General features: G+C 63.0%; 52 protein-coding genes and 2 pseudogenes (2 of these 54 cut by a window edge). 23 read left to right on the forward strand and 31 right to left on the reverse strand.

The features are described from left to right. The 5 genes from ACVWVP_RS24980 to ACVWVP_RS25000 all read right to left on the reverse strand — a co-directional run. Positions 1 to 1,018: the 5' end (the start) of an efflux RND transporter permease subunit gene (locus ACVWVP_RS24980; RefSeq protein ID WP_457408602.1), read on the reverse strand. 2,087 nt of this gene lie to the left of the window's left edge; 1,018 of the gene's 3,105 nt are visible here — the first part of the coding sequence; it begins with the start codon at positions 1,016 to 1,018; its stop codon lies off the left edge, out of view. Further along, a complete protein-coding gene (locus tag ACVWVP_RS24985) occupies positions 1,015 to 2,241 on the reverse strand; it encodes an efflux RND transporter periplasmic adaptor subunit (protein ID WP_457408604.1) in 1,227 nt (408 codons plus the stop codon). The genes ACVWVP_RS24980 and ACVWVP_RS24985 overlap by 4 nt, the downstream gene beginning before the upstream one ends. Further along, positions 2,234 to 3,472, reverse strand: coding sequence for a TolC family protein (locus ACVWVP_RS24990; protein ID WP_457408606.1), 1,239 nt, complete (start codon positions 3,470 to 3,472; stop codon positions 2,234 to 2,236). The genes ACVWVP_RS24985 and ACVWVP_RS24990 overlap by 8 nt, the downstream gene beginning before the upstream one ends. Before the next feature lie 95 nt (positions 3,473 to 3,567). Further along, positions 3,568 to 3,906 (reverse strand): hypothetical protein, encoded by a 339-nt coding sequence (locus tag ACVWVP_RS24995; RefSeq protein ID WP_178924929.1) that lies wholly within the window; start codon positions 3,904 to 3,906, stop codon positions 3,568 to 3,570. Between the two features lie 246 nt (positions 3,907 to 4,152). After that, entirely contained in the window at positions 4,153 to 5,046 is an 894-nt protein-coding gene (locus ACVWVP_RS25000) for a hypothetical protein (RefSeq protein ID WP_457408609.1), read from the reverse strand. A gap of 436 nt (positions 5,047 to 5,482) precedes the next feature. On the opposite strand from ACVWVP_RS25000, the gene ACVWVP_RS25005 reads away from it, so the two are divergent. Together ACVWVP_RS25005 and ACVWVP_RS25010 are read left to right on the forward strand one after the other, a co-directional pair. Beyond that, complete coding sequence (locus tag ACVWVP_RS25005; RefSeq protein ID WP_003219726.1) at positions 5,483 to 6,166, forward strand: response regulator transcription factor; 684 nt, start codon at positions 5,483 to 5,485, stop codon at positions 6,164 to 6,166. Beyond that, positions 6,144 to 7,535, forward strand: a complete 1,392-nt coding sequence (locus tag ACVWVP_RS25010; protein WP_178924933.1) for a sensor histidine kinase — start codon at positions 6,144 to 6,146, stop codon at positions 7,533 to 7,535. The genes ACVWVP_RS25005 and ACVWVP_RS25010 overlap by 23 nt, the downstream gene beginning before the upstream one ends. Before the next feature lie 137 nt (positions 7,536 to 7,672). Here ACVWVP_RS25010 and ACVWVP_RS25015 read toward each other — a convergent pair whose 3' ends face one another. Genes ACVWVP_RS25015 through ACVWVP_RS25025 form a run of 3 tightly spaced genes read right to left on the reverse strand, consistent with a single transcriptional unit; the run spans position 7,673 to position 9,930 of the window. After that, positions 7,673 to 8,083 (reverse strand): SRPBCC family protein, encoded by a 411-nt coding sequence (locus ACVWVP_RS25015; protein WP_178924935.1) that lies wholly within the window; start codon positions 8,081 to 8,083, stop codon positions 7,673 to 7,675. Between the two features lie 28 nt (positions 8,084 to 8,111). After that, the gene (locus tag ACVWVP_RS25020; protein ID WP_178924936.1) at positions 8,112 to 8,909 is read right to left on the reverse strand and encodes an SDR family NAD(P)-dependent oxidoreductase; all 798 of its coding nucleotides are present in this window, start codon (positions 8,907 to 8,909) and stop codon (positions 8,112 to 8,114) included. Positions 8,910 to 8,925: 16 nt separating this feature from the next. Continuing rightward, the gene (locus ACVWVP_RS25025; protein WP_457408612.1) at positions 8,926 to 9,930 is read right to left on the reverse strand and encodes an aldo/keto reductase; all 1,005 of its coding nucleotides are present in this window, start codon (positions 9,928 to 9,930) and stop codon (positions 8,926 to 8,928) included. Between the two features lie 112 nt (positions 9,931 to 10,042). Between ACVWVP_RS25025 and ACVWVP_RS25030 the strand changes: the two genes are divergently transcribed. Beyond that, on the forward strand, positions 10,043 to 10,936 hold the full coding sequence (locus tag ACVWVP_RS25030) for a LysR substrate-binding domain-containing protein (RefSeq protein ID WP_457408614.1): 894 nt from the start codon (positions 10,043 to 10,045) through the stop codon (positions 10,934 to 10,936). Between the two features lie 120 nt (positions 10,937 to 11,056). Here ACVWVP_RS25030 and ACVWVP_RS25035 read toward each other — a convergent pair whose 3' ends face one another. The 3 genes from ACVWVP_RS25035 to ACVWVP_RS25045 are packed head-to-tail and all read right to left on the reverse strand — an operon-like array spanning position 11,057 to position 14,817. After that, a complete protein-coding gene (locus ACVWVP_RS25035) occupies positions 11,057 to 12,349 on the reverse strand; it encodes an NAD(P)/FAD-dependent oxidoreductase (RefSeq protein WP_259175535.1) in 1,293 nt (430 codons plus the stop codon). Further along, positions 12,346 to 13,434 (reverse strand): polyamine ABC transporter substrate-binding protein, encoded by a 1,089-nt coding sequence (locus ACVWVP_RS25040; RefSeq protein WP_457408616.1) that lies wholly within the window; start codon positions 13,432 to 13,434, stop codon positions 12,346 to 12,348. The genes ACVWVP_RS25035 and ACVWVP_RS25040 overlap by 4 nt, the downstream gene beginning before the upstream one ends. 24 nt (positions 13,435 to 13,458) lie before the next feature. Then, entirely contained in the window at positions 13,459 to 14,817 is a 1,359-nt protein-coding gene (locus tag ACVWVP_RS25045; protein ID WP_176999028.1) for a glutamine synthetase family protein, read from the reverse strand. A gap of 138 nt (positions 14,818 to 14,955) precedes the next feature. Between ACVWVP_RS25045 and ACVWVP_RS25050 the strand changes: the two genes are divergently transcribed. Beyond that, positions 14,956 to 15,852, forward strand: a complete 897-nt coding sequence (locus ACVWVP_RS25050) for a helix-turn-helix domain-containing protein (protein WP_176999027.1) — start codon at positions 14,956 to 14,958, stop codon at positions 15,850 to 15,852. 173 nt (positions 15,853 to 16,025) lie between these two features. Next, entirely contained in the window at positions 16,026 to 18,179 is a 2,154-nt protein-coding gene (locus ACVWVP_RS25055; RefSeq protein ID WP_457408621.1) for a TonB-dependent siderophore receptor, read from the forward strand. Positions 18,180 to 18,310: 131 nt separating this feature from the next. Here the strand turns inward: ACVWVP_RS25055 and ACVWVP_RS25060 are convergent, their stop codons facing one another. The 3 genes from ACVWVP_RS25060 to ACVWVP_RS25070 all read right to left on the reverse strand — a co-directional run bounded on the left by ACVWVP_RS25060 (position 18,311) and on the right by ACVWVP_RS25070 (position 21,614). Continuing rightward, on the reverse strand, positions 18,311 to 18,748 hold the full coding sequence (locus ACVWVP_RS25060) for a carboxymuconolactone decarboxylase family protein (RefSeq protein ID WP_178924950.1): 438 nt from the start codon (positions 18,746 to 18,748) through the stop codon (positions 18,311 to 18,313). Positions 18,749 to 18,999: 251 nt separating this feature from the next. Next, complete coding sequence (locus ACVWVP_RS25065) at positions 19,000 to 19,917, reverse strand: hypothetical protein (protein ID WP_457408623.1); 918 nt, start codon at positions 19,915 to 19,917, stop codon at positions 19,000 to 19,002. A 785-nt stretch (positions 19,918 to 20,702) separates the two neighbouring features. Continuing rightward, a complete protein-coding gene (locus ACVWVP_RS25070; RefSeq protein WP_457408625.1) occupies positions 20,703 to 21,614 on the reverse strand; it encodes a LysR substrate-binding domain-containing protein in 912 nt (303 codons plus the stop codon). Between the two features lie 205 nt (positions 21,615 to 21,819). On the opposite strand from ACVWVP_RS25070, the gene ACVWVP_RS25075 reads away from it, so the two are divergent. Both ACVWVP_RS25075 and ACVWVP_RS25080 read left to right on the forward strand, forming a co-directional pair. Continuing rightward, positions 21,820 to 22,218, forward strand: a complete 399-nt coding sequence (locus ACVWVP_RS25075) for a helix-turn-helix domain-containing protein (protein ID WP_259175528.1) — start codon at positions 21,820 to 21,822, stop codon at positions 22,216 to 22,218. A gap of 58 nt (positions 22,219 to 22,276) precedes the next feature. Next, on the forward strand, positions 22,277 to 25,039 hold the full coding sequence (locus ACVWVP_RS25080; RefSeq protein ID WP_457408628.1) for an ATP-binding protein: 2,763 nt from the start codon (positions 22,277 to 22,279) through the stop codon (positions 25,037 to 25,039). Here ACVWVP_RS25080 and ACVWVP_RS25085 read toward each other — a convergent pair. Next, positions 24,986 to 26,437 (reverse strand): winged helix-turn-helix domain-containing protein, encoded by a 1,452-nt coding sequence (locus tag ACVWVP_RS25085; protein WP_457408629.1) that lies wholly within the window; start codon positions 26,435 to 26,437, stop codon positions 24,986 to 24,988. The two genes, ACVWVP_RS25080 and ACVWVP_RS25085, sit on opposite strands and share 54 nt — an antisense overlap. A gap of 150 nt (positions 26,438 to 26,587) precedes the next feature. Then, positions 26,588 to 27,538: a GlxA family transcriptional regulator gene (locus tag ACVWVP_RS25090; RefSeq protein ID WP_457408632.1), complete on the reverse strand. Its 951-nt coding sequence runs from the start codon at positions 27,536 to 27,538 to the stop codon at positions 26,588 to 26,590. Between the two features lie 180 nt (positions 27,539 to 27,718). Here ACVWVP_RS25090 and ACVWVP_RS25095 point away from each other — a divergent pair, with 180 nt between their 5' ends. Together ACVWVP_RS25095 and ACVWVP_RS25100 are read left to right on the forward strand one after the other, a co-directional pair. Further along, the gene (locus ACVWVP_RS25095) at positions 27,719 to 28,441 is read left to right on the forward strand and encodes a pirin family protein (RefSeq protein ID WP_457408635.1); all 723 of its coding nucleotides are present in this window, start codon (positions 27,719 to 27,721) and stop codon (positions 28,439 to 28,441) included. Positions 28,442 to 28,586: 145 nt separating this feature from the next. Beyond that, entirely contained in the window at positions 28,587 to 29,051 is a 465-nt protein-coding gene (locus ACVWVP_RS25100; protein WP_178923292.1) for a hypothetical protein, read from the forward strand. Between the two features lie 61 nt (positions 29,052 to 29,112). Here the strand turns inward: ACVWVP_RS25100 and ACVWVP_RS25105 are convergent, their stop codons facing one another. Continuing rightward, a complete protein-coding gene (locus tag ACVWVP_RS25105) occupies positions 29,113 to 30,111 on the reverse strand; it encodes a quinone oxidoreductase family protein (RefSeq protein ID WP_457408637.1) in 999 nt (332 codons plus the stop codon). Positions 30,112 to 30,213: 102 nt separating this feature from the next. Between ACVWVP_RS25105 and ACVWVP_RS25110 the strand changes: the two genes are divergently transcribed. The 6 genes and pseudogenes from ACVWVP_RS25110 (at position 30,214) to ACVWVP_RS25135 (ending at position 34,911) form a co-directional block, all read left to right on the forward strand. Then, the gene (locus tag ACVWVP_RS25110; RefSeq protein WP_259175523.1) at positions 30,214 to 31,077 is read left to right on the forward strand and encodes a LysR family transcriptional regulator; all 864 of its coding nucleotides are present in this window, start codon (positions 30,214 to 30,216) and stop codon (positions 31,075 to 31,077) included. A gap of 85 nt (positions 31,078 to 31,162) precedes the next feature. Continuing rightward, a pseudogene (locus ACVWVP_RS25115) lies at positions 31,163 to 31,868 on the forward strand (2OG-Fe(II) oxygenase). 2 nt (positions 31,869 to 31,870) lie between these two features. Beyond that, entirely contained in the window at positions 31,871 to 32,569 is a 699-nt protein-coding gene (locus ACVWVP_RS25120; protein WP_457408639.1) for a 2OG-Fe(II) oxygenase, read from the forward strand. After that, positions 32,566 to 32,832: an Ada metal-binding domain-containing protein gene (locus ACVWVP_RS25125; RefSeq protein WP_178923286.1), complete on the forward strand. Its 267-nt coding sequence runs from the start codon at positions 32,566 to 32,568 to the stop codon at positions 32,830 to 32,832. The genes ACVWVP_RS25120 and ACVWVP_RS25125 overlap by 4 nt, the downstream gene beginning before the upstream one ends. Then, positions 32,829 to 33,725 carry a DMT family transporter gene (locus tag ACVWVP_RS25130; protein ID WP_457408641.1) on the forward strand — a complete coding sequence of 299 codons (897 nt, stop codon included), beginning with the start codon at positions 32,829 to 32,831 and terminating at the stop codon, positions 33,723 to 33,725. The genes ACVWVP_RS25125 and ACVWVP_RS25130 overlap by 4 nt, the downstream gene beginning before the upstream one ends. A gap of 241 nt (positions 33,726 to 33,966) precedes the next feature. After that, the gene (locus tag ACVWVP_RS25135) at positions 33,967 to 34,911 is read left to right on the forward strand and encodes an aliphatic sulfonate ABC transporter substrate-binding protein (RefSeq protein WP_176999011.1); all 945 of its coding nucleotides are present in this window, start codon (positions 33,967 to 33,969) and stop codon (positions 34,909 to 34,911) included. A gap of 192 nt (positions 34,912 to 35,103) precedes the next feature. Here ACVWVP_RS25135 and ACVWVP_RS25140 read toward each other — a convergent pair whose 3' ends face one another. Genes ACVWVP_RS25140 through ACVWVP_RS25150 form a run of 3 tightly spaced genes read right to left on the reverse strand, consistent with a single transcriptional unit; the run spans position 35,104 to position 38,342 of the window. After that, positions 35,104 to 36,579 carry an FGGY family carbohydrate kinase gene (locus tag ACVWVP_RS25140; RefSeq protein ID WP_457408644.1) on the reverse strand — a complete coding sequence of 492 codons (1,476 nt, stop codon included), beginning with the start codon at positions 36,577 to 36,579 and terminating at the stop codon, positions 35,104 to 35,106. Positions 36,580 to 36,583: 4 nt separating this feature from the next. Then, entirely contained in the window at positions 36,584 to 37,516 is a 933-nt protein-coding gene (locus tag ACVWVP_RS25145; protein WP_178923280.1) for a transketolase family protein, read from the reverse strand. Next, complete coding sequence (locus tag ACVWVP_RS25150) at positions 37,506 to 38,342, reverse strand: transketolase (protein ID WP_178923278.1); 837 nt, start codon at positions 38,340 to 38,342, stop codon at positions 37,506 to 37,508. The genes ACVWVP_RS25145 and ACVWVP_RS25150 overlap by 11 nt, the downstream gene beginning before the upstream one ends. Before the next feature lie 361 nt (positions 38,343 to 38,703). Between ACVWVP_RS25150 and ACVWVP_RS25155 the strand changes: the two genes are divergently transcribed. The 7 genes from ACVWVP_RS25155 to tal all read left to right on the forward strand — a co-directional run bounded on the left by ACVWVP_RS25155 (position 38,704) and on the right by tal (position 45,908). Then, entirely contained in the window at positions 38,704 to 39,711 is a 1,008-nt protein-coding gene (locus ACVWVP_RS25155) for an ABC transporter permease (protein ID WP_176999007.1), read from the forward strand. Positions 39,712 to 39,761: 50 nt separating this feature from the next. After that, positions 39,762 to 40,694 carry a sugar ABC transporter substrate-binding protein gene (locus ACVWVP_RS25160; RefSeq protein ID WP_176999006.1) on the forward strand — a complete coding sequence of 311 codons (933 nt, stop codon included), beginning with the start codon at positions 39,762 to 39,764 and terminating at the stop codon, positions 40,692 to 40,694. Positions 40,695 to 40,709: 15 nt separating this feature from the next. Continuing rightward, the gene (locus ACVWVP_RS25165) at positions 40,710 to 42,218 is read left to right on the forward strand and encodes a sugar ABC transporter ATP-binding protein (RefSeq protein ID WP_457408646.1); all 1,509 of its coding nucleotides are present in this window, start codon (positions 40,710 to 40,712) and stop codon (positions 42,216 to 42,218) included. Between the two features lie 155 nt (positions 42,219 to 42,373). Next, positions 42,374 to 43,138, forward strand: a complete 765-nt coding sequence (locus tag ACVWVP_RS25170) for an SDR family oxidoreductase (RefSeq protein ID WP_457408648.1) — start codon at positions 42,374 to 42,376, stop codon at positions 43,136 to 43,138. A gap of 22 nt (positions 43,139 to 43,160) precedes the next feature. Next, a complete protein-coding gene (locus tag ACVWVP_RS25175; protein WP_259175511.1) occupies positions 43,161 to 43,961 on the forward strand; it encodes an SDR family oxidoreductase in 801 nt (266 codons plus the stop codon). Between the two features lie 45 nt (positions 43,962 to 44,006). Continuing rightward, positions 44,007 to 44,960, forward strand: a complete 954-nt coding sequence (locus ACVWVP_RS25180; protein ID WP_178923270.1) for a sugar-binding transcriptional regulator — start codon at positions 44,007 to 44,009, stop codon at positions 44,958 to 44,960. Between the two features lie 24 nt (positions 44,961 to 44,984). After that, on the forward strand, positions 44,985 to 45,908 hold the full coding sequence (gene tal / locus ACVWVP_RS25185; RefSeq protein WP_259175510.1) for a transaldolase: 924 nt from the start codon (positions 44,985 to 44,987) through the stop codon (positions 45,906 to 45,908). Between the two features lie 51 nt (positions 45,909 to 45,959). Here tal and aqpZ read toward each other — a convergent pair whose 3' ends face one another. Then, positions 45,960 to 46,664: an aquaporin Z gene (gene aqpZ / locus ACVWVP_RS25190; protein ID WP_178923266.1), complete on the reverse strand. Its 705-nt coding sequence runs from the start codon at positions 46,662 to 46,664 to the stop codon at positions 45,960 to 45,962. Between the two features lie 230 nt (positions 46,665 to 46,894). Here aqpZ and ACVWVP_RS25195 point away from each other — a divergent pair. Further along, positions 46,895 to 47,104: pseudogene (locus ACVWVP_RS25195) on the forward strand (transaldolase family protein); the annotation flags it as partial. Positions 47,105 to 47,173: 69 nt separating this feature from the next. Here the strand turns inward: ACVWVP_RS25195 and ACVWVP_RS25200 are convergent. From ACVWVP_RS25200 to ACVWVP_RS25245, 10 genes are all read right to left on the reverse strand, one after another. After that, on the reverse strand, positions 47,174 to 47,611 hold the full coding sequence (locus tag ACVWVP_RS25200) for a hypothetical protein (protein WP_457408652.1): 438 nt from the start codon (positions 47,609 to 47,611) through the stop codon (positions 47,174 to 47,176). A 46-nt stretch (positions 47,612 to 47,657) separates the two neighbouring features. Next, a complete protein-coding gene (locus tag ACVWVP_RS25205; protein WP_457408654.1) occupies positions 47,658 to 48,017 on the reverse strand; it encodes a lysozyme inhibitor LprI family protein in 360 nt (119 codons plus the stop codon). 11 nt (positions 48,018 to 48,028) lie between these two features. Next, positions 48,029 to 49,213, reverse strand: a complete 1,185-nt coding sequence (locus tag ACVWVP_RS25210) for a sugar transporter (protein ID WP_178923262.1) — start codon at positions 49,211 to 49,213, stop codon at positions 48,029 to 48,031. A gap of 124 nt (positions 49,214 to 49,337) precedes the next feature. Next, complete coding sequence (locus tag ACVWVP_RS25215) at positions 49,338 to 49,697, reverse strand: type 1 fimbrial protein (RefSeq protein ID WP_178923259.1); 360 nt, start codon at positions 49,695 to 49,697, stop codon at positions 49,338 to 49,340. Positions 49,698 to 49,752: 55 nt separating this feature from the next. Next, positions 49,753 to 50,037, reverse strand: coding sequence for an ANTAR domain-containing protein (locus ACVWVP_RS25220; protein WP_178923257.1), 285 nt, complete (start codon positions 50,035 to 50,037; stop codon positions 49,753 to 49,755). Beyond that, positions 50,034 to 51,245, reverse strand: a complete 1,212-nt coding sequence (locus ACVWVP_RS25225) for an EAL domain-containing response regulator (protein WP_178923255.1) — start codon at positions 51,243 to 51,245, stop codon at positions 50,034 to 50,036. Before ACVWVP_RS25225 ends, ACVWVP_RS25220 begins: the two co-directional genes overlap by 4 nt. A 9-nt stretch (positions 51,246 to 51,254) precedes the next feature. After that, on the reverse strand, positions 51,255 to 52,373 hold the full coding sequence (locus ACVWVP_RS25230; RefSeq protein WP_457408657.1) for a fimbrial protein: 1,119 nt from the start codon (positions 52,371 to 52,373) through the stop codon (positions 51,255 to 51,257). A gap of 12 nt (positions 52,374 to 52,385) precedes the next feature. After that, positions 52,386 to 54,956 (reverse strand): fimbria/pilus outer membrane usher protein, encoded by a 2,571-nt coding sequence (locus tag ACVWVP_RS25235; RefSeq protein WP_457408659.1) that lies wholly within the window; start codon positions 54,954 to 54,956, stop codon positions 52,386 to 52,388. Between the two features lie 26 nt (positions 54,957 to 54,982). Next, positions 54,983 to 55,720 (reverse strand): fimbria/pilus periplasmic chaperone, encoded by a 738-nt coding sequence (locus ACVWVP_RS25240; protein WP_256732900.1) that lies wholly within the window; start codon positions 55,718 to 55,720, stop codon positions 54,983 to 54,985. A 62-nt stretch (positions 55,721 to 55,782) separates the two neighbouring features. Continuing rightward, positions 55,783 to 55,803, reverse strand: partial view of a fimbrial protein gene (locus tag ACVWVP_RS25245; RefSeq protein ID WP_178923249.1) — the 3' end only. It continues 525 nt past the right edge of the window; the window shows 21 of its 546 coding nt (coding positions 526–546); the start codon falls outside the window, past its right edge; it ends in the stop codon at positions 55,783 to 55,785.

The following is a 55,803-nucleotide window of genomic DNA, read 5'->3' on the forward strand; positions in this document are numbered from 1 at the left end:
GGCTGAGGTTGTCCACGGCGCGGTCGATGAGCTTGCTGCGATCATACGTGGTGACGATCTCCACGCCGGGCGGCAGGCTGGCTTTGAGCTGGTCGAGCTTGACCTTGACCGCCGCGATGGCTTCCCGCGCGTTCTTGCCGCTGCGCAGGATCACCACGCCGCCCACCGCTTCGCCCTCGCCGTCCAGCTCACTGATACCCCGACGCAGGTCCGGGCCCAACTGGATGTTCGCCACATCGCCGAGGGTGACTGGCACGTTGTTCGCGTCCAGGCGCAACGGGATAGCGCGGAAGTCAGCCAGGCTTTTCAGGTAGCCGGAGGCCCGCACCACGTATTCAGACTCGCCCAGGTTGAGCACCGAACCACCGGTTTCCTGGTTGGCCTTGTCGATGGCTTCCTTGACCTGCGCCTGGGTGATCCCGCGACTGGCCAGCGCCAGCGGGTCGAGCTGCACTTGGTACTGCTTGACCTGGCCGCCGATGGTCGCGACTTCCGCCACGTTGGGCAGGGTCTTGAGCTCGAACTTGAGGAACCAGTCCTGCAAGGCGCGCAATTGCGCCAGGTCATGCTGGCCGGTGCGATCTACCAAGGCGTACTGGTAGATCCATCCCACCCCCGTGGCGTCAGGCCCCAGCGAGGGTTTGGCCGACGCCGGCAGGCGCGCCTGCAACTGGCTGAGGTATTCCAGCACCCGCGAGCGCGCCCAGTACAGGTCGGTGCCTTCATCAAACAACACGTACACGTAGCTGTCGCCAAAGAACGAAAAACCGCGCACGGTCTTGGCCCCCGGCACTGAGAGCATGGTGGTGGTCATCGGGTACGTGACCTGGTTCTCGACAATCTGCGGCGCCTGGCCCGGGTACGGCGTGCGGATAATCACCTGCACATCCGAGAGGTCCGGCAAGGCGTCCACCGGGGTGTTCTGCACCGACCAGATGCCCCACGCGGTGATGAACAGCGTGGCGAGCAACACCAGGAAGCGGTTGGCCACCGACCAGCGAATCAACAAGGCAATCATGGCTGGGCTCCCGGCTGCATGTTCATCGCGGCTTCGGCGGGGGTCACGGTGATGCCCTTGAGACTGGCCTCCGAATCGAGCAGGAACTGCCCGGAGGCGACCACCTGCTGGCCTTCCTGCAAGCCGCTGACGACTGCGGTCTGGTCCTGGCTTTCAGCCCCCACGTGCACCTCGACGGGCCGGTAATGACCACCCTCCTCGGCCAACATCACCAGCACCCGCTTGCCGGTGCGGATCAACGCTTCGCTGGGCACCTGCAGCACCGGTTGCACGCTACTTTGCGCCAGGCTGACCTGGGCCGTCATACCGGGGCGCAAGGTACCGTCGGGGTTGGGCAGCTCGACGCGAACCTGCAGGGTGCGGCTGTCCAGAGCTGCGGCCGGCAGGATCGCACTGACCGTGCCGGTAAGCGTTTTGCCCGGCAAACCGACAAAGCGGCTCTGCACGCTTTGCCCCACGTGCAAGGCAGCGCCCTGGGCTTCGGGCACAGCGACCTGCAACCACACGTGATCCAAGCCATTGAAACGCGCCAGGGTCTGCCCCGCCGCGACCGTCATGCCCTCGCGCACCTCCAGGGTCTGCAGCGCGCCATTCAACGGGCTGGTGACAGTCAACACCGACTGCACTTGGCCGCTGCGTTCCATCTGCGCGATCAACGTCGCCGGCATGCCACTCAGCCGCAGGCGTTGGCGAGCCGCGCCGATCAGGCTGCCCTCACCGCTGCGGCGCAGTGCCAGGAACTCCTCCTGGGCGGCTGCCCATTCGGGTACCAGAATGTCCGCCAACGGCGCCCCGGCCTTGAGCACGTCCCCCGGCGCCCGGGCGTAAACACGCTCGACAAACCCCGCCGCCCGCGCCTGCACCACCGCCACGTCACGGTCGTTGAACGCCAGGGTGCCCGACACGTCCAGCGTGGTGGTGAGTACACTCCGTGTCACCGGCGCCAGGCGCACCCCGATGTTCTGGGCCAGACGCGGGTCGATCTGCACCGCCGGCGTTGCCGCCGCTGCGCCACCGTCGGCGTAGCGCGGCACCAGTTGCATGTCCATGAAGGGCGACTTGCCGGGCTTGTCGAATTGCTGTTGCGGGTACATCGGGTCGTACCAATACAGCGCCTTTTTGTCGTCTTTAGCCGGTGCCGAAGCGGTGGGATGCAGCTGTGCCACCCCATAACCTGCGCCCAGCCCCAGCAGCACTAGCGCAGCCACGATTCGATTATTCATTGGCAGGTTCCCCATAGGCGAAATACAGCTGGGCGCCGACCAGGGCGCGTTGTTCCAAGGCATCAATCTGTTTGAAACGGGCTTCGACCAACTCACGGCGGGCGCCGACCACGCTCATCAGGTCAGCCTTGCCCGCCCGGTAACCGGCCAGGCTCAGGCGCACCTTTTCCTCGGCCAGCGGCACCAGGCTCTCCTGGCTGCGTTGCACCGCCCGGTCCAGGCGCTGGTACTGCGCCAGGTCGTCGTCGAGCCTCTGCACATGCTCACGGGTGGCGGCTTCACGCTCGGCGTCCAACTGGTCCAGCTCAGCCTGCTTGGCAGCGATGCCAGGGTTCTGGCGGCGGCCGGGAAAAATTGGCAGGTCAAAAGTGAACTGCACGTTGACCATGTCACCGAACTCACGGCTGCGATGGCCGTAGTCGACTTCCCAACTCCAATCCGACGTCTTTTGCGCCTTGGCTTCCTGCAACCGCGCTTCGGCCTCGCGGGTACGCGGCGCGTAGGCTTGCAGCTCAGGGTGTTGATGCAGGTTGTGGCTCAGGCCGTGGCTGTCGAGCGTCCAGTTGGGCAACGCACCGCTGGGGGCTTCATTGGCGGCCGGGCCGATCCAGCGCTTGAGGGCGGCACGGGCTTGGGCACGTTGCTCGGTCAGCTCGTCTTCGCGCCCGTTCAGGTCGGCGGCTTCCTGCCGGGGAATCACCGCATCGGACGCCTGGCCACGCCCACCCGCCAATTGCGCCCTTACGCTGTCTTGCAGCAGGCGGTTCTGCTGGTAGAACGCCGGGAACAGCGCTTGTTTTTGCTCCACCGCATAGGCGCGAATCCACGCCTGGGCGGTGGCCTGGCGCACGTTCAGGCGTTCGATCCGCCCTTCGGCCGCCGTGCGTTCGACGGTGGCATCGGCCAGCTCGACCCGTGCCTTGCGCTTGTCGCGGCTGGGCACCTGCTGTTGGATGCCGATCATCTGTTGGGTCATGTCATCGCCATACAACGTGCCGCGATTGGGCCCGCCGATGGGGAAGTTCTGCAGGCCAACCACCAGCTTGGGGTCGGGTAACTCGCCGGCCGGGATCGCCGCCTGGGTCGCGGCGTGCAGCTTGGCCGACTCGGCCGTCAACGACGGCGCGTTGTTTTGCGCCAGGCGCAGGGCGTCATCCAGGGTCAGCGCGCTCGCCAACGCCGGCCACGCCAGCACGCCCATCATCAGGGCGCGCAGGTAGAGGGGATTCATGGTGAAGATTCCTGATCTGGTCCACTGCGCGCCGCGTTATGCGGCCCACAGCAAGGTCATCCCGAGAGCGGAATGAGGCTTGAGGTCAACAGGAATCAGGTACGGGGTGGGCGCCAGACGCCGGACGGCGTGCGGTCGGGGATGAAGTCCGAGGCGAGGTTTGCGGCCAGGGGATGGGCCAGGGTCAAGGGTGCCTTGAGCACCGGCATCGACAATTGCACCAGGCCGCCGGTCTTGCATTCCTGGCCGGGTTTGCACGCCTTGCCGTGGTCGACGCCGCTCTGACAGCAGTCGGGAGACATGTCGCTCATCAGGCGCATGTCGCTCATCTTCATCGGGCAAGGCTCGGTGCTCGACGGCACACCCGCCATCCCGGTGAGGGGAAGCGTGAGGCTCAGCAGCATGACGAGGATGACACGTAGAAGGCGGCTCATGGGGCGCGAGTCTAGCCAAGCGCGTGTTAAGCCGCCATTAACAAATGTGGGAGCGGGCTTGCTCGCGAAAGCGCCGTGTCAGCCAACTCATCAGTCGCTGACACACCGCATTCGCGAGCAAGCCCGCTCCCACAGGGGACCGAGCCAGGCTCGGGATCAGTGCATGAAGATCGCGATCAGGATGATGACCGGGATAGGCACACCGAGGAACCACAACAGTAATGAGCGCATGACGTTCTCCTTGAATTAACGTACGAAGTGTTCGGTTTCGACATACACCACGGCATCACGGCGGCGACCGCCGTAGGTGGCCGCGAAGCTGGCAAAGAACGCACCGATCAGCAGGGAAATGAAGGTCCACAGCGAGGTATAGGCGGCGACTTTTGCAGCGGTATCAGCAGCCTGCTTGGCTTTGAGCTTGGCGTCGTCCACAGCCTTGCGGGCGTCGCCATAGACTTTGTCGATACGCGCTTCGGCGTCGGCCTGGCTGAGGTTGGTGCGCTGGCTGATCAACTGGGCCAGGTAGGCGCGATCCTCTGGGGCCAGTTGGCCGTCGTTGGCGAGGGTACGGGTGAAGATGCGCGCGACCACGCCGTGGGCCGCGTCATCGCTGACGGCAACGGGGCGGTCGTCGCGGAACAGGCTGTCGACGTAGTAGCCGAAGTCATCGCCTTTCACCCCTTGGGCGGCACTGCCGACGACTTGGGCTGCGCCCGAAGCCACACTCGCACCGGCTTTCACGCCGCCACCGACCACACTGCTGACGGAGCCGACCACCAGCATCGCGGTCACCAGGGTGGCCACGGCCCAGGCCAGGAAACCGTGGGCGGTGTCGCGAAAGTACACCTCATCACCGTGCATATTGGCCCACTTCACGCGTAACCGGCCGGCGATGTAGCCGCCCAGGCCCGACGCGACAATCTGGGTGAAGGCCAGCCAGACTATCGTGGAAATGCCAAGCCCCTTGGCGCTGATACCGCTGTCGGCCCAAGGCGACACCGCCGAGAAACCCAGGCCAAAGCCCAGCAATACGAGGATAAGGGACAGTGCCGCCGCCGCAGCGGCCCCGGCAAAGATCGCCCCCCAGGAAACCCCGGAGCGCGTGCTCGACTCTTGCAGCGTGGATGAGGATGTGATCATTGTTGTTGTACTCCAGGCAGAAAAATAGTGTTACAAGTCTCAAAAGAGACAGTGCAGCCACCATGCCAGTCGTCGCAAAAATAAAACGCCTTGTTTTTCAATGCGTTAAATAACTTGAACTTCCTAGGACCGTGCAACTTGCAAGAACTGATCGATTGCGGCGGGCGTTATGCACTCCCGCCCCCCCTGTAGGGAGCCGGCTTGCCGGCGATCGCGGCCTCTGCCACAGCGCAAGGCTCAGGGGCCTCATGGCCGGCAAGCCGGCTCCTACGGGATTGTGGGGTGGGTTCTGTTATCGGTGGCTGGGTTTCCTGCCGGCCTGCAACATGAAAATGTGTCGGTTTTGCCAAGATGAAGTTTAATTTAGGAAGCGTTCAGGCATTTCTTGGCAAAATGGCCCCACTTCTGTCGTGTGAACCGCTCACCAGGTAATCCTATGACCCGTATTTTGACAATCGAGGATGACGCCGTAACAGCCCGCGAGATCGTCGCCGAGCTGAGTAGCCATGGACTGGATGTGGATTGGGTGGACAACGGCCGCGAAGGCCTGGTCCGTGCTGTCAGTGGTGATTACGATCTGATTACCCTCGACCGTATGCTGCCGGAACTCGATGGCCTGGCCATCGTGACCACCCTGCGCACCATCGGGGTGTCGACGCCGATCTTGATGATCAGCGCCCTCTCCGATGTCGACGAGCGGGTCCGTGGCCTGCGAGCCGGGGGCGACGACTACCTGACCAAGCCGTTCGCCTCCGACGAAATGGCGGCCCGCGTTGAAGTGCTGCTGCGCCGCAAAAGCACGGTGAAGGAGTTCGAGACCGCCCTGCGCGTGGCCGACCTGGAACTGAACCTGATCAGCCGCGAAGCCAGCCGCGCCGAGCAACCCCTGAGCCTCTTGCCCACCGAGTACAAGTTGCTCGAATTCCTGATGCGCAACACCGGCCAGATCCTGTCGCGAATGATGATTTTCGAGGAAGTCTGGGGCTACCACTTCGACCCAGGCACCAACCTGATCGACGTGCACATCGGTCGCCTGCGCAAGAAAATCGATCCACCGGGCCTCACGCCGCTGATCCGCACGGTACGAGGCTCCGGCTATGTCATTGCTGAACCCCTCTAAGGGCTGGCGTTCTTCCAGCAGCCGCTTGCTGGCGCTCTACAGTTCGTTGTTCGTGGCGTGGAGCTGCATCCTCATGGGGGTGCTGTACTACGAAGTGTCGGGTTACCTGGGCGACCTGTCGCGCCACTCCCTGATGCAGCGCCAGCACCTGTTCCAGCGTTTCGACGGCGAAGAGCTGGTCGAAGCGCTGACCACCAGCATGACCTTCGACATGAAGGGCGTGGATGCCTACGGCCTGTTCGATGAACAGTTCCGCCCCTTGAGCGGGCCGATTCGTGCCGTGCCGCCGGACCTGCCGCTGGACGGCAAGATCCACGCCCTGGCCAATTGCGTCGACTCCGACGACCCGAAACTGCCCAAGGACAGCTGCGACGCCGTGGCCACCCACACCGAAGACGGCCGCTGGCTGGTGCTGGTGCGGGCCAACGGTTCGCTGTTCGGCGTGACCCGGATCATCTGGCATGCGCTGTTGTGGGCGTTGTCCCTGACCATCATCCCCGGTGCGGCCGGCTGGCATCTGTTGCGCCGCCGCCCGCTGCGGCGTATCCGTGGGATCCAGGCGAGTGCCGAGGCCATCGTGGCAGGCGACCTCACCCATCGCCTGCCGCTGTCGAACCGACGTGATGAGCTGGACATGCTGGCGGCCATCGTCAACGCCATGCTCGATCGCATCGAGAAGCTGATGAACGAGGTCAAAGGCGTGTGCGACAACATCGCCCACGACCTGCGCACGCCGCTGACACGCCTGCGGGCGCAGTTATACCGCATCAAGCAGGAAGCTGAACAAGACTCGGGCTACGCGGTAAAACTCGATGACGCCATTGCCGAAACCGACACCCTGATGGCGCGCTTTCGCGGGCTGTTGCGCATCTCGGAGCTGGAAGACCACCAGCGCCGTTCAGGCTTCCTGGTGATGGACCCGTTGCCGCTGTTGCGCGAACTGCACGACTTCTACCTGCCGCTGGCCGAAGAAGGTGAATTGCAGCTGCGGCTTGAGGCGCCGGAGTCCCTGCCGTGGATCACCGGCGACCGCGCCCTGTTGTTCGAAGCCCTGGCCAACCTGCTGAGCAACTCGATCAAGTTCTCCCCACCCGGCGGCGAGGTGATTCTGCGCGGGGTCAATGATGCGGGCAGCACGCGCATCGAAGTGCACGACTCCGGCCCCGGCATACCGGTGGCGGAACGCGATGCGGTGTTCCAGCGCTTCTATCGCGTGGATGAAAGCGACCAGCAAGGCGGTTTCGGGTTGGGCTTGTCGATTGTGGCGGCGATCATCAACTTGCATGGGTTCAAGTTGGAGGTGGGCACCAGCGAGCAAGGCGGTGCCCGCCTGATTCTCGAGTGCCGCCAACAACTCATGCCCGAGTAACGCGAGCACCACACAACTCTGTGGGAGCTGTCTTGCCTGCGATAGCGGTGGATCAGTCAATCATTCCGGTGACTGATACACAGCTTTCGCAGGCAAGCCAGCTCCCACATTGGATTTGTGTTGTCTAGCGAGTCGGGTTAGAAGTTGGCGCGCAGGGCCTCGAGGCCGCCGCTGTAGACGCCGGCAAACAACTCTTCGACCGCCGCATCGGTGGTGCCCGCTACCGGGGTGAATACGCCGGACCAGGTCACCTTGGCCGACGCATCGGTCAAGGCCTCAACCTGCAAGGTCGCCAGGTACGCGCTCACCGGGAACGGCGATTGCTCGATGGTGTAGCTGTAGGTGCGGGCCACGTTGTCAAACGTCTGCAAACGCTCGACCACCACCCCGCCGTCAGCGGTTTGCAAATGGCGTACGCGGCCGCCGTCACTTGGCTCGCTCTTGACGATGAACGGCAGCCAGTCCGGCAGCGCGTTGAAACCACCCACCAATTGCCAGACCTGATCGGCCGATACGGGTACTTCGATTACAGAAGATGCTGTTGCCACAATAAATACTCCACATCATTAAAAGAATTCAGATCGCCATACTGTCGACAACACCACCGTCGACCCGCAATGCCGCGCCTGTGGTTGCCGAAGACAGCGGTGAGGCAATGTACGCCACCAGGTTCGCCACTTCATCCACATTGGCCGCACGCTGGATGATCGACGTAGGGCGCGCCTGGCGCACAAACACGTCGGCTTCGTCCCGCGCGCTGCGCCCCGACTTGGCGGTGGCGTCCTTGAGCATATGCTCCAGGCCATCGGTGAACGTCGGTCCCGGCAGCACCGCATTGACTGTCACCCCAGTACCGGCCAAGCGCTTGGCCAGGCCGTGGGACACCGCCAGGTTGGCGCTCTTGGTCACGCCGTAGTTGATCATGTCGGCCGGGGTCGCCACGCCGGACTCCGAGGACAGGAAAATCACCCGCCCCCAGCCCTGCTCGACCATGCCCGGCACATAGTGCCGCGCCAGGCGCACGCCGGAGATCACATTGACCTCATAGAAGCGCGTCCACTCACTGTCGGGCGCCTCGAAGAAGTCCACATCGTTGAAGATGCCCAGGTTGTTGACCAGGATGTCGGCGCGAGGTTCGGCGGCGAACAGCGTTTGCGCGCCCTCGGCCGTGCCCAGGTCGGCCACCAGGCCACGCAGGTCGGCGCCCGGTACCGCCTGGCGGATACTGGCCAGGGCCTCGTCGACCTTGCCCTTTTCACGCCCGATCACCACCACGGTTGCGCCGGACTGCGCCAGGGCCTGGCTGATACCCAGGCCGATCCCGGCGGTGCTGCCGCTGACAATGGCAACCTTTCCACTTACATCAATGTTCATCGCAAGATTCCTTGAGTTAGAGCGGCAGAGGTGCGCGGTCCGAAATCAATCGGGCGTCGCGCAGGGCCAGCCAGAAGGCTGCCGGAATGGTTTCTGACAACGCCGCGACGTCTTCGGCAATTCGCCCCGGACGACTGGCACCCGGAATTACAGCAGCCACGGCCGGATGCGCCAGGGAGAATTGCAGCGCAGCGGCTTTCACGCTGACGCCGAAGGCCTGGGCAATCGCCTTGATCTGCTCGACTTTACTGATGATCGCCGGGCTGGCTTTCTGGTATTCGAAGTGCGCGCCGCCGGCCAGGATGCCCGAGCTGTAAGGGCCGCCGACCACAAACTCGACGTTCTGTGCCAAGGCAGCGTCCATCAGGCGTTGCAGGGCGCGGTCGTGGTCCAGCAAGGTGTAGCGGCCGGCCAACAGAAAACCATCAGGCTGTGCCTCGCTCAGGTCCAGGGTCAATTCGCACGGTTCCACGCGGTTGACGCCCAGGCCCCAGGCCTTGATCACGCCCTCTTCACGCAAGCGGGTCAGCACCTTGAAGGCGCCGGTGCGGGCCTGGTTGAAGTACTCCAGCCATTGGTCGCCGTAGAAGTCCTGGGCGATGTCGTGGATCCACACGATGTCCAGGCGGTCGGTTTTCAGGCGGTTCAGGCTGTCTTCAATCGAGCGCAGCGTGGCGTCGGCGCTGTAGTCGTTGAGCATCTTGTTCGGGCGGCCGTGTTCAAACACGCCGCTCTTTTCGCCGAGGTCGCGAGTGCTTTCTTCGACTTCATCGAGAATCACCCGGCCCACTTTGGTACTGAGCACGAAGTCGTCGCGGTTGTACTGCGCCAGGGCCTGGCCCAGGCGGATCTCGGAAAGGCCCGAGCCGTAGAACGGCGCGGTGTCGAAGTAACGCACGCCTTGGTTCCAGGCCGCCTCGACGGTGGCCTGGGCCTCGTCTTCGGGAATGGCGCGGAACATGTTGCCCAGTGGTGCGGTGCCAAAGCCCAGTGGGCCGGGCAGTTTGTCTTTCAAGCTCATGGTGAATCCTCAATCGGTTCGTGGTCGCGGTGACCGTTGAGCAGATCCTAGATTGCCAAGATCGGACCGTCCAAGACATACTTCGACAGACTTGAGTCCCATGAGGTCTAACATGATCGACCTACGCCAACTGCGCTACTTCGAAGTGGTCGCCGAAGAAGAACACGTCGGCCGTGCCGCCGAGCGCTTGCACATCTCCCAATCGCCGTTGAGCCGGCAGATCGCCCAGCTCGAAGAACGCCTGGGCCTGACCCTGTTCGAACGCAGCCAGCAGCGCATCCGCCTGACCCGCGACGGCCAAACCTTTCTGGCCGAAACCAAGGCGTTGCTCACCCATGCCAATCGCCTGGAATCCCTCGGCAAGCGCCTGGGGCGCGGTGAGGAAGGCGGCTTGTGCATCGGCTATATCGAGAACGCCATGCATGCCGGCGTGCTGCCCAATGCCTTGCGGGTACTGCGTGACGACCGCCCGACCGTGCACATCAAGCTGTACAACCTGCCCTCCCTCGAACAGCTCGAAGGCCTGCGCCAACGCAGCCTGGATATCGCACTGGTGGGCGAACCACCGGCCGCCGATGACCCGGACCTGACCGCGCTGCAAGTATTGGACGACCCGATGTTGCTGGCCTTGCCCGAGCACCATCCCCTCGCCCACCAACAACCGCTGCTGCCCGAGCACCTGGCCGAGCAGCAGTGGATCGGCGTACAACGCAAACCCGGCGCCAGCCCTACCGATGACTTTGTAGCCGCCTGCATCCGCGCCGGTTTCACCCCACAGATTCCCATGGAGGCCAGCGAGCCGTTCACCGCCCTGGGCCTGGTGGCCTCGGGGCTGGGCGTGGCCATGGTGCAAAAAGGCCTGAGCCGCAACGCACCGCCCGGCGTGGTCTTGCGCGACCTGCCATGGCTGACCTACACCACCCCGCTGTGGGCAGCCTGGCACCGGATCAACCTGCGGCCATTGGTGGAAACCTTCCGCAAAGTGCTCACCGAACCCCAAGCCTGACGCCGTTCAAAACTGTGGGAGCGGGCTTGCTCGCGAATGCGGCGGGTCAGTCAGTGCATATGTCACTGACTGACCGCATTCGCGAGCAAGCCCGCTCCCACATTTGGATTGTGGCGTCAGTTAGACCAACTCCCGCAGGCGATACCAGAGCATGCCCAGCGCCAGCAGCGGCGAGCGCAAGGCCTTGCCGCCCGGGAAGGTCATGTGTGGCACCTGGCTGAAGATATCCAGGCCGGTGCTGTGGCCGGCGTGAATCCCTTCGGCCAGCAATTTTGCACACCAGTGGGTCACGTTCAGCCCATGCCCGGAATAGCCCTGGGCGTAGAACACGTTGGGGTACTGCTTCAACCGCCCGACCTGGGGAAAGCGGTTGGCGGTGATGCCAATCTTGCCACCCCATTGAAACTCGATGGCGGCATTGGCCAACTGCGGGAACACCTTGAGCATCTTCGGCTGCATGTAGGCCGCGATGTCCGCCGGATCACGCCCGGAGTAATGGCAGGCGCCGCCGAACAACAGGCGACGGTCGGCGGAGAGCCGGTAGTAATCCAGCCCGACCTTCTGGTCGCACAGCGCCAGGTTCTGCGGGATCAGCTGGTTGGCCAGTTCCGCTGACAACGGCTCGGTGGCGATGATGTAGCTGCCCGCCGGCAGCACCTTCCCGCTCAGGCGCGGCTCCAGTTCCTCAAGGTGGGCATTGCAGGCCAGTACCAGCGTGTCAGCGCGTACCGTGCCACCCGCGCAGCGCACCTGCACCCTGTCGCCATGGATCAGCTCCAGCACTTCAGTGTTTTCATAGATCAGCACGCCAAGGGACTCGGCCACCTGGGCCTCGCCCAGCACCAGGTTTAACGGGTGCAGGTGCCCGGAGCCCATGTCCACCAGGCCACCGGCGTACACCGTCGAACCGACCACTTGCGGCATGTCCTGCGGGCCGACCAGGCGGGTTTGGTGGGCATAGCCCAGGGTGGCAAGGTGCTCCTGCTCAGCGTTGAACGCAGCGAATTGCGCCGCCGTGTTCGCCAGCTCGCAGAAGCCCCAGCGCAGGTCGCAGTCGATCTGATGATCACGTATACGCTGCCCCACCAATTCCACCGACTCGATCCCGGCCCGCTCCAGGTACCGCACGCCCTCCTCGCCCACGTACTTGGCGAACCCCGACACGTCATGACCGATGCCACGGATCAATTGCCCGCCATTGCGCCCGCTGGCACCCCAGCCAATGCGCCGGGCCTCCAGCAGGATCACCGACAGCCCGCGCTGGGCCAGTTCGATGGCGGTATTCACGCCGGTGAACCCGCCGCCGATCACACACACATCGGCGCTCAGGTCGGCCCCCAGTGACAGGCGCTGGGGCATGGCGTTGGCCGTGGCCCGGTAATAGGAATGGGCATGGTCGTTGGACGCGATCATTTGTTGGTCTTCACTTTGCTCCAGGCGCGGGTCATCAGGCGCATGGTCGCCGGGGTGGGCGTGGTGGAAATGTAGAGTTTGTCGAGCACTTCCTGGGACGGGTACACCTCGGGGTTGTTCACCAGTTCCGGGTCCATGAAGGCCTTCGCAGCCGGGTTGGCGTTGGCGTAACCCACCGAGGCACTGACCTTGGCGATCACCTCGGGGTCGAGCAGGTAGTTGATAAAGGCATGGGCTTCTTTCGGGTTGCTGGCATCGGCGGGAATGGCCAACAGGTCGAACCACAGGTTGGAACCTTCCTTGGGAATCGAGTAGGCGATATTCACGCCGTTCTTGGCTTCCTTGGCGCGGTTGGCCGCCTGGAACACGTCGCCGGAGTAGCCGAAGGCCACGCAGATGTCGCCGTTGGCCAGGTCCGAGATGTACTTGGAAGAATGGAAATAGGTGATGTACGGACGCAGCGTCAACAGCTTGGCTTCGGCCTGCTTGTAGTCCTCGGTGTTCTCGCTGCGCGGGTCCTTGCCCAGGTAGTTGAGGATCGCCGGGAACAGCTCATCGGCCGAGTCGAGGAACGCCACGCCGCATTGGTTCAGCTTCTTGATGTTCTCCGGCTCGAACAACACGGCCCACGAGTCGATATGGTCGATGCCCAGCACTTGCTTGACCTTGTCGACGTTGTAGCCGATGCCGTTGGTGCCCCACAGGTACGGCACCGAGTGGGCGTTGCCCGGGTCATTCTTTTCCAGCAGCTTGAGCAGCTTGGGGTCCAGGTTCTTGAAGTTGGGCAACTGCGCGCGATCGAGCTTGAGGAACGCGCCGGCCTTCACCTGGCGTGCCAGGAAGTGGTTGGACGGCACCACCACGTCGTAGCCGGTGCGCCCCGCGAGCAGCTTGCCCTCCAGGGTTTCATTGGAGTCGAACACGTCGTAGATCGGCTTGATCCCGGTCTTGGCCTGGAAGTCGGCCAAGGTGGTCTCGCCGATGTAGTCGGTCCAGTTATAGACGCTTACCGTCTGCGCGGCCTGGCTGGCACTGCTGAACGCCGCGACAAGAGCCAGCGGGAGAAGCTTTTTCACAAGACGCATATCGACACCCCTTTTTTTGGTTTTTTAGACGCTCAACAGCAGGAACTCACGCTCCCAGGAACTGATGACCCGCTTGAAGTTTTCATGCTCGGCACGCTTGACCGCGACGTAGCCGCGCACGAACTTGTCGCCCAGGTAGCGCTTGACCGTGTCGCAGTCCTCCATGCGCGCCAACGCATCTTCGAGGGTGAACGGCAGGCGCAGGTTGCGGCGCTCGTAGGCACGACCTTCCACCGGCGCACTCGGTTCGATCTGCTCGATCATCCCCAGGTAGCCACACAGCAGACTAGCCGCAATGGCCAGGTAGGGATTGGCATCGGCGCCCGGCAGGCGGTTTTCCACGCGCATCGCATCGGGGCTGGAAGTGGGCACGCGCAGGCCGACGGTGCGGTTCTCTTCGCCCCACTCCACGTTGACCGGTGCCGAGGTGTCCGGCAGGAAGCGGCGGAACGAGTTCACGTTGGGTGCGAACATCGGCAACAGCTTGGGGATGTACTTCTGCAAGCCGCCGATGTGGTGCAGGAACAGCTGGCTTTTGTTGCCGTCGGCGTCGACGAACACCGGTTTGCCGGTGGCAATGTCCACCACGCTCTGGTGCAGGTGCATGGCGCTGCCCGGCTCGTCGGCCACCGGCTTGGCCATGAAGGTGGCGGCCACGTTGTGCTTGAGTGCGGCCTCACGCAGGGTGCGCTTGAACACGGTGATCTGGTCGGCCAGGTCCAGGGCATCGCCGTGGCGGAAGTTGATTTCCATCTGCGCCGGGCCGTCTTCGTGGATCAGCGTGTCGAGGTCCAGGCCCTGGGCTTCACACCAGTCATAGACGTCTTCGAACAACGGATCGAATTCGTTGGCAGCATCGATGGAGAACGACTGACGCCCGGTTTCGGCGCGGCCGGAGCGGCCCACCGGGGTTTTCAGCGGCAGGTCCGGGTCTTCGCAGCGCTGGGTCAGGTAGAACTCCATTTCCGGCGCGACAATCGGCTGCCAGCCTTGATCGGTGTAGAGCTGCAAGACCTTTTTGAGCACGTTGCGCGGCGACAGCTCGATGGGGTTGCCCTGTTTGTCGAAGGTGTCGTGGATCACGATGGCAGTGGGCTCGATCGCCCACGGCACCACGTAGGTCGCGTTGGACACCGGGCGGCAGACCATGTCGATGTCGGCCGGGTCCAGCAGGTCGTAGTAGATATCGTCGTCGACAAAGTCCCCGGTCACCGTTTGCAGCAGCACACTTTCCGGCAGGCGCATGCCTCGCTCATGCAGGAACTTGTTGGTGGGCGCAATCTTGCCGCGTGCGATGCCAGTCAGATCACTGATCACGCATTCGACTTCGGTAATCTTGTGTTCTTTCAGCCAGGCAGACAGCTGATCGAAGGGGGCGTTCATAAGGACCTCGTCATGGGTTGAGTGCTACGCCGGCTTGTACTCCTGGCGCATTGAGGTCTATCTTGGGCCGGCCTTCAAACGGCATCTATCCACTTTGCACGCACCACAACGCACCAATAGAGTGCGCACGGATCACCCATGACACAGGCAACCGCCTTGCGCGTACAGGCCTTCACCACCGGTGATGTAGCCGCCCAATGCAATGCGACACCCGGTTGGGTGCAGCAGTACCAGCAGATGTCCCCGGGGCATTTCGCCGGGCAGATCCGCTACCTCGACCTGCAGGGCGTGGAGGTGTACGAGGAATGCATGAACACCCGCGTCGAGCAGCATTTCAATGCGCCGCCCGGCGCCCTGGCGTTCTGTTTCGACGGCAGCGACAACGCGCTGTACATGCTCAATGGCGAAAGCCGCAACACCTGGATCACCCCGGAGAACTACCGCGAAGTGGCGGTGGTGTTCGGCCCGCAGTTCGTGCAGCGCCAGGGCCTGGACGTGGCGAAGCTTGAAGGCCTGTTCATGGCGCCGCTGACTTGCCAGCAGAACGCATTGTTCACCCGTTGGCTCAGTGGGACGCTGACGCGCTTGTCCACGGTGATCGACCCTGTCAGCCGCGACACCCTCACCCAGCAACTGCTGGACGACTGCCTGTTTATCCTCGACAACGCCTGTGTGTGCCTGGACCGCAGTTCATTGCAAAAGCGCAGTGAAGAGCGCCGGCTGATGGCGCGCATCGGCGAATGGGCGGCGGATGCGCCGGATGAAACCGTCAACCTGCTGGAACTGGCACAGATTGCCGGGGTGCCGCTGCGTCAACTGCAGCAGGGCTTCAAGACCTACACCGGCATGAGCCCGGCACAGTGGTTGAGGTTGCGCCGGCTGAACGGGGCACGGCGCGAACTGCTCAGTGCCAGTGACACCACCGTCGCCGAAGTGGCGATGAACTGGTCGTTCTGGCACCTGGGGCGGTTTTCCAACAGCTACCGGGCGCTGTTCCAGGAACTGCCCAGCGAAACCCTCAAGCGCTCCACCTGAACGGCACCCCTCACTCTGTGGGAGCTGGCTTGCCTGCGATGGCGTCCTTGAAATCAGTGCATTATTCAAGGGCTTCATCGCCGGCAAGCCGACGCCTACGGGAGACTTGTAAAAGACCACGCTTATGCCTAGTTTATGCGCCCCCCTGCCCTGCGCTTTAAGGCCCTGCCCCCATGGTTTTGCGTTTTCGTCCCGTCGTCACCTCACGTTTCGCCCTCGGCCTGCTGCTCACAGGCGGTATCGGCAGCAGCTTCGCCGCAGAACTGGAATTACCGGCGGTGAACGTCCAGGGCCAGGATGAATCCGGCTACCGCAACTCAACTGCCTCGGTGGCCGGCTTCGACGAGGCGCCGCTGCTGGACACCCCGGCCTCGATCACGGTGATCAACGCGGCCCTGCTCAAGGACCAGCAAGCACGCCTGCTCAGTGAAGTGCTGCGCAACGACGCCTCGGTGGGCGACAGCTACGCGCCCATCGGCTACTACGAAAACTTTGTGGTGCGCGGCTTCTCGCTGAACGCGGCGAGCAGCTACAAGATCAACGGGCGTACCATCACCGGGGAGCAGAACGTCGCCCTGGAAAACAAGCAGCAAGTGGAAGTGCTCAAGGGCCTGGCCGGCCTGCAAAGCGGGATTTCCGAGCCCAGCGGCGTGATCAACTACGTGACCAAGCGCCCCGAAGACGTGCGCTCGGTGACGGTGTCCACCGACGACCGGGGCAGCGGTTATGTGGCAACCGACGTCGGCGGCTGGTTTGGCAGCGAACAGCAGTTCGGCCTGCGCGCCAACGTGGCCCACGAAGACCTCAACTCCTATGTGGAACACGCCAACGGCCAGCGTGATTTCGTGTCCCTGGCCTTCGACTGGAACATCAGCCCCGACGCCGTGCTGCAACTGGACGCCGAATACCAGAACAAGAACCAGCGTTCGGTGCCGGGCTATCAACTGCTCGGCGGCACCGAAGTGCCTCACGACGCCTCGCCGAAAAAACTGCTCGGCCACCAGACCGGCTCCCATCAGGTGGGCATCGACTCGCTGAACCTCAACGGCAAGTTTGAGTACCGTTTCAGTGACCAGTGGAAAGGCAGTGTCAGTGCGGCACGCAGCAAGGTGGTGATCGATGATTACAGCTCGTTTGCGTGGGGCTGTTATTACGTAGGGACTTGCAACGCCAACACCTTCAGCCCCGAAGGTGACTACGACATCTACGACTACCGCAGCCCCGACGACACACGCCGGGACGATGAAGTGCAGGCGGCCATGACCGGGCTGTTCGACACCGCAGGCCTGGGCCACGAACTGACGTTCGGCACCAGCGCGTTTCGCCGGGTGGTCGACAAGCGTGTAGCGGTCAACGAGTACATCGGCAGCGGCAATATCAACGACGACGCACCGAGCTTTACGCCAACTGACAAACCGTTGCACGACAGCCATCGCAACTTCGACAGCCGCCAGTACGGCCTGTTCGTTACCGACCGTATCCGCTTCAACGATCAGTGGCAGACCATTGTGGGTGGCCGTGAAGTGCGCCTGGATGAAAAGGCCTTCGACGGCACCACAGGCGATCAGACACGCCACACCCAGCAATACGTGTTCCTGCCCCAGGCCGCATTGATCTACAAGCCAGTGGAAAACCTCTCGCTGTACACCAGCTACAGCAAAGGCCTGTCCCTGGGCGGCCAGGCGCCGTGGACAACCACAAACTTCGGCGAAACCCTAGCGCCCACCACCTCACGCCAAATCGAAACCGGCGTGAAATACGACTGGCGCCGCATCAGCTTCGCCGCCGCCGTGTTCCAGACCCGCCAGGCCTACCAGTACGCCAAGCCCGACGGCACCGGTCTCTTCACCTACGTGCAACAAGGCGAGCAGAAAAACACCGGGCTGGAATTGTCGGCCAACGGCTGGGCCACCGACCGCCTGCAGATCGCAACCAGTGTGGCCGCGATTCGCGCACGGGTGACCGGCAGCGGCACGCCGGAGTATGAAGGCCACCAGGCGATCAACGTGCCCAAGCTGCGTGCCAGTGTGTATGCCGACTATGCGTTGCCGTGGGTCAACGGGTTGGCGGTGCTGGGTGGTGTGCAATACAGCGCCAAGAAATACGCCAACCGCACCGGCAATGTGGAAGTGGGGGATTACGCGGTGGTCAATGTGGGCAGCCGCTACACCACGAAGGTGGATGGCTATGAAACCGTGTTTCGCCTGAGCGTCGACAACTTGTTCGACAAGCGCTACTGGCGCGACGCGGGCGAATACCTGGGCGATGACTACCTGTTCCAGGGCGCACCGCTGACGGCGCGCCTGAGTGCTTCGGTGAACTTCTGATGCCATCGCCGGCAAGCCGGCGCCTACAAAGGTCGTGGCGACCTCGACATTTTTGCTAGCCCCACCGACACACTGTAGGAGCCCGCTTGCGGGCGATAGCGATGCCGAGGTTCGCACCGTATTTGAGGGGGTTATTTAGGCATTTTGCGAAAGCCGATGGCCAGGCGGTTCCAGCTGTTGATGGTGGCGATGGCTACGCTCAGGTCGACCTGTTCCTGGGCGCTGAATTCGGCGGCCAGCGCATTGAAGTCTTCGTCCGGGGCGTGGGTCTGGCTGATCAGGGTCAGGCTTTCGGCCCAGGCCAGTGCGGCGCGTTCACGCGGGGTGAAGAACGGGGTTTCGCGCCAGGCGGACAGGGTGTAGAGGCGACGTTCGGTTTCGCCGCCTTTGCGGGCGTCGGCGGTGTGCATGTCGAGGCAGAAGGCGCAGCCGTTGATCTGCGATACACGCAGGCGGATCAGTTCCAGCAGGGGCAGTTCGATGGACAATTTGCCGGTGGCGGCTTCCAGGGCGAGCATGGCTTTCATGGCGTCTGGGGAGGCGGTGTAGAAATCGGTGCGGGTTTGCATGGTGGCACTCCAAGGCAGTGGGGATTGATGGCTAGGTTAGTCATCGGGGCCTGGGGGAGGAATATCCAATTTGGGGGAAGAATGGGTGACCAATGTGATGGGCTGGCTCAAACCTGATGAGGAACAGCCCATTGCTTCGGTACTGGCCACCTGTGCTGAGGCGCATGGCCTCGCAAAACCGTTCTGGGAGGCTTCATTTGCATGAGGTCTCCCAGTTTTGAAGTTTACATACAGCCTCTACTCGTCACACATCAGGTGTTCTTTTCATAACCTACACCCTGGAAAGAAAACTTTATCTCTTTGCCTGCTCCGGCCTCCTTGATCACCGTTTGACTGCCAACTATCGAGTTCTTGTACCGGCCATACAACCCCAACCCTTTGATGTCTCCGACCTTGGCCTTGCCGTTTTCATCGGTAGTAAAAGGCGCAGAAAAGCTACCTTGGGTCGACGCAACCTGAGAACTACGGTTGATTTTCGCACCGTACTGCTCGACAAAACCGATATTCCTACCGGACAACGCGACGTTCTGATCAACATCAAGGTCTTTTACATGTTGCTTGGGCCCAGGATTACCAGGGTCTGTCACATCCTGAATGTATCCGCTCAGCCTCTTGGGGTTCTCAGGGTCTCGCTCTATCGTGAGGTTGTATTTATTGCCGAACTTGAAATCCACCATTGTGCTGTTGCTGCCACCTTTCCCCCCATCCGCTTCGGAGGTTCCTTTCGGCGCTTTAAAATGTGGACCAAATCCAGAAAACGTAATGAGTGCCCTGCCATCTCCACGCGGCTGTATCCCGATGTAGCCGCCCCCTAAGCGTTTGCCCTTTTCATTATTAATGTCAAATTGCATCGCGTAATAAACCCCTCCGTCGTTGGCCGATTTCCTTTGGAGGCCTTCGTTGATAACGATTGGAAAGGTGATATTGCTCAAGCCTGTTCCCGGCGCAGGTACCGAGTAACTTACTTGATACAGCCCATTCGGCGACGTGGCCTCTTTTTTAATTTCCAGTTTGGGATCGCCGACCTTATCCAACTTGGAGGTTTCGTCGGCATCCGACGTCGTGGCGGGTGTTGTTTCAGTACTTCGGGGTGGGACTGAGACAGGGGGAGTATGAGGAGAAGATGCGGGCACTGTTGGTGGAATAAATGGCGTTTTTTGAATCTGCATAAGTACACACCTTCTATGGAATAGTTACCCATGGTAGAAGGCTTGCGCCAGCGCTAGCTGCCAGACAACGTACTCGCACGACTAGGACTTTACTGAAGCTTGGCGTCAGTAGAATTCCCATGGTTTTTTGTTTGTGGGCTGTCTGGCTAAGGCATCGAGTTGGGGGGGTCGGTTTGTTGGGTGGGGGGGTTGAGTCCATATCCGTTGTTTGGGTGATGGCTAAAATTGGTTCCGCCCTTACGGCGGCTCACTTTTGATAGAGCCGGAATGCCGAATCGTCGCACCGCGGCGATGGTCGTTAACGATGGCGCAAAAAAATCAGGCAGAACGCGGAGCCCCACTGTGGGAGCTGGCTTGCCTGCGATGGCATCAACGCGGTGTACCTGACTCACCGAGGTGTCTGCATCGCAGGCAAGCCAGCTCCTACACGTATCTGCTTTTGATCCAACCACTCAGGTCGGCTACTAGGCCGCCGTGCTGTTGCTGTTGATTTTGATCTTAGGCGCCCCGTCAAACACGCTGGCCGAACGCAGGCTTGAATCCGTGGGTAACCCGGCAGGACGCCGGGTTAGCCGTCCTGGGCCAGGGATGGCCCATGACGGCGGCCCACGGATTCAAGCCGGAGTGAGGGCATGCCGAGCCTAGGCGAGGCACCGAGTGTTGGGGCAAGAGCCCTTTTGGTTACTTTTGGCTGGGCCGGCATTCCGGGCTCTTTTCCAAAAGTGACCCGCCGTAAGGGCGGAACCAATAGCAGCCGTTACCGCAGCAACGGATATGCCCCCCAATCAAACCACCCGAGCCATATGCTCCCCAATCCTCCCCCGCAACCACCGCTCCGCCGGGTCGTTGTCATGCACCCCACTCCACACCATCGACAACTCCGCCGCATCAATCGCAAACGGCGGATCCTCCGCCCGCAACGTCGTCCCCTCAGTCAACGCACACGCCGCGTAATCCGGCACCGTCGCAATAATCTGCGTCCCCGCCAGCAACGCCCTTAACCCACTGAACTGCGGCACCGCCAGCACCACCCGCCGCGACCGGCCAATGCGCGCCAGGTCCAGGTCGATATTGCCGCTCAGGTCCCCCGAAAACGACACCATCGCATGGGGCCGCGAACAGTAGTCGTCCAACGTCAGCGGCTGCACGCCATCATCCCCGCGCAACACCTTGCACGGAATATCCCGCAGTTTCTTGCGCTTGGCATTCGCCGGCAGTTCGGTGGTGTAGCTCACCCCTACCGAAATCTCGCCACTGGCCAACAACAACGACGACATCAACAGGTAATTGGCCCGACGCACCACCACGATGATCCCGGGTGCCTCTTCGCGCAGTTGGCTGAGCAAGGGCGGGAACAGACCGAATTCGGCGTCATCGGACAGGCCAATGCGAAACACCGCACAGCTGGTAGAAGGGTCGAAATCCTTGGCGCGGCTGACCGCGCCCGAAATAGTGTCCATGGCCGGTTGCAACTCCTTGAGTATCGCCACGGCACGTGGCGTGGGCTCCATGCCCCGCCCGTTGCGCAGCAACAACGGGTCGTCGAACAAGTCCCGCAAACGCCCCAGTGCCGCACTCACGGCGGGTTGGCCCATGAACAGCTTTTCGGCCACACGGGTCAGGTTCTTTTCGAACATCAGCGCTTCGAAAATCACCAGCAGGTTCATGTCGACGCGGCGCAGGTCGTTACGGTTCATGGCGTGTATCCAAACGGTTGGCAAGCCGCCAGATAAGCACGCCCGTCGGCGCCGCGATTGCACGCCTGTGCTGTCTTTTCCGGCCCTGGACCTGGCGAAATTAACAACGATTAACTCGTCAGCCAGACGGTCCGGCGCCAAGAATGAGTCGGTCTACACTGCCTCCATTCACCGGGAACGCTCCCATCGACTGCGGATATTTGTCATGGCCCGACTTGAGCACTGTGCTCCCCGCTTATCCGCTACCGGCGGCCTCTGCCCCCGGCGCGAGCGGATTGCCAAACAACTGATCCTCGCCAACCTCGGTGAAAGCCTGGCGATTGCTGACCTGGCCCAGGCCTGCGCGCTGTCGCGCAGCCATTTTTCCCGTGCTTTCAAGTGCACCACCGGGCTGTCGCCCCAGGAATGGATACGCCAACAGCGCATCCAACGGGCCAAGGAGCTGATCATCGGTTCCGCCCTGAGCCTGACGCAAATCAGCCTGGAGTGCGGGTTCTGCGACCAGGCGCACTTCTGCCACATGTTCACCCGCAGTGAAGGCGTCAACCCGATGACCTGGCGAAACCACCAATTGCGCCACAAGCCCCAAGTGATCGCGGCCTAGTGGTCTGCACCCGCGTGGCCTATGCTGCCCAGACCCTTTTCCCAGAGCACGGCCACCCATGAGTGCCCCCCACGACCAGGCCGTGCATTTCGGCCCCTACCGCGTCCACCCGCACCAACGCCTGGTGCTGGAGGCCGGTCGCCCATTGCGCCTTGGGCGGCGTGCGGTGGACATTCTGCTGATCCTGCTGGAGCAGGCGGGCAACGTGGTGAGCAAGCAGGAACTGATCGCCCGAGTGTGGCCCAAAAGCGTGGTGGAGGACGGCAACCTGCGCGTGCACATGGCAGCGTTGCGCAAAGCGCTGGGCGATGGCCAGGCCGGGCAGCGCTATATCGTCACGGTGGCGCAGCGTGGCTACAGTTTTGTCGCGCCACTGAGCATCGAACCGATGACACTGCCCACCGACGGCGAACCCCAGCGCCCATGCCACAACCTGCCTCTGCGCCACACCCGCATGATCGGCCGCCAGGCGCTGATCGACACGCTGGTGCAGCAACTGCCCCAGCAACGCTTCATCACCCTGACCGGCCCCGGGGGCATCGGCAAGACCACCGTCGCGTTGCGCGTGGCGGAACTGCTGATCGGGCATTACCGCGATGGTATCCGCCTGCTGGACCTGGCGCCGCTCAGCGCGCCGTCGATGATCCTGCCCAACCTCGCCGCCCTGCTCGACCTGACCTGCGCCGAGCATGAGCCCCTCGCCGCCTTTGCCCATCAATTGCACGAACGCCAGATGCTGCTGGTGATCGACAACTGCGAACACCTGCTCGATGACATCGCGCTGATCAGCGAAACCCTGCTGCGTCACGCCCCTCACCTGCACATCCTCACCACCAGCCGCGAGGCCTTGCGGGCCGAAGGCGAATGCGTGCAACGCCTGGAACCCCTCGCCTGCCCGCCCGCCAGCGGCAACCGCGCCCAGGCGCTGGGCTACCCGGCCTTGCAGTTGCTGATCGAGCGGGCCATGTCTCACCAGGACAGCTTTGAACTGAGCGAAGCCGAGCTGCCGTTGGCGATTGATATTTGCCAGAAGCTGGACGGCATTCCCTTGGCCATTGAACTGGTGGCCGCCCAAATCGAACGCTTTGGCCTGCCGGGGCTGCTGGTACAGATGGAAGACAACTTCCGCCTGCTCACCCGTGGCCGGCGCAGCGCCCTGCCCCGTCAGCAAACCCTGCGCGCGACGCTGGACTGGAGCTTTGACCTGCTCACCCCGTGCGAGCAGATCTGCCTGCGGCGCCTGGCGGTGTTTCGCGGCGGCTTCAGCCTGGCCAGCGCCGCTGCGGTGATCGCCGGGGAACAGATCGCACCCAGCGAGGTGCTGGGGTCGATCACCCAATTGGTCGCCAAATCCCTGCTCAACGTGGAAGCCGGCGATGACGAGATGGTCTATCGCTTGCTGGACATCACCCGCACCTACGCCCTGGAACAACTCAGCGTGGCCGATGAACTCCAGACCACCCGTGAGCGCCATGCAGAACGCTGCCTGGCGTTGATGAACCAGGCGCAGGACGACTGGGAGCTGATTGCCACCCAGGCCTGGATCGACCGCTACGCGCCCTTGCGTGAAGACATCCGTGCCGCCCTCGATTGGGGCTTGGGCGACAAGGGTGTACACCTGCTGGGCATTCGCCTGACCGTCGGCGCCATGCCGCTGTGGCAAGAGCTTTCGTTACTGCGTGAACACGGCCTGTACGTGGGCAAGGCCCTGGCACGGCTCCAGCAGTCGAGCGCGCCGAGCCAGCGCCTGCACATGATGCTGCAACTGGCCTTGGGCAGTTTTTCCTATCACACCCAGGGCGGCACACCGCAGACCATTGAAGCCTTTGCCTGCGCACGGCGCCTGGCCGAAGGCGGCAAGGACCTGGCCGGCCAGTTGCGGGCGGTGTCGGGGCATATGGCGGTCAACCTGTGCTGCGGCAACTACCGTGAAGCGTTGGCGCAAAGCCTGCACTTTGACCAGCTCGGCCCGCAGACCGAACCACTGCTGGCCCTCAGCGCCCAGCGCCTGCGCGTACTGGCGCAACACTTCGCCGGCAACCAGGCGCTGGCGCTGCACAACGCCGAGCAGGTGATCCAGCGCATGGCCCACAGCGGCCATCTCAACCGGTTTACCCATGGCTTCGGCGTGCAGTACGACCAGAGCGTGGCGTCCTTGACCATCCTCGCGCGCACCTTGTGGCTGCGCGGTTTTCCGGAACGCGCCTGGCGCACGGCCAGCCAGGCCCTGGAACTGGCCTTGCAGATCAACCACGGTACGTCGATCTGCTACACCCTGGCGCTGGCCGGTGTGGTGATCGCACGCTACAACGGCGACACCTCGGCGGCAGACTCACTACTGCAGCTGTTGTTGCAGCAATCCCAAAAACACTCGGTGCAGCTGTTCCACACCTGGGCCCAGCACTACGCGGGCACGGCGCAACAAGCATCGCTGCAAGGCCTGGGATTGGTCGAAGACCTCCTGCTGACCTTCCGGGCCAACGAGGTCAGTGACACCGCGTTTGAGCGCGCCCGAAACGGTGCGGCCGGTTGGTGTACCCCGGAGATTCTGCGGGTCAGGGCCGAAGGCATGACGGACGCCCGTGGGGCCGAAGCGTTGCTGCTGGAGGCTATGGGCCTGGCCCATCAGCAAGGCGCGCTGGCGTGGGAATTACGCAGTGCCACGTCATTGGCGCGGTTATGGAAAAGCCAGGGCCGTTTGCGTGTCGCCCGCGAACTGGTGGGTTCGGTCTATGGACAATTCACCGAAGGGTTTGCCACCCGTGACCTAACCCGCGCACGCCGCCTGCTCGACGAGCTGCAAGACAAACGGCCGGCCTGAAAACGGTCCCAGGTAATGCCCATAGCCTTGTTGCAGGCGCGCCACTTGCTCGGGGTTGCGCAACTGCGCCAGGGCGTAGCTGCGCACACTGTTGAGCAGGCGGTAGCGCGTAGGCCCAGGGCCGGGCTCCACGGTCAGCAATGAGGTGCCCGCCAGGCGCTCCAGCAAGTACGACAGGTCGGCGTGCTCCAGCTCGGTGCCGGCGACCAGTCGACTCAAGGCCGGCAACGTCACGGCCATCTTGAACAGCGCCATCTGCAGGAACAGCCAGCGCTCCGGCAGGCTCAAGCGCTCGTAGCTCCAATCCAGGGCCGCCGTGAAGGACTGGTGCCGCTCAACCGCCGTGCGCCGGCCACGGGTCAGCACCTGCAAACCTTGCTGCAATTGTGCGTGTACGCCGTGCACCCCCAGGGCATTCACCTGGGCGGCCGCCAATTCGAGAGCCAGTGGGATGCCGTCGAGGCGCCGGCAGATGTCGCGCAGCGGGGCCAGCTCCTGGGGTCGCAGGGCAAAGCCTTGCTGCGCGGCGCGTACGCGAGCAACGAACACCTGCACCGCTGGGTATTCCATGGCCTGCTCGACACTGGCCCACGCCGAGGGTACCGGCACTGCCAGGCGCGGCACGGGTTGCACCCATTCGCCCGGCACCTGCAAGGCTTCGCGGCTGCTCAACACCACGCTGACCTGGGGGGCTTTCTCGTGCAGCGTGCGCACCAGATGACGGCAGGCACCGAGCAACACATCCGCCCCGTCGAGCACCAGCAACAATTGGCGCGCAGCCAGTTGGCTGGCCAATGCTGCGGCGTTGCCACAGGGCTGCAGGTGCAGGGCACTGGCGAGATGGCGCAACATTTGAGTCGGCGCGGTAACCGTCGCCAGGTCCACCCACCACACGCCGTCGCGGTAACGTGGCAACACCCGTTCAGCCAGGGCCACTGCCAGGGTGCTCTTGCCCACGCCAGCGCAACCGGTGAGGGTCATCAAGCGTTGCCCCGACAGGCGCCGTGCCAACCGCCCCACTAACTCGTCACGGCCGATCACCGGGCTGAGCCGGGCCATCAGGTTATGCCGGGGCATCGCCGTTGGCAGCGCAGCCTGTTGCAGTGCCACGAAGCAGTAGCCCCGTTGAGGCTCGTTGAGAATGTAAGGCTGCCCCGACAAGGCGCGGCGCAAAGCGGCGATGTGCACACGCAGGTTGTTCTCTTCCACCACACTGCTCGGCCACACGCGGGCAATCAGCGCCTCCTTGCTGATGAATTGCCCCGGCGCCTCCAGCAGCACCGCGAGGATATCCAGCGCACGCCCACCCAACGGCACCGGCCAGCCGGCCTTGCTGACCAAGCGTTGCTGAGGATGAAACGTGTAGGGGCCGAAGCTCACCGCGCGGGGGTTGTTCATCGGGTGTAAAAGCGCTGGAACGCCCGTTCTTGGGCGGCTGCGCATCCTTTTCCGTGGGCCTTGCGCTATCTTGCCAGCCTGCCGTGACAGGACAATGCTGGCAGGGGGAGCGACACGGACATTCGGGTGCGCCAGACGGACATCCAGCGGTTAACTGAACTGTTGTCGGTACTGGGTCGGGTTCAGGCCGAGCTTGTCACTGAATAAAAAGCGCATGTAGCGCACGCTGCCAAAGCCTGCGTGGAACGCCACGGTCTTGAGCGGCAGGTCGGTGGTTTCGAGCAAATGCCGGGCGCGGTCGATGCGCGCGCCTTGCAGGAAGGCCATGGGCGTCATCTGGACTTCCTTGGCAAACAGCCGCGCAAAGTGGCGTGGGCTCATGCCGGCGAGTGCGGCCATTGATTCAATGGTGAACGGCTGGTCCAACTGCGCCAGCACCTGGTTCTGCACCCGGGTGATCGCGCTTTCATGGGGCGCCACGGCGGCGGTCATCGGGCTGAACTGGGCCTGGCCACCTTGGCGCTTCATCACCACCAGCAGCACTTTGGCCACCTCCACCGCCACCGCCTTGCCGTGGTCCTGGGCGACGACGGACAGTGCCAGGTCGATGCCGGCCGTGACGCCGCCCGACGTGATCAGCCGACCGTCCTGCAGGTAGATGCGATCGGTCTCGACAATCGCCCTGGGAAACGCCTTGATCAGGCGCTCGGTGTAGTGCCAGTGGGTGGTCACGCGGTGGCCATCGAGCAGGCCGGCGTGCCCCAGCACAAAGGCGCCGGTGCAGATCGAACCGAAGCGCCGCGCCCGGGGTGCAGCGGCTTTTAGCCAGGGCAGCAACGCCGGGTGGCATTCGTTATAGGCGCCGGGACCACCGGGGATCAGCAGCAGGTCATAGTCATCAGCCGCCTGCTCAAGCAGCAGATCGGGCTGCACGCTCACACCGTTGGAGGCACGCAACGGCCCAGGCTCGATGCCGAGGGTGAGGATCTGGTAGTGCTCGGCTTGCGGCAGGTAGCGGTTGGCAATGGAAAACACTTCGAGCGGGCCGGCCATGTCGAGCAGGAGGAAGTCAGGAAAAAGCGCCATGGCCACGGTTTTCATAGAGAGCAAGGTCCGTCGATAAGGGAAGCGGCAGACATTATGGCATGTCTTTTACTGTCAACTTTAAAGAGACAGTTATTCAGATTTCAGCTTCTTAATGAATTTATTGGTAATCATTAACCTTCTTCTCAACGCAAGCGACCTGCACTTCGCAGACCCCGCTCACTTGAGGACAAGACCATGCTGACCCTTCGCAAAGCTTCCGAACGCGGCGCCGCCAATCACGGTTGGTTGAAGTCGTTCCACACCTTCTCGTTCGCCAACTACTGGAACCCCAGCGAGCAGGGTTTTTCCGACCTGCTGGTGATCAACGATGACCGCGTGGCGGCCGGCAAAGGCTTCGGCCAGCACCCGCACCGCGACATGGAGATTTTCTCCTATGTGCTCGAAGGCGCCCTGGAACACAAGGACACCCTGGGCACCGGCTCGGTGATCCGCCCGGGCGATGTGCAACTGATGAGCGCCGGCAGCGGCGTGGCCCACAGCGAGTTCAACCACAGCCAGACCCGTGGCGTGCACTTCCTGCAGATCTGGATCGTGCCGAACGTGGCCGGCGCCGAGCCGCGCTACCAACAGGAGCACTTCAGCGAAGCGCAGAAACGCGGGCGCTTGCAGTTGATCATCTCGCCGGACGGCGCCGAAGGGTCGCTGCATGTTCGCCAGGATGCGCGGGTGTATGCCGGGCTGTTCAACGGCAGCGAAACCGTGAGCCTGGACCTGGCGCCAGACCGCCACGTGTACATCCATGTGGCCCGGGGCAGTGTCGAGGTCAATGGCCAGCGCTTGCAGGAAGGTGACGGTGCCCGGGTGCGGGATGAGCGCCAGATCCGCCTCAGTGGTGGCGCGGATGCCGAGGTGCTGGTGTTTGACCTGCGCCCGCAAGAACTGCCGCAGATGCCATGACGTGCACCACGATGGTCCCCTGAAACGGGCCATCGCTGGCGTCGATAGTCACCATCAGCGCAATGAAGTTCTCTTAAAAAATCCAACGCGTACCATTAAATCCATACCCAGCAGCAACCTACTTAAACACTCGGAGCACACAACCATGAAACGCCAAATCCTGCTTAGCCTCGCTTTCTCGGTACTCGCCGCCAACGCTTTTGCTCACCCTGTTGTCGCTGAAGGCGGCGCAGATCGCCTGATGGACAGCCGCGTTGCCGAGGGTGGTGCCGACCGCCTGCAAGGTAACCGCGTTGCCGAAGGCGGTTCTGATCGCTTGCTGGAACGTCGTGTCGCTGAAGGCGGTGCTGATCGCCTGCAGGAACGTGGCCTGGCCGAAGGCGGTGCGGATCGTCTGCAAGAACGTGGCCTGGCCGAAGGTGGTGCGGATCGTCTGCAAGAACGTGGCCTGGCCGAAGGCGGTGCTGATCGCCTGCAGGAACGTGGTCTGGCCGAAGGCGGTGCTGACCGTCTGCAAGAACGTGGCCTGGCCGAAGGCGGTGCGGATCGTCTGCAAGAACGTGGCCTGGCCGAAGGTGGTTCTGATCGTCTGCACAGCAACAACGCATAACCCTCGCGGTTGGCGAGGTGCCCCAAACCGGCCTGATCAGCCGGTTTTTTTTCGCCTGTGATTAATGCAGGTCGCGGTCGATCCACAGCACGGCCTTGCCGATCTGTTGCCGGGCTTCGATCCGTGCGTGCACCTGCTGCACCGTTTCCAGGCTGTAATGCCCCTCGATATCCACGCTGAGCGAACCTTCCAGCATCGCCGCAAATACCGCGTTGGCACGCCGTTGCACGGTGGCGCCGTCAGCCATGTGGTCGGCCAGCCGTGGGCGGGTCAGGAACAAGGAACCCGCTTCACCCAGTTCAATCGGGTCCAGGTCGGTCAGCGAGCCCGAGACATTGCCGTAATTGACGATCAACCCACGGGTCCGGCAGGCGCGGAAACTGTCGCGCAGGGTGGTTTTGCCCACGGAATCGAACACCACGTCCACGCCTCGGCCCGCCGTGGCGTCCATTACCCGATCGGCAAAGCCGTCATAGGTCCAGGCCTGGTGGGCGCCGCGTTGAAGCGCTATCGCACATTTCTCGGCGGTGCTGCCAGTGGTGAACACAGTCGCACCCAAACGGTTGGCCATTTGCACGAGCAATTGCCCGATGCTGCCGGACGCGGCATGAATCAGGCAGGTGTCGCCGGCCTGCAAACGCGCCACGTCATCAATCAGGTAGTGAGCCGTGCAGCCCTGGAACATCGCGGCAGCCGCCTGATCGAACGTGATTTCGCTGGGAATCTGCGCCACGTTGTCGGCCGGGATGTTGGCGTATTCGGCATACGCGCCCCAGGCAATGCACCACGCCACACGGTCGCCTACGGCCAAGTGGCTCACACCAGGGCCCACTTCCACCACCACGCCGGCGCCTTCCATGCCCAGGGTGCACGGCAAGCGCACCGGGTAGGTTACCGACTGGGCGTATTTGCCTTGGCGCGTGTGAATGTCCATGAAGTTGATCCCGGCGCAGGCGACTTTGATCAGCACATGCCCCGGGGTGACCGCGGGTTTGGGAACATCGTGGCGCAACTGGGCGACTTCAGGGCCGCCATAGGCTTGCAGGGTGATGGCTTTCATCGGGCAACAACTCCGTTTGCTCTGGGAAGCGGCCATGGTAAAAGGGGCCTCTCAGTAGGAAAATTCCCCAATCTCTCCCAGCCTCTGTGCGGAAATACCCCGATGTTCGACTGGCAAGACCTGTATTACTTCACCGTCTTGGCGCGCACCCAGTCGCTGTCGGCGGCTGCCCGTGAGTTGCAGGTGGAACACGCCACCGTGGGGCGCCGGGTCGATGCACTGGAAAAAGCCCTGGGCGTAAAACTGGTGGACCGCCTGCCCCGTAGCCGCCCGCTCACCGCCCAGGGCCGGGCGTTGGCCGAACTGGCGGCGGGCATGGACGCGATGGCGACCGACGTGATGCGCCTGTCGCGGGTCGCTTCCATCGAGATGGCCGGCACGGTGCGGGTCAGTTGCCCGCCGTCCATCGCCAACCACTGCATCGCACCTCATGTCGCGCGATTGCGTGCGCAGTACCCACAGCTGAATCTGGTGCTGATGCCCTCCACCCAACTGGCTGCGCTGGACAAAGGCGAAGCGGATATCGCCTTGCGCACCGTGCGTCCCGACGAAGACGCGCTGGTCCGGCGCAAGGTCGGCGTGGTGCGCTTCGGTTTGTATGGCGCTGCCGAATTAGCGCAACAGCCTCCCGTTCAGTGGGCGTTCATCGCCTACGACAGCAGCCGCGACCACCTGCCCCAACAGGCCTGGATGCACCAACTGCGCGGCGTGCGCCCCATCGTGTTTGCCGCCAGCGAACTGGTCACCCAGCAAATGGCGGCCCGCGCCCAAGTAGGCGCGGTAGTGCTGCCGACCCTGGTGGGCGACCACGACCCACTGCTGACACGCTTGCCCACCGCCACCGACGGTCCCATGCGCGACATCTGGCTCACCGTGTACCCGGACATGCGCCGCTCGCCCCTGGTGAAAGTGGTGATGGAGTTTCTGGTGGCGTGCATCGAAGGTGAAGCGCAGTTGCGCCGTTAAACAATTCGACCGCAAGCCGCAGAGTTCCAAGCCGGCAAGTGCCCCCTAGACTCCGCTCATCTGCCCACCGATGAGCGTCAAGGCCATGCACACCCCCAGAAACCACGCCCCCACGCACGACTGGAACCGCATCGCCCGTGAGCTCGAGGCCCACGGAAACGCGGTGCTGCCCGCGCTGCTGACAGCCCAACAGTGCGAGGCGCTCGCCGCGCTATGCGCAGGAAACCGGCTATCGCTCGCGGGTGGTGATGGCTCGACATGGGTTCGGGCGCGGCGAGTACAAATACTTTGCCTACCCCTTGCCGCCGTTGCTTGATCAACTGCGGCACGCGCTCTACAGAGGCCTCGCCCCGCTTGCCAATGCCTGGAACCTCCAGCTCGGCCTTGACGTGCAGTACCCAAGTGAGCTGAACGAGTTCCTGCGTCAATGCCATGCCACAGGCCAGGCCCGCCCTACTCCGCTGATCCTCAAATATGGCGCAGGTGACTACAACTGCCTGCATCAGGACCTCTACGGCGAGCACGTTTTCCCGCTCCAGGTGGCGATCCTGTTATCGGAACCCGGACGGGATTTCGTCGGCGGCGAGTTCGTCATGACCGAGCGTTCATCCCAGGGCCAGCGCGCCGAAGTCATCCCGCTGCGCCAGGGCGATGGGCTGGTATTTACCGTCAATCAGCGGCCGGTCGTAGGCCTGCGCGGTATCCGTAAAGTCGCCATGCGCCACGGTGTGAGCCGCATCTGCAGTGGCCAGCGGTATGCCGTCGGCCTGATTTTTCATGATGCGAGGTGAACATGAACTTGCTTGAATTCGACGCCGCACTTGATCAGCTGGACTGGGCCGACCTCCACCGCCAACTCGATAGCGAAGGCTACGCCGTGCTGCCCGGGTTGTTGCGCGCAGCGGTCGTCGACGCCCTGGCCCAGTGCATCACCGCGCAGGACCTGTTTGCGCAATGGCGCTACTTCGAGACAGACCTGCCCACCCCGCTGGCCGAGTGGCGCACGGCGCTCTACCGGCGCCTGGCCCCAGTCGCCAATCGCTGGAACGAAACCCTGGCCATCGATGCGCGTTACCCGGCTACGCTGGATGAGTTCCTGCGGCAAAACCGCAACGCCGGCCAGACCCGAGGGCAGTCCCATCTGTACCGGTTGCGTGTGCATGACCAGGTGCCCCTGCATCAACGCAATGCCGGCTTTCATGTGTTTCCCTTACAAATCGTTGCACTGCTGTCCGAGCCGGGGACGGACTTCCAAGGAGGTGAACTGGTGATGACCGAACAGCGCCCGCGCCTGCAATCGCGGCCGATGGTGGTGCCGCTTAAACGCGGTGACGTGGCGATCATCGCCACGGCGGTGCGCCCGTTCAGAGGCAGCCAGGGCTATTACCGCGTGAACCTCAAGCACGCCATCAGCCGCGTGCGCGGCGGCGAACGCGTGGGATTGGAAGTGCTGTTCCATGATGCACCTGATACCCAAGAGGGTGGCCGATGAAGACGTTCACCTTGCTCGGGGTAACGGGCAAACCTTACGCCAGCCTTGTGCCGGGCACCTGCGCCGGGCATCGCGGCACCCAGATCTACGGCCGCCTGGACTGCCGCGCCGCACGGCGAGCAATTGCCAACGGCGGTTATGTGAAACACCGCGTGTTCTTTGCCGACGAGCCCACCGCCATTGCCGCCGGCTACCGGCCTTGTGCAGTGTGCATGCCCGAGCACTACGCGATTTGGAATTCCACAAACAAAGGTGACGCATGAAGCTTTCTGACGGTGTTCGGCTACTGGTACTGGCGGCGATCTGGGGCGCGAGTTTTCTGTTCATGCGCATCGCGGCGCCGGTGTTGGGCGCGTTGCCCACGGCGTTTTTCCGTGTGCTGCTGGGGGCCATCGGGCTGGCGGTGATTGTCACCGTGCTGCGCACCCGCATCGCCTTCAACGGCAAACTCAAACCCACCCTGGTGTTGGGCGTGATCAATTCCGGCGTGCCGTTCCTGATGTACGGCGTGGCGGCGACGTTGCTGCCGGCGGGCTACTCGGCGATCTTCAACGCCACCACTCCACTGATGGGCGTGATGATGGGCGCGCTGTTTTTCAGCGACCCGCTGACGCCTAAAAAAGCCGCCGGGGTAGTGATCGGCTTGATGGGTATCACCCTGCTGACCACCACCGGCCCGGTCACCCTTTCGGTCGCCGTGGTGATTGGCGCGTTGGCGTGCCTGGTCGCCACCGGCTGCTACGGCGTTGCCGGGTTCCTGACCCGCCGCTGGATCGCCGACAAGGGCGGGCTGGACGCCAAGCTCGTGGCCTTTGGCAGCCAGATCGGCGCGACGTTGTTCCTGCTGCCGTTCTTCGGTGTTTCAGCCGTGCTCAACCCGCCGCACAGCTGGGGCAACCCGACGATCTGGGCAGCGCTGGGAGTGGTGGGGTTTGTGTGCACCGCGTATGCGTACATTCTGTATTTCCGCCTGATCGCCGATATCGGGGCGGTTCGTTCACTGACGGTGACCTTCCTGATCCCGCCGTTTGGCGTGCTGTGGGGTGTGCTGTTCCTGGGCGAACGACTGTCCAGCGCACACCTCTACGGCGGCGGCCTCATCTGCCTGGCCGTGTGGTGTGTGCTCAGCAACAGCCGGCCCAAATCGACCTCCTGACCCTTTGCCAGGATTGTGGCAGCGCGGACGCTTGTAGTGAGCGGGTTTACCCCGCGCGGCGTAATAAGCCCCACCTCATCTGTTCCAGGGAAAATTGCGGGGATTTGTGGCGGCGCGGGCGCGGGGCAAGCCCGCTCACTACAAGGTGAGAAAGCGATTTAAGCTCAGATCGAAAGAGTATTTATCGATTGGTTTTTAGAACTTTATGCTTGGCTGCATTCCATTGAAGATCGAGCGCGCCATGTCTATTCGTCGTCCCCTCGCCGTTGTCATCGGGCTTCTGGCTTTTTCCGTGGCGGTCAGCGCCGAGGCCCAGGAGACCGTGCGTATCGGTTACCAGAAATCGTCCACCCTGATTACCCTGCTCAAGACCCAGGGCACCTTGGAAAAAGCCCTCAAGGCCGACAACATCGACGTGTCCTGGCACGAGTTTCCCAGCGGCCTGCCGCTGCTGGAGGCACTGAACGTCGGCAACGTCGACATCAGCGCCGACGTGGCTGACACCGTGCCGATCTTCGCCCAGGCGGCCCAGGCCAAACTCACCTACTTTGCCCAGGAAGCGCCCTCGCCGTCGGCCCAGGCCATCGTGGTGCGCAAGGACTCGCCGATCCAGCAACTGGCCGACCTCAAAGGCAAGAAAGTCGCCGTGACCAAAGCCGCCGGCACCCACTACCTGTTGATCGCGGCGCTGGCCAAAGCGGGCCTGGCCTTCTCGGATATCGAACCGGCCTACCTGACACCGGCCGATGGCCGCGCTGCGTTCGAGAACAATAAAGTCGATGCCTGGGTCACCTGGGAACCCTTCCTCACAGGCGTGCAGCGCCAACTGCCCACCCGCACCCTGGCGGATGGCGCGGGCCTGGCCAGCTACAAGCGCTATTACCTGACGGGCACGCCCTACGCCAAGGCCCACCCTGAGGTCCTGAAGGTGGTGTACGAACAATTGGAAAAAGCCGGCCAATGGGTGAAAACCCACCCGCAAGACGCCGCCAAGGTGCTTGGCCCGCTGTGGGGTAACCTGGATGTGGCCACCGTTGAAGCGGCCAACGCGCACCGTAGCTATCAGGTGCAACCGGTGACGCTCGATCAGTTGGGCGAACAGCAGAAGATTGCCGATGCGTTCTTCAAGGCGGGCTTGCTGCCTAAGGCCGTGGATGCCAAGGACGTGCAGACCTGGAAGCCATGAGAGGTTTTGTCAGAATCGCTGGGCACAGAAGACCGGTTTTCCCGAGGCTTAAACAGTTGGGTCAGGCATAAATCGGTCTAAATGTGGGAGCGGGCTTGCTCGCGAATGCGGTGGCTCAGTTGACGAATGTGTTGACTGACCCACCGTAATCGCAGGCAAGCCAGCTCCCACAGGCTTGATGTTCATCGGGTGTTAGAGAAGGGTGCGGGCCAGGGCCTTTTTCCACTCGGCATACCGAGTTGCCATCGCAGGATCATCCTGGGGTTCGAAGCGCTCGCGCTGACGCTCCAGCGCACCCAAAGCCTCATCACTCGCCCAAATTCCCAACGCCCTACCCGCCAGGTGTGCAGCCCCGAGTGCCGAGACCTCCGGCGACAGGCTGCGCACCACCGGACGTTGCAGCAGGTTGGCCAGGAACTGCATCAACCAGCGATTGCGTGTCGCGCCGCCGTCGACCCACAGCTCTTTCAACGGGCTGCCGATGTCCTGCTGCATCGCCTCGAACACATCACGAATCTGATAGCCGATGGACTCCAGCGAGGCGCGCAAAATATGCGCGCCCGAGGTGGCCTCGCTCAGGCCACAGATCAAGCCACGGGCGTCGGCTTTCCAGTGCGGCGCTCCCAACCCGGACAGTGCCGGCACAAAGTACACGCCGCCGTTATCCGGCAATTGCGCGGCCTGTTCCGTCAACGCGTCCAGCGACTCACCGGCCACCAGCCGCGAGGCCCACTGCACGGCGGCGCCGGTGTGCACGATGTTGCCTTCCATGCCGAACGTCGCCGCGTTGCCGTCATGCCAGGCCAAGGTGGTGGAAAGCCCATGGGTGGACGCAATCGGCCCGCCCATCGGAGTCATCAACGACGAGCCCGTGCCGAGGGTGGCCTTGACCAGCCCCGGGGCGAAACCACCCTGCCCGTACAGCGCCGCATGGGAGTCGCCCATCATCGACATCACCGGGATACCCGCAGGCAAGCCGCCCAGCGCGACGGTTTCGGCGAAGAAACCCGCACTCGGCCGAATCGGCGCCAACGCCGCAGCAGGAATCGCGAACAGGGCCAGCAGCTCCGGGTCCCAGGTGCCGGTGTGCAGGTTGAACAGTTGCGTGCGCGCGGCGTTGGAATAATCGGTGGCGAATACCTGACCGCCGCTGAGCTTCCACAACAACCAACTGTCGACCGTGCCCAGGCAGATTTCACCGGCCGCCGCACGTGCATGCCCGTTGTCCAGGTGGTCGAGGATCCAGCGGAATTTGCCGGCGGAAAACATCGGGTCGAGGGCCAGCCCGGTCTTTTCCAGGACCAGTGCTTCGTGCCCCTGCTCATGCAACTGTGCGCACAACGCGGTGGAGCGTCGGCATTGCCAACTGATGCACGGCGACAACGGCTCGCCGCTGCGCCGGTCCCAGGCCACCACCGACTCGCGCTGGTTGCTGATGGCCAATGCGGTGATCGGTCGCTCCACCTGGGCCAGGCATTCTTCAATCGCGGCCAAGGTGTGCAGCCAGATCAACAACGGGTCCTGCTCGGAAAACCCGGGCTGGGGGTGGCTGATGCTCAAGGGCCGCGAACCCCGGGCAATCACCTGCCCGAGTTCGTTGACCAGCACCGCCTTGGCGTTGCTGGTGCCTTCATCTATCGCCAGGATCAGCGGAGTGTGGTTTGTCATGGGTTCACCGCAACCGAGTGGCAGCCGCCACAATCCCAGCCGCGTCGATGTTATGCAAGGCGCGGGTCGGTTCGCGGGCGCCGGCCGCCGCGTATTCACCGTCGCCGATACCCAGGCGGACCAGCGCAATGCCCAGCCCGGCTTCGGCCAGCACTTCGGCGACCAGGCTGCCGACGCCACCATTGATGTTGTGTTCTTCGACGGTAATCACCGCGCGCGTGGCGCTCAGTGCACTGAGCAAGGCGTCACGCTGCAATGGGCGGATCGACGACAGGTTGATCACCTGCGCCTGGATGCCCTGCTCGGCCAGCAAGGCCGCCGCATCCACCGCCTCGTGTACCACGGAGCCCAACGCAACGATGCTCACGTCTGCGCCCTGGCGCAGGATGTCCACTTGGCCGGGCACGAATCGATAGTCGGCGCCATGCACCTCAGGCAAAGCTTTACCGTCAAGCCGGACATACACCGGGCCTTTATAGCGCAGCGCGTAATCGATGATCTGCCGGCACTCCAGCGCATCGGCCGGGGCGAAGATCTGCACATTGCCAAACCCGCGCATCACCGAAATATCGTCGAGGCTGTGGTGGGTGCTGGCCAACGGGCCGTAACTGGCGCCGGCATTCAAGCCGAACATCTTGACGTTGGCCTGGTTGTAGCAGACGTCCACCTTGATCTGTTCGTTGGCGCGGGAAATCAGGAACGGCGCGGCATTGCAGGTGGCCGCGATCTTGCCACCCAATGCCAGCCCAGCCGCCACGCTGACCAGGGACTGCTCGGCAATGCCGACGTTGATCAACCGCTCGGGGAAGCGTTGGGCAAACGGACCGATCTTGGCCGTGGAGGTGGAGTCGCTGACCACCGGCACCACGTCCAGGCCAGCATCGACCGCCGCGATAAACGCCTCCACCATGACGCTCGCCAGGTGTTCACTTGCCATGATTCAACTCCTCCAGTGCTGCGTTGATTTCATCACCCTTGGGCACGCGGTGGTGCCATTCGGGACGCGCTTCAATAAACGACACGCCCTTGCCCTTGATGGTGTGGGCGATCAGCACCTGGGGTGAGCCGGTGTGGGCTTGCATGGTTTCGAGGCTCTCGATCAGCTGGCCGACGTCATTGCCATCGCACTCGCTGACGGTGAAACCGAAAGCCGCCCATTTCACGTCCAGCGGGTCCAGCGGCATGATCTCGGCGGTCAGCCCGGCCAGTTGCAACTTGTTCTTGTCGACGATCACAAACAGGTTATCCAGCCCGTACTTGGCCGCCGCCATCGCCGCTTCCCAGTTGGAGCCTTCGGCGAGCTCGCCGTCGCCAGTCAACACGTAGATGCGCTTTTTACTGCCGGACATCTTCGCCGCCAACGCCAGCCCTACCGCCACCGGCAACCCGTGGCCGAGGGCGCCGGTGTTGAGTTCGATGCCCGGGGTTTTCTGCCGCACCGGGTGGCCGGGCAAATGGGAATTGAAGTGCTGGTAGGTCGGCAACCAGTCGGTGGGGATGTAGCCGGCCTGCGCCAGGCAGCAGTACAAACCGCCCACGCCATGGCCTTTGCTCTGGATGTAGATATCGCGCTCGGGGTCTTCCGTGCGCTCGGGGCCGGTGTTGAGGATGCGGAAATACAGGGTGGCGAGGATGTCGGTTTCCGACAGGTCCGCCCCGGTGTGGCCGCCTGCCGGGGAGTCGGCATTCAAGCGGATCACATGGCGCCGGATCAAACGGGCCTGTTCTTTGATCTGGTGGGCGTCGTACTGGAAGGCATTCATGCAGCGGCTCCTTTGAGGCTGACCACGCGGGGTGAAAGCGTTCACGGCTGTTTTGAATATTTATTCAGCAGTGACAATATATTTCTATTTAGACGCCGATCCCGCAGCAGGTCAAGTGAGTGAACGGCGGAAAAATGAAATAAAACCCGGAAACTCCCCTCGGACAGACGGCTAAAATCCCACGCGCGCTTATCTATCCCGTGGCTTTGCGCCCGATAAAAACGGCGGTCTAGAGGCATGCATGAAAAATTAAGCGCTTGACTTTGCCACGGTGTCACTGGAATCTGAATTAACAGTCAGGCACGCATAAATATTCACGCCGCCTGAATGAACTCCAAAAAAAATAAGTCAGGAGAACAATGTGGACGCCAAAGCCTCTGTCCATCACCCGGCCGATCTCAAGCCGACCCGCCGTCCCCGGCTGGTGAAACTGCTTCCCAGCAACATCGGTGGCCCGCTGATCGGCCTTGTGTTGCTGGTGCTGGTCTTCTCCTTCAGTTCTGAATTCTTCTTCTCGTTGCGCAATGGCCTGAACATCCTCGATCAGGTCACCGTGCTGGGCATCCTGGCGATTGGCATGACGGCGGTGATCGTGATCGGCGGCATCGACCTGTCGGTCGGCTCGGTGCTGGCGTTCTCGATGATGATGCTGGGCTGGTTGTACCAGGACCAGGCCATGCCCCTGGGCTTTGCGATTCCGATCTCGATCGCCAGCGGCATGCTCGCCGGGCTGGTCTCCGGTGGGCTGATTACCTACGCCAAGCTGCCGCCGTTCATTGCCACGCTGACCATGATGTCGGTGGCCCGGGGCCTGGCGAACATCCTCACCGAAGGCCGGCAGATCGTCGGCTACCCGGACTGGTTCACCAGCCTGGCCACGGTGCGGCATTTCGGCTTCCTCTCGGCCACCGTCGGCCTGTTTCTGGTGATGCTGGTGGTGGCTTGGGTGTTCCTGCGCTTTCGTGCCGGTGGCCGCAACCTCTATGCCATGGGCGGCAGCCCCGAAGTGGCGCGCCTGTCAGGCATCAAGGTGCGTGCGATCACCCTGTGGGTCTACGCCATCAGCGGCGCCCTGGCCGGTATCGCCGCCGTCACCCTCGCCGCCCGCCTCGACTCGTCCCAACCCAGCGCCGGCCTGAGCCTGGAACTGGATGCCATCGCCGCCGTGGTGATTGGCGGGGCCAGCCTCAGCGGTGGCGTGGGCAGCATCGGCGGCACCCTGGTCGGCGTGCTGATCATTGGCGTGTTGCGCAATGGCCTGAACCTGCTCGGCGTCTCGCCCTTCATTCAACAAGTGGTGATCGGCGTGGTCATCGCCCTCGCCGTGACCATCGACACCCTGCGACGCCGCTCCAGCACTGCCCGATAAACCTGTTCGACAGTTGACACCCTCCAACAATAAAACCAGGAGTCACCGACATGTTCAGCCCCAAGAAACTGCTTATCGCCACCGCACTCGCGGCCGCCACCCTCACCGCAGCCGGCACCACCTGGGCCAAGGACCTGACCATCGGCCTGGCCGTGGCCAACCTGCAGGCCGACTTCTTCAACCAGATCAAGCAATCGGTGGAAGCCGAGGGCAAGGCCAAGGGGATCAAGGTGATCACCGTGGACGCCCAGGGCAACTCGTCCACCCAGGTCAGCCAGATTGAAGACCTGATCACCCGCCAGATCGACGTGTTGATCTACATCCCGGCCGGTGCCACCGCAGCCGGTGTACCGGTCAAGGCCGCCAAGGCCGCTGGCATCCCGGTGATTGCCGTGGACCGCAACGCGCCCGATGCCCCGGGTGACACCTTTATCGCCAGCGACAGCGTGGCCGGGGCCAAGACCCTCGCCGAATACGTGGGCAAGATCACCGACGGCAAAGGCCGCATCGCCATCCTGCAAGGCCAGTTGGGCACCACGCCTGAAATTGACCGGGCCAAAGGCTTCGAAGAAGGCTTGAAAGCCTTCCCGGACCTCAAGGTGGTCGCCCAGCAACCGGCCGAATGGGCCCAGGACAAAGGCTTCGCCGTGGCCCAGGACCTGCTCCAGCGTGACCCGAACATCAGCGTGTTCTTCGGCCGCGCCGATGCCATGGCCCTCGGTGCGGCCCAGGCGGTGAAGGTCGGCAACCTGGATCACAAAGTCGTGGTGGTGGGTTTCGACGGCGACGTTGCCGGGCTCAAGGCCGTGGAAAGTGGCGTGCTGAACGCGACCATGACTCAGCAGACCCAGAAGATGGGGCGCCTGGCCGTGGCGTCGGCCATCGACCTCAAGGCCGGTAAAGCCGTGCCCAAGGAACAACTGCTGCCGACCGTGTTGACCACCAAAGAAAACGTCGCGCCGTTCCTGCAACAGCACCCGTAAACCTCGGAGGTCGTCATGAGAGCAGCCGCTCTGGATACCACCGCTGAGGCGGTGCTGTGCCTGCGCAATATCAGCAAGGCCTATGGGCCGGTGCAGGTGCTGTCCCAGGTCAACGTGGACATTCGCCCCGGTGAAGTGCTGGCCCTGCTCGGCGAGAACGGCGCGGGCAAATCGACCTTGTCGTCGATCATCGCGGGGCTGGTGCAACCCGAAGCCGGGGGCAGCATGACCTGGCTGGGCCAGCCCTACGCCCCTGGCTCACCGGGGGCCGCGTTGGGCGCCGGTATCGGCCTGATCCACCAGGAAATCCGCCTGCTGCCGCAATTGTCGATCGCCGAAAACATCTTCGTCGGCCGCCTGCCCATGCGTCACGGGCGGGTCGACCGCGACTACATCGAGGCCCAGGCGCAGATCCAGTTGGAACGCCTGGGGCTCAAGGTGCCGGCGTCGCGCAAGGTCGAAGGCCTGAGCGTGGCCGCCCAACAACTGGTGGAAATCGCCAAGGCGCTGACCCTCAAGGCGCGGCTGCTGATCCTCGACGAGCCCACGGCCGCCCTGGGCGGTGAAGAAACCGAGCTGTTGTTCCAGCAGGTGGAGCGGCTCAAGGCTGAAGGTGTGTCGTTTATCTATATCAGCCATCGCCTGGAAGAAATCGCGCGCATCGCCGACCGCGTGCTGGTGCTGCGTGACGGTCGCCAGATCGCCCTGCACGCCACGGCCCAAGTGCCGGTGCGCGAGCTGGTAGAACAGATGGTCGGGCGCAGCCTGGAGCGAATTTTCCCGACGTTGCAGGCGCCCAAGGAACACGTGATGTTGCAGGTCAAGGACCTGAGTTGCCGTGAGTTTGCGTTGCACAGCATCGATTTCAGCGTGCGCGCTGGTGAAGTGTTTGGCATTGCCGGTGTGGTCGGCGCCGGGCGGACCGAGCTGGTGCGCACCATTGCCGGCGCGGCCCAGGACATCAAGGGGCATATGGTGTTGGATGGTGAGATTCGCCAATTGCGCTCGCCCTTCGAGGCGATCCAGGCCGGTGTGGTGCTGGTGCCCGAAGACCGCAAGCAGCAAGGCGTGGTGGTGGAACATCGCATCGAAGACAACCTGATCTATGGCAACACCGACCTGCTGGACAAACGCGGTTGGGTGCTGCCTGCCCCGCTGCGCGAGTTCGCGCGCACGGCGGTGGCACGGCTGGGCGTGAAAGGTGCGCCGCAGTCGCGGATTTCCAGTTTGTCGGGCGGCAACCAGCAGAAGGTGATCATTGCCAAGTGGCTGGCGCGCAATCCCAAAGTGTTCATCCTCGACGAGCCCACTCGCGGTATCGACGTGGGCGCACGGGCGGCGATCTATGAAGTGATCGCAGACCTGGCAGCCAAAGGCATGGCGGTGATTGTGGTGAGTTCGGACCTGGATGAAGTGCTCGGCCTGTCCCATCGGGTGATGGTGATGAGCCGGGGCCGGCAGATGGGGATATTGGAGCGTGGCGAGGCAACACCGGTTTCGGTGATGGAAATGGCCACGGCCTAGTGCCCTACCTTCGCAAACAATGAAGATCCAATGTGGGAGCTGGCTTGCCTGCGATAGCGGAGGGTCAGCCGATGCAGATGTGACTGAGCTACCGCCATCGCAGGCAAGCCAGCTCCCACAGGGGTTCGGTGTTATTTCAAATAATGGAGTCGTTCATGCAACTTTTTAGTCTTCACGGCCAGGTCGCCTTCGTCACCGGCGCCGGCAGCGGGATCGGCCAGGCCATCGCGGTCGGGCTGGCCGAGGCTGGGGCCGATGTGGCCTGTTTTGACCTGCCGGGCAGCCCCGGCATCGCCAGCACCGTGGAACGCATCCAGGCCCAGGGCCGTCGCGCCCTGGCCCTGAGCGGCACGGTCACCGAGCGCGCTGCCCTCGACGCGGCGGTGGCCCGCACCGAAGCCGAACTCGGCGAACTCAGCGTGGCCGTCAACTGCGCCGGCATCGCCAATGCCCAGGCCGCCGAAGACTTGGAGCTGCAACGCTGGCAAACCACCCTGGACATCAACCTCACCGGGATTTTCCTCAGTTGCCAGGCACAGGCCGCGGTGATGCTGCCCCGGGGCAAAGGCGCTATCGTCAACATCGCGTCCATGTCCGGCAGCATCGTCAACCGTGGCTTGCTGCAAGCCCACTACAACACGTCCAAGGCCGGGGTCATCCACCTGAGCAAAAGCCTGGCGATGGAATGGGCCAACAAGGGCCTGCGGGTCAATTGCATCAGCCCCGGCTACACCGCCACGCCGATGAACTCGCGCCCGGAGGTGGCCGACCAGGTGAAGATCTTTGAACAGACCACGCCCATGGGCCGCATGGCCAGCGTGGAAGAAATGGTCGGCCCGGCGATTTTCCTGGTCAGCCAGGCCTCGTCGTTCTGCACCGGCGTCGACCTGTTGGTCGATGGCGGTTTTGTCTGCTGGTAAGCCTTTTTTGGAGCCTTTTGTCATGTCGCAACGCTTCAGCGGTAAAACTGTAGTCATCACCGGCGCTTGCCGTGGCATCGGCGCCGGCATTGCCGAACGCTTCGCCCAGGAAGGCGCCAACCTGGTGCTGGCCTCCAACGACCTGGAGCGCGTGACCTTCACCGCCGACCAGTTGGCCCAGGAATACAAGGTCGCCACCCTCGCCCTGGGCATCGACGTCACCAACGAAGAGGATATCGAAAAGCTCTACCGCGAAGGCCATGCGCGCTTTGGCAGCATCGACGTGTCGGTGCAGAACGCCGGCATCATCACCATTGATCACTACGACAAAATGCCCCGTGCCGACTTCGACAAGGTGCTGCACGTTAACACCACCGGCGTCTGGCTGGGCTGCCGGGAAGCGGCCAAGTACATGGTCAAGCAAGGCAGCGGGCGCCTGATCAACACCTCGTCCGGCCAGGGCCGCCAGGGGTTCATCTATACGCCGCACTACGCGGCGAGCAAGATGGGCGTCATCGGTATCACTCAAAGCCTGGCGCTGGAACTGGCGCGGCACAACATCACGGTCAACGCGTTTTGCCCCGGCATCATCGAAAGCGAAATGTGGGACTACAACGACCGCGTGTGGGGCGAGATCCTCAGTACCGATGAAAAACGCTACGGCAAGGGCGAACTGATGGCCGAATGGGTCAAGAACATCCCCCTGCGCCGCGCCGGCAAACCCTCGGATGTGGCAGGTCTGGTGGCGTTTCTGGCGTCTGACGACGCGGCCTACCTGACCGGTCAGGCGATCAATATCGATGGCGGCCTGATCATGTCGTAAGGGTTTGGTATCCTCACCGACATTGATTCATTTATTGAGGCTTTCATGAGCCAGATCGAAGAACAGCGCCTGATCACCAAGATCGCCAGCCTCTATTACGAAGAAGGGCTGAAGCAGTCCGAGATTTCCGAACAACTGGACCTGTCCCAGTCCTTTATCAGCCGCGCCCTGCGCCGGGCGCTGCAGGAAGGCGTGGTGAAGATCAGCGTGATGCGCCTGCAAGGCCTGCACCTGGAACTGGAAACCCAGTTGCAACGGCGCTACGGCGTGCGCCGGGTGATCGTGGTGGAAGCCACCGAACCCGGTAGCGATGAAAGCATCAAGCAGGCCATCGGTTCGGCGGCGGCGCATTACCTGGAAACCAGCCTGTCGCCCCAGGACCATATCGGCATTTCGTCGTGGAGCAGCACCATCCGCGCCATGGTCGGCCATTTGCACGCGCAACCGGGCAAGCAAGGCGCCCAGGAAGTGGTGCAATTGCTCGGCGGCGTGGGCCACAAAGGCGCCTTCGAAGCCACCCTGCTCACCCAGCGCCTGGCCACCCTGCTCAACTGCCCGGCGTTCCTGCTGCCGTCCCAGAGCATCGAGCAATCGGTGGAAAGCAAGCAGCGCATCGTGCAGATGGAAGAGGTCAAGGAGGTGCTGCAGCGCTTTGACAGCATCACCCTGGCGATCGTCGGCATTGGCGACCTGGAACCCTCGCAACTGCTGCGCAACAGCGGCAACTACTACACCGAAGACATGCTGCGCCTGCTCGCCGAGCGCGGCGCCGTGGGCGATATCTGCCTGCGTTACTTCGATGCCCAGGGCAAACCGGTGCTGGAAGAAGACGAAGAATTCGTGGTGTCGGTGGCATTGCCCAAACTGCGCTCGATCCAACGTGTGCTTGGCCTGGCGGGCGGGCTGAACAAGGTCCAGGCGATTCGCGGCGCGCTCAAGGGCGGCTACCTCGACATTCTGATCACCGACCTCGACACCGCCCAGGCCCTGAACCACTAACCCCTTTTCTGGAGACTACCGCCCATGACGTCCAAGCTCGAACAACTCAAAGCGTTCACCACCGTGGTCTGCGACACCGGCGACCTGGAAGCCATCAGCCGCCTGCGCCCGGTGGACGCCACCACCAACCCGTCGCTGCTGCTCAAGGCCGCGGCCATTCCGGAATATGCCGAACTGCTGCGCAGCGCCGTCGCCCACTCCAAGGGCAATGTAGACCTGGCCTGCGATCACTTCGCGGTATCCGTGGGGGCCGGCATTCTCAAGGTGATCCCGGGGCGTATCTCCACCGAAGTGGATGCACGCCTATCCTTCGACGAGCAAGCGCTGTGGGCCAAGGCCAACCAGTTGATCGCGCTGTACGACCAGGCCGGTATCGGCCGCGACCGCGTGCTGATCAAGCTGGCCTCCACCTGGGAAGGCATCCGCACCGCCGAACGCCTGGAAAAAGCCGGTATCCAGACCAACCTCACCCTGCTCTTCTCCTTCGCCCAGGCCGTGGCCTGCGCCGACGCAGGGGTGTTCCTGATCTCGCCATTCGTGGGCCGCATCTACGATTGGTACCGCAAGAACACCGGCCTGGACTACACCGGTGCCGAAGACCCGGGTGTGCAGTCGGTGACACGCATCTACAACTACTACAAGGCCAACGACATCCCGACCGTGGTCATGGGCGCCAGCTTCCGCACCCTCAGCCAGATCGAAGAACTGGCGGGGTGTGATCGCCTGACCATCAGCCCGGACCTGCTGCAAAAGCTGGCCGACGACAACGGCACACTGGCACGCAAACTGGTGCCGGGCGCCACGGGTGAAGCGCGCCAACCACTGACCGAAGCGCAGTTCCGTTGGGCGTCGAATGAAGATGCAATGGCCACCGAAAAACTCGCCGAAGGCATTCGCCAGTTCGCGCGGGACCAGGAAAAACTCGAGGCCGTACTGGCTGCGCTGTAACGCAGGTTTTCTGCAGGAGCGCACAAGCGCGCTCCTGCAAAAGCCGCCGTATCACGCCGGGCTGCGTTCGTCCAATGCACGCGCCGACAGCGCCCCCAGCACGCCACCGACCATCGGTGCCAGCCAGAACAGCCACAGCTGCGCAATGTATTCGCCGCCTGCAAACAACGCCGGGCCGGTGCTGCGTGCAGGGTTGACCGAAGTATTGGTCACCGGGATCAGGATCAAGTGAATCAGGGTCAAGGCCAGGCCGATGGCAATCGGCGCAAAGGCGGCGGCCGGGCCCGGTGCGGTGACGCGCATGATGATCAGCACAAAGAAGAACGTGGCGATCACTTCAGCCACCAGCGCGGCCTTCATGTCGAACAGGCCCGGGCTTAACGCACCGTAGCCGTTGGCCGCAAAGCCGCCCATCTCGAAACCTGGCTGGCCGTTGGCAATCACATACAGGGCCGCAGCCGCGGCAATCGCACCGATGACCTGCGCCACGATATACGGCAACACCTTTGCACCGCACACGCGCTGCCCCACCCACAGGCCGACGGTCACCGCCGGGTTGAAATGCCCGCCGGAAATCCCCCCCACCGCATAGGCCATGGTCAACACGGTGAGACCAAACGCCAGGGCTACGCCGGCAAAACCAATGCCCAACCCAGGAAATGCCGCCGCCAGGATGGCACTGCCGCAGCCGCCGAACGTCAGCCAGAAAGTGCCCAGAAACTCTACAGTCAAACGCTTTTGCACACGCGACTCCATTGCTACTCAGGTGCCGTCACACGGGATGTGTGCGGTCCTGGGCGACGGTAGCAATGCGCAACAAGATACTCCGTGAGACTTGTCTGGTTTTAGCGGAACTCTTGATGACCGTTCTTCGGGCAACGCGCACGCGAGCGTTCCCAAGGTATCAAAACGGCCCCTTCGTCATTACCCGCTCATCGATAAACCGCCGCAACCGGCCAATGCACTGCGTGTAGGCGTCGTTCAGGAGCCCGGACCTGCTGCAAAAGCGTGCCGAAGACAACGGCACGCTGGAACGCAAACGGGTGTCGGGGGCTACGGACGAAGCGCGCCAGCAACTGAGCGAAGCGCAGTTCCGCTGGGCGTCGAATGAAGATGCAATGGCGGCAGAGAAACCGGCGGAAGGGATTCGCCAGTTTGCGCGGAGCCAGGAGAAGTTGGAGGCGGTGCTAGCCAGTTATGAGCCGCGCTCTGGCAATGACGGCGGGTGGTTCCTGAATCGCCTGCTTTGCTTCATTTGCCCCACGCTATATCCAGTCCAGCCAATCGCGAGACTCAATATCCTTGCGGCCTTGCAGAAACGCGTCATAGCTGACTTTATGCTCACGCATATCGCTCTGCGACAGGTTTATTGAGCAGTACTCAGCGTTTCTTTCCTGAACGGACAACGCGGTTAACTCGACTTTCAACGGCCCTGTGCTGGTCACCACACCCGCCAGCTTCGCCTTATGAAAAATAAAACTCCGACCACCGCCAAGCGGTAGGATTTTCCGGGCGACGGCGAATATTATTTCGGGCTGAGCCACCTCTATCCTGAGGTCGTGTTCATAGTCATCAACATAGTCTTCGGGGATCAAGAAAAGCGCCCAGTCTATGATGACCAGCCACCCGACCAACTCAACAGCACAGCCTTCATGCGCCACGCCGCTGATAACGTCTTTGTGCAAACCGCGCACTGTATTCATGAACTCACCCCGTTGACGTCGACAGGAGCAATGAGCCTCAAATGGATCAAAACGGCCCCTTCGTCATTACCCGCTCATCAATAAACCCACGCAACATGCCAATGCGCTGGGTGTAGGCATTGCTCAAACAGCTCACGTTCGAGCCGCAGGTGCGCCGCTTTTTGAGCCATTCGGCCTGCCCGTCCATCAACGAACCGCGCCCGCCCATGGCCATGAAGTGCTTGTTCAGGTCGTAGAGCAACGCCATGGTCACATCCTGGTCATTGAGGCTGACGTGCTTGCAGATGGTGATTTCGTCAGGCGCCTTGGCCTTGGTGCAGTCGAAACTGGCGGCAGAGCCTGAGGGGCTGAGCAGCAGCGCCGACGCGCTGGCAAGCAATGCAAACACCGCAGGTTTTATCGTCATACGCTACCTCCTCATGGACGGGGAACACCCGTGCCGAATCTGCGAATCGCCAGGCAATAGCCGATCAGCGCCACCGCTGCCAGCAAGCCGCCCGCCGCGCCGATCCAGGCGAAGCCGAAGTGGCTGCCAACCCAACTGCCCATCAGCGCGCCGCCGCCGATGCCGATGTTGTAGATGCCGGAGAACATCGCCATGGCCACGTCCGTGGCATCCGGCGCCAGTACCAGCACCTTCGATTGCATGGCCAGGCCGAATCCCATGATCGCCATGCCCCAGAACACACTCAGTGCCACCAGGTACGACTCGGCCCCGCTCAGGGGCAACAGCAACGCCAGGCAGGCGGCCAGGATGGAGACCGCGCCGACCACGAACAGGTGCGGGTTGAAGCGGTGCACCAGGCTGAACAGCAGCGAGCCGATGATGCCCGCGCCGCCGAAGACCAGCAGGATCAGGGTCACGGCGCCGCCGCTCATGCCGGCCACGCCTTCGACGAAGGGTTCGATGTAGCTGTAGGCGGTGAATTGCGCGGTCACGGTCATGGCGGTGAGCACGTAGAGCGCCACCAGCGCCGGACGCTTGAACAGCAACGGCAGGCTGCGCAGGGAGCCGGAGTTCTGGCTGGGCAGCAACGGCAAGGTGCGCGCCAGCCAGAACACCAGGGCGGCCGCAAAGGCACCGATCACCAGGAACGTGGTGCGCCAGCCCATGGCTTCGCCCAGCAGGCGACCCAGGGGAATACCCAGCACCATTGCCAGGGACGTGCCCGTAGCCAGCAGGCCGAGGGCTTGCACCTGCTTGCCTTCTGGCGCCAGGCGCACCGCCAGCGAGGCGGTGATCGACCAGAACAGCGCATGGGACAAGGCAATACCGACCCGGCTGAGCATCAGGATGCCGAAGCTGGTGGCGACACTGGACAGGACATGGCTGGCGATGAACAGGCCGAACAGCACGATCAGCAATTTGCGCCGCTCGACGTTGCGGGTCAGCAGCATCACCGGCAGCGAGGTCAGGGACACGATCCAGGCGTAGATGGTGAGCATCAGGCCGACGCTGGCGATGGGCATGTCGAAGCTGGCGCCAATGGCGCTGAGCAGCCCGACGGGGACGAATTCGGTGGTGTTGAACACAAACGCGGCCAGCGCGAGGGCGATGACCGGTTGCCAGTTGGCTTGGGGGGTTGCGGCTGAAATGCTCATTGAAGGGCGCGGTACTCTGGCGATGATCAAGCGGCCGCCCAGGACAAGCGCCGCCGCCGAGCATTCTATAGGTTTGCGGCCCGGTTGTTGACGCTCATCCGGCTCAAAATAACCTCAAGCGTCCTCAGGGTGCAGTCATGGTGACCACGTAGGCCCCCGATTGAATGGGCTTGCCCCGTGAATCCACCAGCACATACCGCTGGTCGTAATAACGCCCCTCGCCGCTGTCCGTCACCAGCTTGACGTTGACCGCAGCGTTGCCCAGCGCCTGGACGCTACGGGCAGGTTGTACGTCGAACTGGCTACCGCGAGACGCTTGCGGGCAGTTTTTCAACAGCATTGCGGCGCCGCCCGGTGCGTCCGGCACACAGCCAGGCTCGACAATGCTCCCGTGAAACTGAATGACACCCGAGGAGGCGGCCATGCAGTTTCCCGCCCACACCGCAAGAAAGCCGGTAACCAATGACAAACGCTTGAGGTTCATGCCGACGCTCCTTCTTGTGTAGTTAAGAAGGTAGTCGTCCACGACGGCTCGGACTTTAGGCCGTTTGTCGCTGGGGCACCGCGTAGATCAACGCCTGGCCCACCCGTGGGTGCTCCAGGCAATAGGCCGACAGGTCAAAACGCTCGCTCGCGGCCAGGCTGGCATTCACCAGCACCAGGTCAAAGCCCAGGCCGCCATAATCGAGCAGCGTGAGCATTTCATCCAGGCTCGACACCGGCGCAATGGCGTAATAGCCCTGGCGATTGAAGTCCTGTTCCAGGCGCAGGCGCTGGTGGTGCTGCGGGTCGGCGATCATGATGCGCAGGGCTTTATTGATCATGGCTGGCTCCAGCGGCGCAGTTGCGCGTTGCCTTGCAGCAGGCGCAACAGGTCGGCGCCCTGCATCGGCCGTGCATGCCAGTAGCCCTGGCCCTGGGTGCAGCCCAGTTCCAACAGTTGCTGGTGCTGCTCGGCGGTTTCGATACCCTCCACCACCACCGACATGTCCAGGGTCTTGCCCAGGGCCAGGGTGCTGCCGATCACCGCGCGGCAGCGTGGCTCATGGGCCAGGCCACGGACGAATTCGGCGTCGAGCTTGATCTCGTTGAACGGCAACTGGCACAGGCGCTGCAACGAGGAAAACCCGGCACCGAAATCATCGATGGACAGGCGGCAACCGAGCATGCGCAGGCGCACCAGGTTTTCCAGGGACACGGCAGGCACTTCCAGCAGGCCGCTCTCGGTGAGTTCAAAGGTGATGCCTGCGCAGGGTGCCTGGTAGGCACTGAGCAGGCCCTTGATATGGGCGGTCAAGCCGGCATCGGCCAACTGCGCTGCGTGCAGGTTGAACGCCAGGTCCAGGCTCAACCCCTGGCCCTTGGCCTGACGTTGCAAGGACAGGCCCTGGCGCATCAGGGCAAACAGCAGTTCGTCCATCAGGCCGGCTTTTTCCATCGCCGGCAAAAACACCGCAGGCGACTGCACCCCCTTGAACGGGTGGTTCCAGCGCGCCAACACTTCCACCCCGAGCACGGCACCGGTCTGCAGGTCGAACTTGGGCTGGTACCAGGCCTCCAGTTGCTGGTCGAGAATGGCCTGGCGTACCTGCGGCTCATCGGCGATGTCCAACGGCGACTGCACGTCAGGGACCACCGGGCGCTGGCTCAACGCGAGTTCCAGCAACGGCTGCAGGGCTTCGGCCTGCAACGGCTTGCCAATATCCCCGAGCATGTTCACCCCCAGCAACGCCCCCATCTGGCGCACCGCGCGGCGCACATCCCAGGGCAGGCCACTGCTGACGATGATCGCGCCCACCTGCCCGGTGGCACTGATGCGCTGGATAAACTCCAGGCCGTCCATGCCATCCATTTGCAAGTCACACACCACCACATCCACGCGGCCGGCGCGGTGCAGCGCCACCAGGGCCTCGTCGCCATTGGCGGCTTCCAGCACTTCGCCACAGCCCAGTTGCTTCAACAAGCTGACGGCCACGGAACGTTGGAACAGGTGGTCCTCTAGTACCAGGACCCGCAGCGGTAGAAATGACATGAAAAAGCCTCAGTAATAGTCAATGGTGAAGGTGGCGGTGGCATTCGCCGGACCGGCCGTGATGCGGTCTTCGGTCTGGATGTAGCGGGCCTTGAGCGGTATGGAATAGCTGGCCCCTTCATCGGCACGCGGTGTGATACCACTGGCACGCAAGGTGGCCAGGGGCAAGGGCGTGCCGTGACTGTCGGCCACCTGCACTCCCACACCGGTAGCGGCCGGGCTGTCGCCGGGCGCACTGGGGTTGACGTTCAAAATGCCTTGAGTGGGGTTGACCGCCGCCAGCGTCGGGTCGATGCGCACCCGCAGTACGTTGCTCTTGCGCGAGTCCAGGTTGCCCACCAGGCCGCTGCCGCCATCGCTGGTCCAGGTCGGCCCACTGCTCTGGTAGTAGCCGTTGAACGCCGGGCAGTTGTTCAGGGCAATGGAGAAATCCTTCCAGGGCGTGAAGGTGTTGCGCCCGGAAAACTCACTGAGTTGATGGCTGCCCATGGGCACCGCGACGTCCGGCGTGGCGCAGGTGCGCGAGACGATATTGATGCTGCCGGAGAAGTTGAGACGGATCATGTCCATCGTCAGGTCGGTGATCAGGTTGCGACCCGGCGATGGGATGTTGCTGCCATTGACGACACCCGCAGACACAGGCCCAGTCTTGATGAAAAGAACCGTGAACGAGAGCGTCCCCGTGCCCAGCGAAACAATGCAGGTGACGGTCCAATTGGTGCAGTTCATCCAGTTCCAGTCATAGGGCACGGCATCATTGCCATGCGTCACCACGATGCCGATCCCGGGCACGCCACTTTCATAGATTTTCCCGGCATAGGGGCCCGAGGACCAACTGCTCAGCGGCATCGGCGTGCGGGTGAAGAAGTTGCGTTCAATCGCGTAGGTGCTGATGTCGTTGCACGTGGTTTTGATGACGCTGGCGGGAGCGAACGTCTGGCGATACACCTCGGCCCCCAAGGGCACATCACGACCCACCGTAATGTTCGTCCCCAACAACGGCATGGTGGCGGTCACTCCCCGGTTGCCCAACGGGTTGTCGTCCGAAAAGCGGCACACGGCGGCGAACGAAACCTGGCTGCCGAACACACTCAACACACACGCCAGAATTGCCAATACAGACTTCATATAACCTCCGAATCAGTTCGACCGCGCAGCGTTGAGCCGCGACATGTCCGTTGGCGCCGCACACACCACATCCAGCTGGCGCAGTTGCTGGCCGTCACTTTTGCCGGCGGGCAGCGGCAACGCACACTGCTGGCCGGCCTTGGTTCCCCAACTGATCAACAAACGCCGTGCATCCTCCTTGACCCGCGCATACAGTTGGCCACCCTGCCCCACCACGCCCACGGACACGCCCCGGTCATCGGTCACGCTGGCGCCGAACGGCAGCGCACTGCCATCGGTGAGCGTCACGTTGAGCAACAGGGCTTCACCGGTGCTGGTGCCGTACTTGAGGGCCACCACCGCACCGGCACGCGGGGCGACTTGCTGGCTGGTTTCGGTGAGTTCCACGTCCAGGGAAGAGCCGATCGGGTCGATCGCCACTTCGTTCAATTCATAGGGGCGCAGGTAAGGCACCACCGCATTGCCCCGGCCATCGAGCTTGAGACCCGGGAAGCCGACCACCTTGGCGCCCTGGGCACCTGGGGCGCTGATCACGGCCATGGTTTCGCCGCGATACGGGGTAAACGTCACCCCCTCGGGGTGGGCCACCACGCTGCCGCTGGCGTTCAGCGACAGGCTGTCGTAGCCCTGCCCACGGCTGACCGTGCCGCCGACAACCGCCTTGGGCCCGATGTATTGGCCGTTGACCGAGGTGCTGTTGGCACCGCTGGCGCCTTCATGGCCACCGGTGAGGCTGTATTGATACTGACGATCCTCGCCAGCGGTGCCGCTGAGGGTCGCCTGCTCGCTGTAGGTGCCCTGAGTGTCACGCATGACCCGCGCCGACAGTTGCGGCTGACGGGTGGACTTGCCGAACTCCAGGGGCATGCTCACGGTGAACAACAGGCTGGTGTCCATCTCGCCCAGGCCGACACGGCTGCGGTTGGCACTGATGCCATAGCTGACCTGGCGCACCTGCTTGCTGTAGCTGAACTGGTATTGCACATCGCGGCCTGGCTGGTTCCAGTAATTCTGGGTAAAGCCGCTGAACGCCACCTGGCCCCACGGGCCGAGGCTCTGGTTGGCGGTAAGCGACACACGGCTGCGCGGGCGCCCGAACAGGCTGGTATCCAGGCCCGTGCGTTCGGCGTCCAGCAGTTGCATCGCGTTGGTGAAATCCAGGTAGTCCTGGGTGGAAAAACGCGTGGCCGCCACGGCGAAGTTGCTGCCGGTGCTGAGGATGTTCTTGCTGTAGCTCATACGCACGCTCTGCCCTTTGGCCTGGCCGCTCTTGAGGTCGGTCTGGGCCTGGGTCACGTCCACGGCCATGGCGCCAATCGGCGTGCCGAACGCCAACCCGCCGAGCAGCGCGCGATAGTCGTCGCTGCCCTGTACGCCGCCGTAGCCGGTGAAGATATTGCTCAGGCCCAGTTGGTAGGTGCCTTGCACCAGCCTGGCCTGGCGGTCGAGGTAGTTGCTGCGGGTTTCACCGGCGGTCACGCTGAAGCGCGAGGTGCCAGGGCGCAGCAATTGGGCGGTGGCGGCGTAAGGCACGACAAAGCGTTGTTCGCTGCCATCGGCCTCGTACACGGTCACGTCCAGGTCGCCGCCATAGCCGGTGGCGTACAGGTCGTCGATCACGAAGGCGCCCGGCGCCACCGTGGTTTCGTAGAGCAGGTTGCCGGCCTGGCGCACCGCCACCCGTGCCCCGGTGCGGGCAATGCCTCGGATCACCGGTGCGTAGCCGCGTTGGGACTCGGGCAACATACGGTCATCGGTGCCCAGCTGCACGCCGCGATAGGCCAGGGTGTCGAAGATCTCGCCACTGGTATTGGCCTCGCCCACGGTCAGCTGGCTTTGCAGGCTTGTCACGTCGCGCTGGGCGTAGGTGTTGAGGGTCTGGTAATCCTGGCCCGCGTCCTTCTGCCAATTGAGCGAGCCGTTGTGGCGCAGGCGCCAGTCGCCCAGGTTCAAGCCGGCATTCAGGCCCAGGTAGGCCGAGTCGTAGGTGCCGAAGTCGGTCTTATTGTGGTTGGCGTTGAAGGTGTAGCTCAAGGTGCCGGCCGTGACGCCACGGTCCCACAGTTCAGGGCTGACATACCCACGGGCGTCCCGGCGCAAGGCCACCTGCGGAATGCTGATATCCAACTGCTGGTTGTCCGGCGAAAAGGTTGCGGTGGCGCCTTCGATCAACTGGCCCAGGTCCAGGCACGTGGCGCCGCTCTCCAGGGCGGCGCTCGCGTGGGCCGACAGCTTGTGCATGTCCACGCCAATCAGTTGCAGCAGGCCGCTGTTGAAACACACCACGGGGTGGCTGCCGTCGGCATCGGCGTTGATACGGATGTCCTGACGGCTGACCAGGTTGCCGTTGACCGCCACGTCCGCCCGATAGTCACCCGGCAGCACCGGGTTGCTCTTCTGGTACGCGGTGAGGTCGAGGCTGCGGGAGTCCTCGGGCAGGAAGGCGTCGTTGAACTGCACGTCTTCAGCCCACGCCGACGGCGCCAGGCACCCTACCAGCGCGGTGATGACACCCACTGCGAGCGGGTTGAGGGCAAAGCGCGGTTGCGCCTGCGGGCCGTGGCCCAGGCCTGGAATAGTCATGGTCAGTTACTCGTGCGCGATGGGAGTCAGGGCTTGAGCGGTTGTTGCATCGGCATCAGGGCGCCGTAATCGTTGATGGCGTTGAACTCGACCTGGCCTGCGCCGGGCAAGGCCTTGAGGCCATTGACCGCAAACACGCGGGTCGCACCCGGGTCGACCATGCCGTTCTCACCGTCGAAGCGCTGGTTGCCGGTCGCGAGGGTCAGTTCCACCAGCGACACATGGAACGCGCTCGGGTTGTAGGCCTGCAGCGCATAGCCCTGGCCCTGCGGGACGACCTTCCATTGCAGCCCGGCGGGTGCCTCGGTGGCACTGCCCGGCAGGCCATCGGGGCGGTAGAAAATCTTGATCCGCGAGCGAAACGCCATCTGCAGCATATTGAGGTCCACCGGGCCATCGGCCTTGGGCGGGATTTCCAGGATGTTGAGCCAGTACACCGACTCTTTATCGCTGGCCAACGGCGCGCCGGTGAACATCAGGCGCAGGCTCTGGCCCTTGCTCGGGTCGATGCGCGACACCGGCGGCGACAGCACGAACGGTGCCTTGGAACTGGTGGGACTGGCGTTGATATCACCGGTATCCACCCAGGCCTGGACCAGCGCGGGGTGCATCCCGTTGTTGTTCAATTTGACGGTGATTTCCTTCTGGCCCGCGGGGTAGACCAAACGGGTGCCGGTGATCACCACACCGGCCATGGCCTGGGAACAGACCAACGTGGCGAGGGCCACACATGCGCTACGGCGGAGCATTTTCAGGCAGGACATAACACACCTCATCAGCCGCACATCGGCGCGCCGCACAGGCCGCGCGCAGATGTGACTGGGGCTTACTGGTAGTCGACGTTGTA

The sequence above is a fragment of the Pseudomonas sp. TE24901 genome (assembly GCF_054058375.1).

Excerpts from the sequence above, each read along its gene's own strand:
- ACVWVP_RS24985 (WP_457408604.1), bottom strand. The coding sequence starts at position 2,241 with ATGAATAATCGAATCGTGGCTGCGCTAGTGCTGCTGGGGCTGGGCGCA.
- ACVWVP_RS24990 (WP_457408606.1), bottom strand. The coding sequence starts at position 3,472 with ATGAATCCCCTCTACCTGCGCGCCCTGATGATGGGCGTGCTGGCGTGG.
- ACVWVP_RS24995 (WP_178924929.1), bottom strand. The coding sequence starts at position 3,906 with ATGAGCCGCCTTCTACGTGTCATCCTCGTCATGCTGCTGAGCCTCACG.
- ACVWVP_RS25000 (WP_457408609.1), bottom strand. The coding sequence starts at position 5,046 with ATGATCACATCCTCATCCACGCTGCAAGAGTCGAGCACGCGCTCCGGG.
- ACVWVP_RS25005 (WP_003219726.1), top strand. The coding sequence starts at position 5,483 with ATGACCCGTATTTTGACAATCGAGGATGACGCCGTAACAGCCCGCGAG.
- ACVWVP_RS25010 (WP_178924933.1), top strand. The coding sequence starts at position 6,144 with ATGTCATTGCTGAACCCCTCTAAGGGCTGGCGTTCTTCCAGCAGCCGC.
- ACVWVP_RS25020 (WP_178924936.1), bottom strand. The coding sequence starts at position 8,909 with ATGAACATTGATGTAAGTGGAAAGGTTGCCATTGTCAGCGGCAGCACC.
- ACVWVP_RS25025 (WP_457408612.1), bottom strand. The coding sequence starts at position 9,930 with ATGAGCTTGAAAGACAAACTGCCCGGCCCACTGGGCTTTGGCACCGCA.
- ACVWVP_RS25030 (WP_457408614.1), top strand. The coding sequence starts at position 10,043 with ATGATCGACCTACGCCAACTGCGCTACTTCGAAGTGGTCGCCGAAGAA.
- ACVWVP_RS25035 (WP_259175535.1), bottom strand. The coding sequence starts at position 12,349 with ATGATCGCGTCCAACGACCATGCCCATTCCTATTACCGGGCCACGGCC.
- ACVWVP_RS25040 (WP_457408616.1), bottom strand. The coding sequence starts at position 13,434 with ATGCGTCTTGTGAAAAAGCTTCTCCCGCTGGCTCTTGTCGCGGCGTTC.
- ACVWVP_RS25045 (WP_176999028.1), bottom strand. The coding sequence starts at position 14,817 with ATGAACGCCCCCTTCGATCAGCTGTCTGCCTGGCTGAAAGAACACAAG.
- ACVWVP_RS25050 (WP_176999027.1), top strand. The coding sequence starts at position 14,956 with ATGACACAGGCAACCGCCTTGCGCGTACAGGCCTTCACCACCGGTGAT.
- ACVWVP_RS25055 (WP_457408621.1), top strand. The coding sequence starts at position 16,026 with ATGGTTTTGCGTTTTCGTCCCGTCGTCACCTCACGTTTCGCCCTCGGC.
- ACVWVP_RS25060 (WP_178924950.1), bottom strand. The coding sequence starts at position 18,748 with ATGCAAACCCGCACCGATTTCTACACCGCCTCCCCAGACGCCATGAAA.
- ACVWVP_RS25065 (WP_457408623.1), bottom strand. The coding sequence starts at position 19,917 with ATGCAGATTCAAAAAACGCCATTTATTCCACCAACAGTGCCCGCATCT.
- ACVWVP_RS25070 (WP_457408625.1), bottom strand. The coding sequence starts at position 21,614 with ATGAACCGTAACGACCTGCGCCGCGTCGACATGAACCTGCTGGTGATT.
- ACVWVP_RS25075 (WP_259175528.1), top strand. The coding sequence starts at position 21,820 with ATGGCCCGACTTGAGCACTGTGCTCCCCGCTTATCCGCTACCGGCGGC.
- ACVWVP_RS25080 (WP_457408628.1), top strand. The coding sequence starts at position 22,277 with ATGAGTGCCCCCCACGACCAGGCCGTGCATTTCGGCCCCTACCGCGTC.
- ACVWVP_RS25085 (WP_457408629.1), bottom strand. The coding sequence starts at position 26,437 with ATGAACAACCCCCGCGCGGTGAGCTTCGGCCCCTACACGTTTCATCCT.
- ACVWVP_RS25090 (WP_457408632.1), bottom strand. The coding sequence starts at position 27,538 with ATGAAAACCGTGGCCATGGCGCTTTTTCCTGACTTCCTCCTGCTCGAC.
- ACVWVP_RS25095 (WP_457408635.1), top strand. The coding sequence starts at position 27,719 with ATGCTGACCCTTCGCAAAGCTTCCGAACGCGGCGCCGCCAATCACGGT.
- ACVWVP_RS25100 (WP_178923292.1), top strand. The coding sequence starts at position 28,587 with ATGAAACGCCAAATCCTGCTTAGCCTCGCTTTCTCGGTACTCGCCGCC.
- ACVWVP_RS25105 (WP_457408637.1), bottom strand. The coding sequence starts at position 30,111 with ATGAAAGCCATCACCCTGCAAGCCTATGGCGGCCCTGAAGTCGCCCAG.
- ACVWVP_RS25110 (WP_259175523.1), top strand. The coding sequence starts at position 30,214 with ATGTTCGACTGGCAAGACCTGTATTACTTCACCGTCTTGGCGCGCACC.
- ACVWVP_RS25120 (WP_457408639.1), top strand. The coding sequence starts at position 31,871 with ATGAACTTGCTTGAATTCGACGCCGCACTTGATCAGCTGGACTGGGCC.
- ACVWVP_RS25125 (WP_178923286.1), top strand. The coding sequence starts at position 32,566 with ATGAAGACGTTCACCTTGCTCGGGGTAACGGGCAAACCTTACGCCAGC.
- ACVWVP_RS25130 (WP_457408641.1), top strand. The coding sequence starts at position 32,829 with ATGAAGCTTTCTGACGGTGTTCGGCTACTGGTACTGGCGGCGATCTGG.
- ACVWVP_RS25135 (WP_176999011.1), top strand. The coding sequence starts at position 33,967 with ATGTCTATTCGTCGTCCCCTCGCCGTTGTCATCGGGCTTCTGGCTTTT.
- ACVWVP_RS25140 (WP_457408644.1), bottom strand. The coding sequence starts at position 36,579 with ATGACAAACCACACTCCGCTGATCCTGGCGATAGATGAAGGCACCAGC.
- ACVWVP_RS25145 (WP_178923280.1), bottom strand. The coding sequence starts at position 37,516 with ATGGCAAGTGAACACCTGGCGAGCGTCATGGTGGAGGCGTTTATCGCG.
- ACVWVP_RS25150 (WP_178923278.1), bottom strand. The coding sequence starts at position 38,342 with ATGAATGCCTTCCAGTACGACGCCCACCAGATCAAAGAACAGGCCCGT.
- ACVWVP_RS25160 (WP_176999006.1), top strand. The coding sequence starts at position 39,762 with ATGTTCAGCCCCAAGAAACTGCTTATCGCCACCGCACTCGCGGCCGCC.
- ACVWVP_RS25165 (WP_457408646.1), top strand. The coding sequence starts at position 40,710 with ATGAGAGCAGCCGCTCTGGATACCACCGCTGAGGCGGTGCTGTGCCTG.
- ACVWVP_RS25170 (WP_457408648.1), top strand. The coding sequence starts at position 42,374 with ATGCAACTTTTTAGTCTTCACGGCCAGGTCGCCTTCGTCACCGGCGCC.
- ACVWVP_RS25175 (WP_259175511.1), top strand. The coding sequence starts at position 43,161 with ATGTCGCAACGCTTCAGCGGTAAAACTGTAGTCATCACCGGCGCTTGC.
- ACVWVP_RS25180 (WP_178923270.1), top strand. The coding sequence starts at position 44,007 with ATGAGCCAGATCGAAGAACAGCGCCTGATCACCAAGATCGCCAGCCTC.
- tal (WP_259175510.1), top strand. The coding sequence starts at position 44,985 with ATGACGTCCAAGCTCGAACAACTCAAAGCGTTCACCACCGTGGTCTGC.
- aqpZ (WP_178923266.1), bottom strand. The coding sequence starts at position 46,664 with ATGGAGTCGCGTGTGCAAAAGCGTTTGACTGTAGAGTTTCTGGGCACT.
- ACVWVP_RS25200 (WP_457408652.1), bottom strand. The coding sequence starts at position 47,611 with ATGAATACAGTGCGCGGTTTGCACAAAGACGTTATCAGCGGCGTGGCG.
- ACVWVP_RS25205 (WP_457408654.1), bottom strand. The coding sequence starts at position 48,017 with ATGACGATAAAACCTGCGGTGTTTGCATTGCTTGCCAGCGCGTCGGCG.
- ACVWVP_RS25210 (WP_178923262.1), bottom strand. The coding sequence starts at position 49,213 with ATGAGCATTTCAGCCGCAACCCCCCAAGCCAACTGGCAACCGGTCATC.
- ACVWVP_RS25215 (WP_178923259.1), bottom strand. The coding sequence starts at position 49,697 with ATGAACCTCAAGCGTTTGTCATTGGTTACCGGCTTTCTTGCGGTGTGG.
- ACVWVP_RS25220 (WP_178923257.1), bottom strand. The coding sequence starts at position 50,037 with ATGATCAATAAAGCCCTGCGCATCATGATCGCCGACCCGCAGCACCAC.
- ACVWVP_RS25225 (WP_178923255.1), bottom strand. The coding sequence starts at position 51,245 with ATGTCATTTCTACCGCTGCGGGTCCTGGTACTAGAGGACCACCTGTTC.
- ACVWVP_RS25230 (WP_457408657.1), bottom strand. The coding sequence starts at position 52,373 with ATGAAGTCTGTATTGGCAATTCTGGCGTGTGTGTTGAGTGTGTTCGGC.
- ACVWVP_RS25235 (WP_457408659.1), bottom strand. The coding sequence starts at position 54,956 with ATGACTATTCCAGGCCTGGGCCACGGCCCGCAGGCGCAACCGCGCTTT.
- ACVWVP_RS25240 (WP_256732900.1), bottom strand. The coding sequence starts at position 55,720 with ATGTCCTGCCTGAAAATGCTCCGCCGTAGCGCATGTGTGGCCCTCGCC.